Raw genomic sequence first — 57,671 nt, forward strand, 5'->3', positions numbered from 1 at the left:
ATGTAGTCCACATTAACATCTGTGTATTTCATTAAAACTGGTACAAAACAGGCATCAAAACCTATTCTGGCAGTACACATATTATTTTCAGTTAACGCTGTAAATTCCTTAAACTTTTCATCCATATTTAAACATTTATCTATAGAAGCTCTGCCTTTGGGTTTATAAGTTAAAAAAATTATACCGTTAATATTTTTAAATAAGTCATTATAGTTGCCTTTTAAAATATCTATAGCCTCATATATTGACCTATTATCTAAGATAAAATGTATATTTGCCTTTATGCCTTCATCTGTGAGAAGTTTTATTTTATCTAGATTTAATTCATTGACTGTAGCAACTGATATTGCAACGGCACCTACTTTATCTTTAATATATTTAACTGTAGTTTTATCAAGGTGAATTCCATTAGTTGTAAAATTTGCTACAATACCTTTTTTATTTGTCTCTTTAATTATTTCTATAAAAGATGGATGTTCCAAAGGTTCACCACCACCTAAAGCAACTTGAAATACATTTCCCCACCTTTTACTATTTAGAGAGGACAAAACATAAGTATATTCATCCAGCAGCATAAAAGAATTATTTTCAGTGCTTTCCTTATAACAAAATTCACATCCTTTTGTACAATGATTGCTAATTGAAATATCCGCTAGCTCAGGCCAGGGTGCATATTCTGGATTAGTATTAATGGAGCTTCCCCAGCGCATAGTTACTCCTGTTTCTGTATCTCCATAGAAGTTATAATTTTTACTATGCCTTCTTACTTTCATTTACTCTACCTCCAGTAAATATTATTTTATCCGAATGTGGTAATTAGCTAATACTCCCATCTTCTTCAAGGTGGAAGATAGGCACTGCTACGCACCTGGATAAGTTCTTCCCCTAAAGGATAACGTATTGTAAGTGCTAAGGACACTAAGAATACTGTTAATAAGGTTCAGATGGAGAAAAGCATTTCTCATAAGCAAACTCCACCTGAAGCTAAGAATCACTTGATTTTGTCACATTTATCAGTATCCTTTTTTTCACAACTGCCACAAGCTATATTTTCACAATTTTTCTCTATGGGAGGGGTGTCATCTTTTATTACCTGAACAGAACCAAAACCTTTAAATTCGCCAGAAAGCCTTCCATTTACAAAATATTCGCCATATATATAAGACCATAATTCTTCTTCACTTAAAGTTGAAAAGTCTATATCTTCCACAGGTTTATCAAATGAAATATCATACGTACAGTCTCTCTTTTTAATAAGTGCATATCTTTTAGAGTATACTTCTCTATCAAGTAATTTCGCCTTTGTCCCAGTATTAATTAAATCTTCTCTTATTGCATTATAGATTCTGCTTCTCTTTGTATTGTTAGTATAAAATTCAGGTTTTTTCTTCTTCATAAACTCAATAAAGTCTACATTCATTGTAATTATATAACTTACAGAACTACTGTTAGTTACATAATCAGTTCTTATTTTCATAACCTTTTCACCTCTCCATTTTTTAAAATGTTTTAATACATTTTAGTATTAAAAGTTACACAATTTTTCAAAATAGGTATTTTAGTAATGTTTTGTATTGTTTCGTATTATTATATTTTTTATTTTATTAAAAGTCAAGTTTTATAGGCAATTTTTTATTTATTCATTAAAAAGATAGCTTATAAATTATCAATATATAAATAAACATATAATTTCTGATTATAAAGTTACTGCAGTATCTAAGGATTTATTGCAATTTTTTATCCGAATGCGGTAATTAGCTAATATCCCCATCTTTTTCAAAGTGGGGGAACAAGCACTGATATGCGCCTGGATAAGTTCTTCCCCTAAAGGATAACGTATTCTAAGTGCTAAAGACACTAAGAATACTGTTAATAAGATTCAGATGGAGGAAAGTATTCCTCATAAGCAAACTCCACCTGAACTTAAGAATCACTTAATATTTTATTAGAAAATGCACATAATATCTTAAGTACATTATGTAACCACAACTTTCAAACAATTGTAGAACAGAGGTGACTATATTTGAAAGCTTCTACTAAAAATAACAATATAATAAAGGAGCCTATATCGGCAAATTTAGAGCAAAATATAAAAAAATGAATCAGTTTTTTTCTTATCCTGTAAATAAAGATTATTTGGTTAAAGATATATGCATACAATGCTTAAATAGAAAAGCAACCATTCTATGTATGAATACAATTATAGATAAAGAAAAAATAGAGAATCACGTTATCCTGCCACTAATGTATACCAGGTTGGAAGATTCACAGAGTGGAATGAAGGTAATCGTTCCTTAATAAGAAAATCATTAAAAGATCCTGGGCTGATTACAGAAGCCATGTCCTTTGGTAAAGACAATCATGATGAAGTATTCATTATGTATATAAAAAATATTGTAAATGTTAATTTGCTTAAAGAGGTTAAAACAAGAATCAGTAAAATTATTGATGAAAACATTGAAAATTCATCTATTCTTCAGCAGCATATAGAAGACAGACCTTATTCAATTTTACCGTCTACTTTTGAAACAGAACGGCCCGACAGAGTTTCTTCTTTTTTAAAGGAAGGTCATATAGCACTTTTGATTGGATCTACACCTAATGTTATCATTGTACCGATAACCTTTTGGACTTTATTCCATACTTCTGAAGACACCTATCAGAGATGGATGTATGGAAATTTATTACGTATTATAAGAATATTTGCACTTTTTATCTCCTTGTTTCTTCCTGGAGTATATATAGCGCTGTCTACTTATCATGTAGATATGATTCCTACTGATTTAGCCATTGCTATTGCTGCTGCAAGGGAAAAGCTGCCCTTTCATATAATATTTGAAATTCTATTAATGGAAATGTCTTTTGAGCTTATGCGAGAAGCAGGAGTAAGAATGCCCTCAAGTATGGGAGCTACTATTGGAATTGTTGGAACTCTAATTTTAGGTGAGGCAGCAGTAGACGCTAATATTGTTAGTCCTATATTAGTAATAATTATAGCTCTTACGGGATTATCTTCTTTTGCCATTCCGGAGATGAACTTAAGTTTTTTAGTGAGAATAGGAAGATTTGTATATTTTGATAGCTGGAGCCATTGTGGACTCTACGGAGTTACATTATTGGCCACAGCTTTTCTGACTTATGCCTGTGCTTTTGAATCCTTTGGAGTTCCATTTTTTTCACCAAAATCTCCACAGCAGCCTTCTTCTAAAGATTTTATTATAAGAAGACTGGTATTTAGGCAAAATAAAAAAACTACTAAATATAAATCTAAAGACTGAGTGGAAGCAAAAATAAATTAAGGTGGTGTATGATAAGTGTTAGAAAATTCTGATGGCAAAATTGGCACTAGAGAATGTATAGCTTTAATAATTATTATGATTTTTGAAAAGATTACCAATAGTACATCCAGTGCTTTTTTTAAGACTGCCGAGAATGCAGGATGGATCATTCCTATATTTTCTGCAATAACATTAATTATACCTATATTGAGTATATTATGCCTTTTAAAAAGATATAAGAATAAAGGGCTTGTGGAGATAGTTTATTATTTGACTGGAAATTATATTGGATTTCTAATAAGCTATATACTTTTAATAGTGAATATAATAATTATTTCTACAAATCTAGTTGATGACTGTAATGTTATTAACACACTTTTTTTCCCTAACACTGATATATATTATTTAATAATTACATTGATAGGATTTTGCTGCTTTATGGCCATATTGGGATTAAAGGCCCTTGCAAGAGCTTCATATATGTTAATGCCATACATTATAGGTATTTTTATTTCCCTTATTTTATTTGCCATGCCGCTTATAACAACTCAATTTTTATTTCCTATCGCGGGAAAAGGTGTGAAACATATAATAATGGGAGGTATATACAATAGTTTTATCTATCAGGTTATAATAATATTATCTGTTTGTTATCCTATGTTTGGAAGCTATAAAAACTTTAAAACCGCCAGTTTAACTTCATTAACAGTATCTGCTTTTATTTTGAGTATTTCTTTTGCATTCTTTCAAATGACTTTTGATTACCCAGCTATTACAATTACAAGCTATCCTTTACACACACTTACGAGAATATTTCATTTAACTAGATTTATTTCGAATTTACAAGCTATATTTTTACCATGGGCTATTGTAGTAATCGCTATTTATTATTCCACAGCTTTGTATTTGGCTTCTGCTATTTTTGCCTACGCTCTAAAGTTGGAGAAAATTGAGCCTTTAATTATACCTATATCGGCACTTATAGCTATAATAAGCATAATTCCTGAAAACTCACGGAATTTTTCTAGGTTTTTTAATGATAGAGTTGTTCCTATAATAACCATTATCAGCATAGTAGTACCTTTATTGCTTTTAGTAATTTCACAGTGGAAAGGGGATTATAAAAAGTGCTGAAGAAAATAATGTATTATTTAGTTATTGCTATTCTCATAATGTTTTCATGCAGTGGATGTCATAAGGATATTGTTGAATTAGAGGGACAGGGATATGTATCTGCTATAGGCATTGATAAAGGAAAAAATAATAATCTGAGTATTACATATCAGATTGCTAATATAAAATATGGTATGGATACAACTACCAACAAGTTTGCTAATCAACGAAAAAAAGGTGAAACTGTTACCTTTGAATCACCGGATTTGATTACAGCCAAGGATATAGCAAATGTGGTTGTGGCCAGGAGAGTTACTTTGGAACATGCCAGAATTCTCATTGTAGGCGAAGACTTTGCAAAAACTCCAGAATTTTTCCATGTTTTAGAGGCAGCACTTAGGGATAAAGAATTGAGGAGGTCTATGAATATATTTGTATGTCGTGAAAAAGCATCTGAATTTTTAAACAAAAATGACCCACAAATGGAGGATAGAACAAGTAAGTATTTTGATTTTGTTACAGATAGGTGGAGAGATACAGGATTTATAACCATATCTGATTTAAATAAATTTTTACAGAGGACAGAAGAAAATACAAGTTTATCTCTAGGCGCTTATACGTCAACAAAGCAATATTCTTCTAATGATGATGGAAATGAAGCTGATTATCTTCCAGGACAGGTAAATTTTCAAGGAGCTAATCCAACTCAAATGATAGGTGCAGCAGTATTTAAAAGAGGAAAAATGATAGGAAATCTTACAGGTGATGAAAATAGATTAGTAGCACTTTTAAGGCCTAAAAATGAAATAAAAAGCATGCTTTTTACCTTTGAAGATCCAATTGATAGAGCATATAAAATATCTGCAAAGCTAATAAAGAGTAAAAATACCAAAATTAAAATTGATATTAGTTCAAATAAACCAAAGGTTAATGTTGTTGTACCTGTAAAAATAGAAATTTTAGCTATACCTAGCTTTGTAAAATATGTTGAAGTTAAAGATAATGAGCAGTTGCTGAGAAATGCAATAAAGGAGCAGCTTGAAGAAAAAGCAGGTAAGTTGATAAAAAAGACACAAGAAGTATTTGGTGGAGAACCTTTTTTATGGCAATTGGAGGTTAGAAAAAAATTTTGGACTTTTGAAGAATACCAAAATTATAATTGGATGGATAAATATGACAAAGCAGAAGTTTCTATAAATTTTGATGTGATAATAAAGAGTTTTGGAAAACAGCTTAATCCATCACAAAATCTACAGGAGGATTAACTATGGGATGGATAATAATTCTAATTTATATTCTTATTTGTTTCTATACGGTTAAAGTAGGTATAGAAGTTTGGAAAGAAGGAAAAAAATTTGCCAGTATTAATATAATGATACTGGCACTTGCTATATTGATTCTATTTATATGGGCAAGAATTAATAATAGATTATAAGGATATAATGGTACTTATTTAAAGCGGCATTAAGTGGTGTTCTGGAAGAAAATAATTTTTTATTGTAAAATTTGATTAACAATATCTTGAGATATTACTCCTTCTCCTCCCAGAATATCAATCTGATTAGTATTTGCTATCCTTGATTTAATGTAATTTTTTATATTACTAGAATTACTTTTGTCAAGTAATACAACTGGTGCATTTTCTTTACCAGCTGCAGCTGAACCACAGAGGGCGTCTGCAAATTCACTTCCTGAGGCAAGATAAATATTAGATAAATTGTATTTATCATCAAATTTATTTAATACGGCAAGATTTGTAGCATATCTATCTGGGCCTGATATCCTTTCGGCTCCTAAATTTTTAACTATACTGTCATTTACAACTCCAGTTCCACCAATTATGTATGGTGTACTTTTATTGTCCTTTATATATTGCAAAGCGCCATCACTTAACTGGCTGCCATCTGTCAAAAATATAGGACTTCCTGACAACGCTGCATAAGATGATATAGATATGCCATCTGCAAATCCTTTTCCAGAAGTTATAAATACCTGTCCAGGGATACTTATCTGTTTTGCAACTGCAAGTGAAGTAGCATATCTATCTGGACCGGATATTCTCTCTATGTTTATTCCCATAGTTTTTAAGGCATTTTCTACTGAGATTGATACAACTCCGATACCTCCAATTATATATACTTTCTTCACTTTCAATCTTGAAAGTTCTGCTGCTGTGTTTTTATCAAGTGAATCATTTGAGGTTAACAGTATAGGTGCATTTATCTGTTTTGCAAAAGGTGCTGCACTAAGTGCGTCAGCAAAAGCTTCTCCAGAAACCAATACTGCTGAATCTGCATTATCATATTTATTCTGTGATATTTTTACAGAAGTTTCATATCTATTTGAGCCGCCTAATCTTACCTGTTTAAATGAAGCCAACTCCTTATCCGAAATTATATAATCACTAGTATGTGTTATATCAAAATTTATATAGTTATTAGAATCAACGTTTAAGTTACTGGCTACACTACTAATTGTCTTATTGGATTCATTAAAATAATATACATTCATATTATTTTTATCCTTATCTGCAATCCAACTGCTATCTAGGTTGAGCTTGACTTCAGCTTTTCCAGGAAGTTGTCCGTTATTTGCAAAAGATACTAAAATAACATCTTCATTTTTTATTTTCTGCTGGATGGCTTCTTTATTTGCTGATTTGGAATCTTTAATTTGGGCTACATTAACTGTCATATCCACTGATTTAGTGTCTGATATATCATTTCCATTAAATGTCCATTGTACTCCATCTTCTGTGAATACTAGTTTTTTATCAGTTCCCTTTACAGCATCAAATACATCTTTTGCCACTTGTTTATTGTTATTTACGTTTATGGTTATAGTTGCATTACTGCTTGAATTTTTTATTGCATTTACAACTGAATCCGTGTTAGAATTGGTTACATTAACTGATGAATTTGAGCCGCTGCTGGAACCACCTCCTGATGAAGTTTGTTTATTTATAGTGTAAGTATCAATGGCTTCCATGGTATCAGTCCTATAAGTCGTAATGGTAAAGCTGTTATTTTTTATGCTTACATCTGAAAATGTTGGAACATGATCCTGTTCTTTTTTAGCTTCATAATAGTTATTCACATCAGGTTGTTGCAGTTCATAATATTTACTACCGCTGGCTGAGTTTGTAGATATATATAGAACTCCTTTTGGATCTGTAACTTTACCATCTTTTGCATCTTCAACATTAACTGCTTCTCCCGCTGACATTTGATAAGTCCTTGTATAACTGTGATCATGTCCGGCCAAAACTACATCTACACCGAGATCCTCAAAGACTTCTGGATGGGTAACTCTTCTTGCAGCTATATCTTCATCTGTCTCATGGTTTGCTGAACTGTAAATGGAATGGTGCATTGCTGCTATCTTCCATTTTACGTTTGGATTTGCAGCTATTGCCTCCTGCATAAATGCCTTATGGTCCTGGGCATTTATATCATTGCTGTTAAGCATCATAAACAATGTGTTTCCATACACATAATAGTAGTCATTACCTGTGGTGCCGCTGCTTTTATCTGATTCATACCCATTGTCAGTAAAAATACCATATTTATCAGACATATTCGGAAGGTTAAAGTGGGTAATATGTCCTACTCCATAGCTTTCATGGTTTCCTGGAATTGTGGCAACAGGCATATTTTTTAGCTGATCTGGTTTAAAAAACTCATCATATTCCAATTCATTGCTTTGTCCATTAAGTTCCGAACCATTATTTACCTGGTCACCTACAGACATTATAAAACTGAAATTAGAAAATTTGTTTGTAGCTTTATTTAATGTATCTAACCATCCTGCGCCATCTTTAGCTAAATCACCGCCAGCACCAATTTGCGGGTCTCCTGCAAGCAAAAAGTCGAATCCATTTGATATATTCTGGGTGGTGTAGCTGTTAATCTGGCTCCAGTTAGTTCCGTCGCCTACACGATATACGTATTCTGTAGTTTGGTTTAGTCCTGTTACAGTGACCTTGTTAGAAGTATATCCATCATTTCCGTCAGATTTTTCTCCTTTAAATGTTTGAGACTTATCTACAGGAAATTCGCTTCCACTCATATCAGACTTTAGGGCAACTTGTACCTGTGGTTCTGAAGTACTTTTGGAATACCATGTGAAATTTAATTGTGACTGATCCTTTCCAGGTGCAAAAGTTACATTTTTAATAGTATCATCTGCAGAGGTTGCTGTTTGATCCATACTAGTACTTTGGGTTGTAGTAGTTTCTGCATTGACAGGCATGGGTATTACCAGACTTGAAAGTACAACCGAAAAGCATAGAAAAAATAATGCTATTTTTTCTGCATATTGTTTCATAAAATTTCCTCCTTAAAATAATTTTTATATACAGTTACTATATATCTTAATGATATTTATGTCTTTTATCTGTCTTGTTTATGTAAAATTTATGTAAAATAACAATAACATTCTATATTTAACCTAAACTTTACATAACCTTTATCAGTACATTTCATTAATATTGTATATTTTAAAATACATAATATAATTTTTAAAATAACATCTAAAGTTAAAGCCACATGGAGGAGTATTTATGATTAAATCTTCAAAGATATTTCAAGTATCAATTTTTTTAATAACCGTATTACTATTTGGTATTTTTTTATACCATTTTAATGTAAGTAATCCTGTAACATATAACAGGCAAGATGGCAAATCTCATATAAGGTATGAAAAAGCACAAGTGTTATCTGTAAAAAACAATTCTTTAACACAATTTAAACAATCTAAAAACATATATTTCGGTACTCAGGAAGCTCAAATCAAAATTCTTTCAGGAGAACATAAAGATGAGGTTAAAAATGTAACAAATTATTTAAGTGACACTCATAATATATATCTAAAACCTAACATGAAAATAATAGTAGATATTTCTACAGCTAATGGTGGTACATACGGTGTGACAGTATATAATTATTACAGGGCTAATACTCAATATATATTTGTATTTGTTTTTTTTGCTGCCATTTGCATAATAGGTGGGAAAAAGGGATTTAGATCTGTGTTAGGTCTTGTATTTACATTAACCTGCATTATATTTTTATTTGTACCCATGTTATACAGGGGTTATTCTCCAATTCTAGCCTCGATTATAGTAATAATCATAACAACCTGTGTTACACTATTTTTATTAAATAGTTGGAGTGCAAAGACTTTATCGGCTATATTAGGTACCATATCCGGTGTTATAATTGCGGGGATAATTGAACTCATATTTGGCCACTTTGCCCATTTGACAGGTCTTAATTTAACTGGAGTTGAAAGTCTCAATATGATTTCCAATGTATCTGGTATGAAAGTATATCAATTGTTAACTGCAGGAATTTTAATAGCATCTCTAGGAGCTGTAATGGACCTTAGTATATCAATAGCTTCTTCTATACAAGAAATATATACATCTAATTCTAATATAAATAAAAAAGAACTATTTAAATCAGGAATGAATGTAGGAAAAGATATGATGGGTACTATGGCCAATACTTTAATTCTAGCTTTTACGGGGGCATCACTTACCATGCTCATAATAATTTATTCTTATAATGTAAGCTATAATCAACTTATTAACATGGATATGGTAAGTTTAGAAATAATCCAGGGATTAACTGGTAGTATGGCAATAATCTTTACAGTTCCCATAGTTTCATTTATTTCAGCAGAAATTATTACAAAATTTTCAGGTAAAAATAAATGAGAAATATACTTTTTAACCTTTATCCGAATGCGGTAGTTAGCTAATACTCTCATCTTCTTCAAAGTGGAGGATAAGTACCACTGTGCCCCTTAATAAGTTTTTCATTGTAAACATATATTTTTTTAAGGTTTACAATATGAAGATATTATATTAATATATAGTATATATTAATTAAAGTATTATGGAAGGGGAGTTTAACTTGAAAAAATTTATTAAATATTTAGAGGAGAAAGTTCTAAGAGGACAAGCTATAAATTTTAAAGAAGCTGTAAAATTGTCAAAATGTGAAGATGTAGAAGATATAAAGCAATTATGCTGTAGTGCAGATAATATAAGGGAGTTTTTTTGCGGTGTGGAAGTAGATCTATGTACCATAATGAATGCAAAATCAGGAGGATGTACTGAAGATTGCAAGTTCTGTGCCCAGTCAGGCCACTACAAAACTAATATAGAAAATTATGGACTGGTTTCAAAGGAAGAAGCTTTAAAATTGGCAAGGGAAAATGAAAATGAAGGAGTAAATAGATTTTCTCTAGTTACAAGTGGCAAGGGAATTTGTGGAAAAGATTTTGAAAAGGTATTAGATATATATAAAGAATTAAATAAAGAGAATAAAATGGATTTGTGTGCTTCACTTGGTATATTAGAATATGAAGATTTGATTAGATTGAAACAATGCGGGGTAACAATGTACCATCACAATTTAGAAACCAGCAGAGAATATTATAAGGAAATATGTACAACTCACAGCTACGATGAAAGAATAGATACTATAAATGCAGTGAAAAAAGCAGGGCTTCAGGTGTGTTCCGGGGGAATTATTGGACTTGGGGAGAGCTTGGAAGATAGAGTTAAATTAGCTTTTCAGCTTAAGGAGCTTGAGGCCAAATCCATTCCCATAAATGTATTGAATCCAGTTAAAGGTACACCGCTGGAAAGTGCCCCTAGGTTAAGTCAAGATGAAATATTAAAGACTATGGCAATTTTTAGATTTATAAATCCTAAAGCTTTCATAAGACTTGCAGGCGGAAGAAATCTTATAGATGGCTTTGGAGAAAATTGTTTTTATGCGGGAGCCAATGCCACAATTACAGGAAACTATCTTACCACATCGGGAAATAAAATATGTGATGATAAAAAGATGATAGATAAATTGAAATTGAAGATTAGAAAAAAATGTGTATAATCAGAGAAATATGTTCTAATAGGTATAGAAATATTAAAGTATTTGTGAAATGAATCGAATAAAGCTACTAAATAAGATATTTTGGGAGGCATAATAAGCATGGAAAAAATACTTGAATCATTTTTAGAAGTTGCACCTGTATTAAAAGATATTTTCCAAGAAGATATAGTAGTAGCTGTAGCAGATACTGATGAGTTTTTGTATTATCGTAAGGGTGACACTCTTGATCTCCATATTAAAATGGGACAGAAGTTGTCTGTGGATGAGCCATTATATAAAACAATTCATGATGGTGAAATATACGTTGTTACGGTAGCAGAAGAAGTATATGACCATTTAAGTCTGTTTCATATCCAATTAAAAGTTCACAGGGAAAAGTTATTGGAGGGGTTGGCATAGGAAAGAGTTTAACTGGACACTTAAAAGTGGAACAAGCAACGGAAAGTATGTTTAGTTCATTACAACAGACAAATGCAAGTATAGAGGAAATTGCTGCTAATTCACAAAAACTTTTATGTTCAATGAATAATATTGTAGACTCCGCTGAATCCACAGGAGAAAAGATAAAAGAGACAGATGGAATACTGAATATCATCACAGGCATATCTTCCCAATCCAATTTACTAGCTTTAAATGCAGCTATTGAAGCCGCAAGAGCAGGAGAGGCGGGAAGAGGTTTTTCAGTTGTTGCAGATGAAATGCGAAAGCTTTCCCAAATAAGTGGGGAATCGGCAAAGAAAATATCAAAACTACTTTTAGAAATGAGAGGAGCTATAGATGAAGTCATTAAAGAAATAAACAGTACAAAACTTATGGCTGAATCACAGGCTGCATCCACAGAAGAAATAACTTCTACATTGGAGGGAGTTACCTCCAGTTCAGAAGTGTTGGTAAATATGACTAAAAATGTATAAAGTTTTTATCCCAACGCTGGAATTAGCTAATACTCCCATCTTCTTTAAGATGGGAGATAAGCATTTCTCTATAGCAAACTCTACCTGAACCTCTGAATTACTTGATTATTATAATAGTACTATGTCATATGTGTAGAGGAACATATGACATCTCTCTTGAAAGGCATAATATTTTATTATATTATAGAGATATGGAGGCAAAAGGAGGAGATTTATGCCAAGGAGAGAAAAGAATTTATCTCAAAGTGTTGCAGAGGATATATTTTCAATGATTACTATAGATAAGAAATTTTCGGTGGGAGATAAACTTCCAAATGAAAATGAACTCTCTGTCCTTATGCAGGTAAGCAGGACTACATTAAGGGAAGCAATTCGTATTTTGGTTGCACGTAATGTTCTCGAAATTAGAAGGGGAAAAGGCACATTTGTAGTAAATCAGGAAGGCCTTGATGAAAATTTTGGATTGGAGGAACTTTCTACAATAAAGTTAAATGCCAGAGACTTATATGAAATAAGATTGATTTTTGAACCGGAAACCGCCTATTACGCTGCAAAGAGGGCTACAGACAAGGAGATAAAAAGAATAATTTACTATGGTAGACTAGAAGAACAAAAAATTTTAAATAAAGAAGACAGAACTGAAACTGAAAGGGCTTTTCATAAATCTATTGCAAAAGCCACCCATAATGAATTTATGAATAGGCTTATGCCTATACTTTATAAATCCATTGATAAGGGTGTTATGTTGTCAGATGATAATGAAGTTATAATACAAGATACACTAAATGATCACCGCATGATAATGGAATTTTTATCTAAAAGAGATGCAGAGGGGGCAAAAACTGCAATGAAGCTTCATATTATACGTGCAATGAGGGGCATGGGTATATATGAAGAGTAAAATAGTGTTAATTTTTATGAACATAAAAATTAACACTTATTTTTGTTTATATGAAAGTGTTCAGAATTGACGTATAGACATATATATGGTTATAACAAGTTAATCTTCTAAAAATTTCAATAAGTGCTTTTATAAAATGCTATATGGTTTTATTTACATTAAATTTATATAAGCGAGCGGATGTACATGTGCACGATAAAACAAAGAATTTTGATAAGATGCTTTATATGTAATTTCGAAAAATAAACAATAACCAAAAATTAAAATGGATAGAACACTATCTCATAACATCAAATAAGCCTAAAGAAAATGTTAAGAAAAATATAAAATATGAGATTGAAGTAGGGAGACAGCAGGAATTATTGGAAATGGATAAAAAAGGAAAACACAAGGAGTATGATTTAACCAAAATAAAAAATAGGAAAATGTTAAAAAAGTTAAGTAATAGAATTGGAGAGCTAGAAGAGAGCTCAATGAATTTAAAATAACTTAAAATATTTTACAACATCAAGGAAGAATCAGGACAAACGCATGAAATAAATTTCATTTAAAATCTCCACTTTTTTTGATAAAATCATAAAAAGGGAGGTTTTAAATTTATGAAGAATATTTATGATATGTATGATTTTTTTGAGTCACTGAAAAATATAGATGATCCAAGACAATTTAATAAAGTAAGATATCCAATAAATGAAATTGTGGGAATGGTTTTGATTGCATCTTTAGGAAATGCAAATGAGTGGACTGAAATAGAGGTATTTTGTAAATTACATGAAACACTTTTAAAAAGGTATTTTAAATTAGAAAATGGCGTTCCATCACATGATACTTTCCAAAGAGTAATGGGAATGATAGAACCTAATTTAATTCAACAGATTCAATCTACTTGGAATGAATATATATCTAAAAATGGTGGTGAAAGTATAAAAAAAATACTTAACATAGATGGAAAAACTATGAGAGGAAGTAAGACTGAAGGTAAAAAACCACTACACATAGTGTCGGCCTGGTGTGATGAAGAAGGAGTTTGTTTTGGACAAAGTGCAGTGAAAGAAAAAGAAAATGAGATTTTAGCAATTCCTGAATTGTTAGATAGATTACAAATAAAAGGATATGTAGTAACAATAGATGCAATGGGAACACAAACTAAAATTGCTGAGAAAATAATAAAGAAAAAAGCTGACTACGTGTTAGCAGTAAAAGGGAATCAAGAAATACTGCATAATGATTTAATAACCTATTTTGAAGATGATGACTTTAGGGAAAAAATAATTAAAGATGGCAATTATAAAAAAACAGTTGAAAAGTCACATGGCCAAATTGAGATAAGGGAATATTATCAAACAAAGGACATTAAGTGGCTAACTAATAGGGAAAAATGGAGGAATCTTAAAAGTATAGGAATTGTAGAAAAAACTATAAAGAAGAAAGATAAAGAAAGTAAAGAAATACGTTATTACATAAGTAGTTTGGTCCCTGAAATAAACTTATTTGAAAAAGCTGTACGAGGTCATTGGGGAATAGAAATAATGCACTGGCATTTAGATGTTACATTTAAAGAAGATAGCATTAAAACAGTTGAAGAAACAGCAAATAAAAATATGAATATAATAAGAAAATGGGCATTATCTATATTAAAATTATTGGATATGGGAAAAAAGATGAGTTTAAAATTAAAAAGATTTTCAATCAATTGTAAACCTGATGAATATATAAGTAAAATTATGGAAATTTAGTTAACTCGTAATCTTACTTATGTAGTTATATATTTTCATGCGTTTGTCCTGAAGGAAGAATAAAACAATATTGACACACATGTACAAAAACATTAAAATAAAGGAAGTATATAAATATTAATGTAAAAATTAGATATATATGGTGAATTACATTAATATAAAAATGCAATAAAGCAAATTAGTACATGGGAGAAAATAAATGGATTTTAAATTAGATATTGGTGAATTAACTAATACAATAAATGAATATGAAAACATTATAAAGACATTAGAAGAACAAAAAGAAAATATAAATAAAACTATCGCAGAGCTCACTGAAGCTGGATGGTCAGGTGAAGCAAAAGATAAATTTATGGAAAAGCATATTAAAAATCAGGAGTTTTATACAAATTTAATAGAAGATATAAAGTACGTGAAAAATGCTTTAGAAAATGAAGAAAAGCCAAGGGCAGTTAGATTAAAAAAGCAAAGTGAGGATTTTGTAAACTGCATAAAAAGAAGTGGGGGTGGGGCAGCCCTTACAAATAATGATACAGGAGTTATTTCACTTCAATATGGAGGACAATTTCAAATAAATAATAATGTTAGCGAATGTATAGATAATTATAAAAAGATGAATTCTAAATTTGAAGAAATATTAAATTTAGCAAGTAGTTTAAGTTTTACATCATTTCCGATTACAGATGATGTTTTGAATTTACAGAATTCACTTAAAAATCAAACAGCAAGTTTGACAGAATTTAATGACTCATTTAATGCATATTATAATGGTGTAAGAGATATGGAAGAAAATATATGTTCCGTATTTTCAAAAATATCAGGAATAACTGTAGGAATATCTGAATTTAGGGGTGTTTCTGCTATTTCAGAAAATGGACAAGTAGATAAGAATAAAGTAATACAGTTAATGCTAAAAAATCCAAATGACTTGACTAATGGAGAAAAAGAGTTATTATCATATGTAGAAAAAGTATTAAGTAAAGATGAATATGCTGAATTAAAAGAACAAGCGATAAAGGAAGATAATGGTCAAGAGATAGCTGATAATTTAAAATTAAAGTTTGGTGACACAAATATATATGGACCATTTTTAGAGTTAGCAAATAATGATGGTTTTCTTAAGTCTATAAAGAAGGCTGAGGAAGACTTTATAATAGGAGCAGGTAATTCACTTGATAAAAATATTTTTTGGGGGGACTGTATTTACTGTTGGTGGAATAAATCAAAGCAGTATGCCTAAATCAATACCATATAAAATAGGTGAGTTAGCTGGTGATATAGGGTCATTTGCATTTGGAGCTGCAGAGGCTGGAACTGGAGCTGGAGGAGAGCTTTTAGGGTTTACAGCAGACGGTACAGGAGTACTCGCTCCCGCTGGTGTTGCTTTAAACGTTACAAGTTTAGGTCTTGTGACCCATGGAGGTGCTACTACAATTAAATCAGCACATAATTTTAGTGAAGACTTGTTCTCATTGATTAAAGGTGAAGGGAATAAGGGGGTAAGTAATCCTAAATCTAAATGGTGGCATCCAAATTATGTTGATAATTTAAGTGAAACACAAACTATATTAGGAGTAAAGAATGTGGACAAAGGACTTGCTACTATAGGAAGTGCTACAGAGAGTGTTGCAACTAATACAGGTAAAGCATGGGTTGGTGAAGGTTATAAAGCAATAACTGATAATGCAGGTAATGTAATTGGATATTCAAGTAGTGATGGAATGAGAGCCTTTAGAATACAATATAAGCCTAAAGAAGGAATGTGGAGAGCTAATTTTACAGAAAATTATAAGTATATGAATGAACAAGGTGCAACAAAGATAAAAGAATTAAAAGATGTCCATATTGACATTTTAGATAAATAGGAGGTTAATGGATGAAATTAGAAATAAAAGCTTTTAATATAATAAGTGAAGATTGGGGAGAGGAAATAGATGATTTTTTCCTATCATGCCAAGTAGATATTGGATTTAAGGATGAAATCGGAGCAGAAATATATTCATTAGATGTTGTAAGTCCAAAAAGATTATTAGGATTAGTAGTTGGGAATGATGTTGAGATTGGAAAGGGATATTTCATCACAGCAGACTATAACAAAAACTTAATATGTAATAAAATAGAAAAATTAATTGATAGGGAAATTTCAGAAGATAACAAGTATAATATTTTTAATGAAATTAGTGTTTACTTTAAAAAACAAGTTTAACTGCAAAAAATCAATTCAGGTAACTGCATAAAAAATAGTAATAGCAGAATAGATTTAACTTAATAAAGGTAAGAAAACTTAATACTGCATAATTATTATTCTGCAGTGAAATAGGCAACTACAGGATGAAAAACACATTCTAAAAACTGCAAACAACCACCAAAAAGAGGTTTTAATGCTGACAGTCATGGGAAACATAGCAGATTCAGTAAAAATTTCTTTTGGTGACTGATTCAAGCTAATAGTAATACTCCAATGGATGCTAAGATGGTGTCTGTTGGAGTTTTCCTTTACTCCGAAATAGCAGCGGTATTTGATTCCTTTAGGTTTGTAATAGCCCCAATTGACAAAGGGAATACCACCCATACAAATAGGATTTCCTTTATCATCAGAGCAAAGTATATCAGGATGGGGATAATCAAATTTTGCTTTTGTTTTAGAGTTTAAAAATATAAAAGGTAGAATATCGTAGTGATTAAGGAGTTCATAAGTGGGATAATTATCCATTGCTCCGTCAGCAATAAAGTTTCCAAAGCGAAAATGAGGATAAAGATTATGAATATCCTGCAGCGCAAAAACTGTAGTAATGCTGTCATGACGACTTGCCTGAACCATTTTAATATAAATGGGTAAATCATAGGGACCATCGGATGCAGTTACATTAAAAAGGGTATTCCCGAAAAACCACTGCTGTCTATAGCTATCCCATCCCCAATGGGCATCAGGATCAGAAAAACGTCTAGGACACTGACAGTTATATATACCCTTAGACTTACAGTCACAAACTTTAACTCCGTAGTGACTGGCACCAGAATAAAAAGGTGAACCATCGAAGGCAATGGATAAGTTATTGATATCTCCTAAGATACCCATAGCTGAAGAAGTATCAACAACGCAGCAAGCAATAAATTTTTGCAAGATGGTTTCAGGGCAGAAATTTCTGAGTTTACCTTCCATAGCCTTATCAACAAGCTTTTTAACAGTACCAGAGTGTTTAGGTGGTTGCTTTTGGCCAGCTTTGAGTTTTTTCTTAGGCTTAGAAACAAATTTCTTTGGTTTAAGTTTATGCTCAACATGAAGTTCATGATCAGAAAGCCATAAGCAAGAAAATAGTATTTTAAAATTATAATACAATTTTACTGGAGAAGGGCAAAAGTTCATCAAGTGAAATAGTTCCCGATTAAGAATATAAAGGTAAATTTCATGGGAAAAGTCATAATAGTTTAGTCAAAATATTAGGGGTGAAGCAAAAATGCTGAACTTTGTAATATATAAAAATCAGGCTCTTTGAGTTTTCGAGAACGTACAAATCTATTAATATAGCTATTAAACATATAACCACCCCTACTTTTATTTTAATGTATACATACAAATAAGAAACCTGATAAACAAAAATGTTAATCAAATTTCCTCAAGTTTATGATGTTGAGCTATGCTGGGGATAATTATTCAAAATATATAATGTATAGTTGACAACAGACATCACACAACTTACAATAAAAACATATAGTTTAATAATATTATACTAGGGAGGTTATCTTAGTGAGAAGTGATGTAATAACAAAAGGAACTAAAAGTGCACCACAGCGTGCCCTGCTTAATGCGTTGGGTTTGACAAAAGAAGAAATAGAAAGACCGCTTGTAGGTATTGTAAGTTCAAAGAACGATATAGTACCAGGTCATATGAATTTAGATAAAATAGTGGAGGCCGTAAAGACAGGAGTGTCAATGGCTGGGGGTACTCCAATTGTTTTTCCTGCCATTGCTGTCTGTGATGGAATTGCCATGGGACATCAAGGTATGAAATATTCTCTTGTTACAAGAGATTTAATTGCAGATTCTACAGAAGCTATGGCTATGGCCCATGCTTTTGATGCGCTGGTAATGGTACCTAACTGTGATAAAAATGTACCGGGACTTTTAATGGCTGCAGCGAGACTTAATATTCCAACTATTTTTGTAAGTGGAGGTCCTATGCTCGCAGGAAAAGTAGATGGATGTAAAGTAAGCTTTAGCAGTGTATCTGAGGCAGTAGGTGCTTTTAACGGGGGAAAAATAACTGAAGAGAAACTAGAAGAGTTTGAAAGCAAGGTATGTCCTACTTGCGGCTCCTGTTCAGGCATGTATACTGCAAATAGCATGAACTGTTTAACGGAGGTTCTTGGAATGGCACTTGGAGGTAACGGTACAATACCTGCTGTTTATTCTGACAGAATAAAACTTGCAAAACATGCTGGCATGAAAATAATGGAGCTTCTAGAAAAGAATATAAGACCTAGAGATATTATGACAGAGGCTGCTTTTAAGAATGCTCTAACTATGGATATGGCTCTTGGATGTAGTACAAACAGTATGCTTCATTTACCAGCTATTGCCCATGAAGCTGGTATTGAATTAAATGTGGATATGGCAAATGAAATCAGTGCAAAAACGCCTAATCTTTGTCATCTTGCACCAGCAGGACATAATTATGTGGAAGAGTTAAATGAGGCAGGTGGAATTTATGCTGTTATGAATGAAATTAATAAATTGAATTTATTAAGTACAGATTTGATTACATGTACGGGAAAAACTGTAGCAGAAAATATTAAAGGCTGTGTAAATAAAAATAAAGAGGTAATAAGACCTGTTGAAAATCCTTACAGTGAGACTGGTGGAATTGCAATTCTTAAGGGTAATCTAGCTCCAGATTCATGTGTTGTAAAACGTTCTGCAGTAGCACCTGAAATGTTAAAACATGAAGGACCTGCAAGGGTATTCGACTGTGAAGAAGATGCTCTAAATGCTATAAACACAGGGAAAATTGTAGCTGGAGATGTAGTTATTATCAGATATGAAGGCCCTAAAGGTGGACCTGGTATGAGAGAAATGCTTAACCCAACTTCTGCAATTATGGGGCGAGGACTTGGTGGCAGCGTAGCACTAATAACAGATGGACGTTTTAGCGGTGCTACAAGAGGTGCGGCAATTGGTCATGTTTCTCCAGAAGCAGCGGTGGGAGGCAATATTGCTCTTGTTGAAGAAGGTGATATAATAAAGATAGACATAGAGGCGAATTCTATTAATTTTGAAATCAGTGAAGGAGAATTGGAGCGAAGAAGGGCAAACTGGAAGCCTAGACAACCTAAAATTACTACAGGATATCTTGCCAGATATGCAGCTATGGTAACTTCAGGAAATAGAGGCGCTATTTTGGAAATTCCTAAATTTTAGTTTGAAGGATAAACACTGCCAGTGAGAATGAATTACTCAAGTTGAAAATCAAAATATATTTATATATAATTAAAGTAAATATATATAGGGAACTTAGGAATGTGTATTACCATATAAATAAGAAATATAAAACAAATGGTAAAACTAGATAGAAATCAGAAAAAATAGTTACAGTTAGAGTAGTTTATCAAGTGATTCTTAGGTTCAGGTGGAGTTTGCTTATGAGAAATGCTTTTCTCTATCTGAACCTTATAAGAACTTATCTAGACGCGCAGCAATGCTTATCTCCTACTTTGAAGAAGATGGGAGTATTAGCTAATTGCCGCATTGGGATAAAAATATAAAGGTGGTGCTATAAATGACAGATAAAGAGATATTAAATACTATGAAAGAAATGCTGCAGCCAATAAAACACAATATAAATGAACACGAGTGTTGATTATCCAAAATACGTAGATAAAAAGGTATGAAAATGAGGTCATCCTATGGTAATATTAATTTGCTGAGAAAAAATACTACTGTTTAGGAGAGTGACCTCATGAGAAATAATACCACTATATTTGATATATTTCAAACACTTTTAAAAAAAGAAGAAGTAATTACAGTATGTGCGGTTTTAGGCTATAAGGATACATCAAGAAAATTCACAGTATATGATTTGTTTCAATTTTTTATAGCGACAGCAACTAATGAATACAAAAGTTTTAGAGCTGGCTCAGATTTTATGAATGAAGCTGGATTAAGAGCAGTTGATTATTCCACAATTTCGAAGAAAGCAGCAAATGTAGATTATAAAATAGCTAAGAAATTATTTGAGATTCTTATAACTAAATGCAATCGTTCAACTCGAAGAATACTTAAATTACCAAAAGATTTATTAGCAGTAGATTCCACTACTATAACTGTTGGTGAAGGCAGATTGAAATGGGCAAAGTTCAAAGGTAATAAGTCAGGAATAAAGCTGCATGTGGCTCTTAATGTAAATACTTTAATGCCTCAAAAAGTCATTGAAACTACTGCAAACAAACATGATGGTCCAATAGGTGAAAAACTTATTAATACAGATTGTATCTTGGTAGAAGATAGAGCTTATGGGAAACATAAGAGATATGATATGTTTAAATCTATAAAACAAGCATTTGTCATAAGAATCAAAGACAATATAACTCTAAGTTATCCAAAAAACATAAAAAGTTTAAGAACTGAAAATTCTAATATAATCAAGGATGTTACTTGTTATCTTGGAGAAGGCTCTTCTAAAACTGAAAATAGATTTAGAGGTGTTCAATTTAGTGACTTCTATGGAAAATCCATAAGGGTATGTACTAACTTAATGGCTATTACACCTGAAAAAATTGCAGATATCTATAAAGAAAGATGGAAAGTTGAAAGCTTTTTTAGATTTATAAAGCAAAATTTGAATGTTAAAAGATTGTTTGGAACAAGTGAAAATGCAGTTTACAATCAACTTTTTATAGCTTTAATTGCGTATGTATTACTTCATTTTTCTTATGTTAATGTGTCTCAAAATTTCAAATTTGTTAAGTTATCATTTTGTGAGTTTGTTAGAAAACTTCTTAATTCTACACTTCAAGACGAAGTTCAAGTATGCATTGACTTATTATTTAAAAATATCAATAATTATCAAATTTGTTTATGGTGAAAAATGGTTAATCAACACGTGTGATAAATGAACTTAAAACAGATATAAATGAACTTAAAACAGATATAAATGAACTTAAAACAGATGTAAATGGATTTAAAGTGGATGTAACCGCACTTAAAAGCCAAGTATCTGAAAATACTCAAATATTGAAAGCATTGGAACATAAGATAGATGTACTAAAAGCGGAACAGGAAAAATCAAATAATGATATAGCACATATTCAAGGAGATATAATGGCACTAAGAAAAGATATAAGCAATGTGGAAATAATTACTTCTAGCAACTGGAATGATATTGCAAAACTTAAAGCTGCAAAATAAGTAAAGAGTACAGAGAATTAGGAAATAAACAGAGATATAGATAATATACTGAAGAAACTAAAATAAATGTTGGGAACATGCCTGGATCTGTGTAAATTAAACCTGGGTACGTTCGCACAAGGTCAGTGAAAATAATTATGTGTATTCTCTTCCTGGCAGAACATATGCGACAAACCTCAGTGGTTCCAGGACAGAGTCCCTATTTCGCTGAGTAGTATGTAAGCTGGTTTATAACAAGATCCCAATTTGCATAGCTGCGAGTCCATTTCTTGCTTATTTTCTGTGTGGCAAGGTACAACATTTTCATGAGACTCTCATCATTTGGAAATATAAGTTTAGCTTTAGTTATTTTCCTGAACTGACTATTAAGACTCTCTATGACATTTGTAGTATACATAATCTTACGGATATAATCAGGAAATATGAAGAAAGTTGCAAGGTTAGCCCAGTTGTCTTCCCAACTTTTTTAGCATTCGGGTATTTACTTTCCCATTTTTCTGTTGCATCCATGAGATTCTCAAGTGCAGCATCTTCATTTACTGCACCATAGACAGCTTTTAGGTCTTTTGCAAATGCCTTTTTATCCTTAATATGGTATATATTTCATATTGCTTCTCAGCTGATGGATTATACATCTCTGGATTTTGGCAAAAGGATATACAGCTCCTATTGCCTCTTTAAATCCATAGTCCAGAGCATATGTATATAGACAGCAGTTTGGAACCTTTGTAAATTAATGAATTACAAAAATTTAAAGACAATTAAACATAATCTATAATCACATCTTTTAAAACAAAATTATTAATTACATGTTGTTAAATATTTAAATATATTGATTTGAAAAAGTAAAAGTGTTAGAATTGTAATGAACAATAAACGACTAGTAGAATAATATTCACTATTCTACATGATTATTAAAAGTGATATCGTGACTGGCGAGGTAAAATTGAGACAATATCAACAAAAGCAGAAATTACTGCCAAGCGACAGGAGGTATTAAAATCTCATACTTCTAGTGATATATTAAATGATGCAGATGATTTTATAGTTTTTTATTTATAACTCATGGATTATTTTAGATAAGGTTAGTTGAAAATGTTCTTAAATTAGTGAATACAATTTACTTTGATTTAAATAATAAAGTTGGATCAATGTTTCAATCATATATATGTTTAAAATAGTAAAATATATATATGCAAGGAATGAATAGTATGAGAGTTTTGCTCACACCAATGTCAGCGATGGTAAAAACAAAAGGACCTTTTTCAAGAACAGTATTATTAGCAAATGAATTTATTAAGAGAGGTCATAAAGTAGCGTTATGTGCACCAGAAGATCCGAATTATCATAGTATAGAAAATATAAAAAATTATTATGGCCCTATTCCTTCATTTGGAAAATAACAAAAAAGAAATTTATTATACATTGACTGCTGAAGGAAAAAAAGCTTTTCAGATACACAGAGAACTTCATGAAATTGAGAATAGAAAATTTGTAAATATGTTGAGTAAGTATAATAATGAAAAGTTGAATATAATTAATAAATTTTTAGATGACCTTATGAATAATTTATAGGATAGTTTGTTGAACAACTGTATATTTATAGAAATTCGTAATAATATCAAATGTTTTGTTTATGATGGAATGAGTAAAAGTGGAACTGTAGGACAGATGAGAAAAAATATTACTTGAATGCATTATCTACACTGAAGCTAATACTTGCTTGAAACTGGATATAAAGCATTAAAATTCCAAAATGTAAGTATAGACGTATTGGTATACTATTATATTCTTTATTTAATGACATATAATCTGATAACACTGAGGTAATACTACTATTACCAACAATTCAGAAGAAGTTATACTAGAAAAAATGGGGAATGAATTATTGAATATTTTTGGTTAAATAAAATTTTCAGCATATTGTTTAAGAAAATATAAAAATAGCACCTGATTTTGCAGAAATCACGCAAATGGTAGGTGCTTTATGATGATTATATTTTCAGATTTATCCACATAAACTGTCACTTCATAAAAGGAGTTTACCATCTTTTATGTGTTACCTTCCGTTATCAATTGATCAATAGAAAAAGTGACTTTATATTTATTGCCATCTACCTTTCTTACATTCCAGATTCCCACGTCATTAACTGCTGAAGACGTTGGCATGTCCCTACAATTGGTTAGATACCATTTGAGATTTTCTGTTCGCTTATCTATGAAATCCTGTTGTAATTTATCTTTGTAGTGATTTGAAGGCATATATTTTTTGCATATGTACCTTCAAAAAATTATAATATTTATTACTTATTCATGACAAGTTTTTTTGCTGCAGAATTTTTTTCCTTATATGATGTTTTCTCATTTTGATGCTTCTTGAAAATAATTGAAGCGCTATAGGATAAAATTCCAACAGGAAGCCAAAATAATGTGTAGTAAAGTTCGTTTTTTATATAGGGGAATATGATGTTCCATCTAATGCCCTTTAGATTTAAGTATTTTAGGGGAAGTGCCACATCCATAAATGGCCATAAATTTTGTACAGCCATTACAAGTGGTTTTGGCATCATATATTCTGGCCATGGAACACCGGACGTAAGCATTATAGAAATATATACCATGCCATATATTTCTATAAAATAAATGGGGTTTTCTATAATAGATGAAAAAACAAGTCCCATTGCTGTAAGATTTATAAGGAATATAAACATCAATATAAAATATGCCAATATACTACCGCGCATAGGAACATCAAATAACTTGTCTACCGCACATAAACCAATAAAACTTGAGACTATGAATATACACATGATAATAAGTATTCTAGCTGAAAATATGGCTATATCTTTCAGACCTTGTTTTGAATTAATTTTTATAAGAGCAAATCTGGATTTTTCTTTTATTAACAGAGGTACCAAAAAATCTGCGAAGAAAAACAGCTGAACCGTAAGTGGCATGACAGTATAAACCAAATATTTCATATAACTTAATTGAGGTTCATATAATATACGTTCTGAAAATGAAAAAGAAAGTAAAGTTTGTTTTGCAGTGTAAGGCAGCATGTTATTTCCCTGAAGTACATTTAGCTGAAATCCTGCATTGATGGTGCCAAGTACTGTACTTACATAGCCTAGAATATTGTTCCCGATGACCATATTGCTACCATCTATAAGGATTAAAACACTAGGAGATTTCATTTCAATGGCTTTTTTATTGAAATCTTTTGGGATTATTATGCCACCGTTGACCTTTTTTTCTTTTATGAATTGTTTTAGATTATTCTCAGAATCTGTATAATAACTTATTTTTAGACCTGGATTATTTTTAAGTTGCTGGACGATGTTTTGAGATAAAGTGGAGTTATCCAGATCTACAATTCCAAATGGAATGTTCTGTACGTATATTTTGCTGAAAACAAAACATATACCTATTATGCCAATAATAGGTATTAAAGCAGATTTTAAAATTGAATTTTTGTCTCTTTTTAAAAATTTCAAAAATCCCATTTTAGTATTACCTCCTTTTATTCTGTATCAATTTAGTTTATGATTTGGTATATGTCTCCGTATGTTTTTGATATGATTGTTTTTATTTTTTAACATATATGCAGCTAGTGTAGCAATCCACATTATATATACGAATTTTAAGAGCCATAGTATATCTGATGATACATCACTTAAATTTAAGCCTATAAGAGATAAATCTCTCATTGGAATTGCATAGTACAAAAATGGAATATATTTTGATATAGTAGAGAATACATCAGGCATTGCTAGCACAGGATACGTATACCCTGCCAAAAGTAGTGTGGCTGCTACCGTTATACATAGGGTACATGCTTCTAATTTGTTCTTGCTTAAAATTCCTATAAAAATACCCACATTTGTCATGCCAATGCTAAATAAAATAGTTAAAATAGCAGCTGCAATAGTAGAGCCTCTATAGGGATAGTTGAAATATTTCATTTGGATACCTATGCTTAAAAAAATAGATATGGAAGCTATAATGGCTGAAAAAATACCTTTCATCCATATTTTAAGGTATCCTTTTTTTCCGTGTGCCATGATAATTCCCAACATTACCATAGCTATTTGAACAGTATTTAGCAACATTCCCTGAATCATAAAATTTGGAGTACTTTTAACCGAATTACCAATAAATCTATAGGTATAATTTATTGGCACAATATCGTTTTTAACCACTTCTGGCATGATTCCAAGTTTACCTTCTGCTATGTTTATTAGATATCCAGCCTTAATGGTGCCTAATATTTCAGAAATTGTTCCTTTTGTGGTACCAACAGCTGACATTTGAGAGCCATCGTAGATTACAAGTATTCTGGGTGAGTTACTGTTGACTAGATCCTTTGAGAATCCTTTAGGAATTATTATGCCAACGGATACATCGCCTCTCTCTATTGATGATTTGACATCATCATCATAATTACTATAGTTAGTCACATTAAAAGATTCATTTGTCTTTATCTGATAAACTAAGTTTCGGCTTAAAGTGGAGTTATCGTGATCCACGATTATAGCAGGTACACGGCTGATTTTTTGACCGCTAAATTCATATCCAAAAATAAAGCTAATACAGGATGGTAATAAAAGGATAAGAACAATAGAAATTATTTCTTCTTTGAAATTTTTCATCAGGTATTTCCAGAATAAAGCCATTTTTTTTCTCATATCAGGTTTCACTTCACTTTCCAAAATCCACAAAAGTTGTCATTCCATCATGTAGAGGTTTGTTCATATTTGTAAACTCAACTTTGACTCCATAGGACAATATATCAAAATCCCCATTATCATTTGTAGCTCTTTTAACTGCGAAATCAGCATTTTGGTTGATTTTTACCACTTTACCGCTGAAGGTTTTATTGGAATAGGCAGGAACTCTTATAGAAACTTTTTGACCCAGCTTAACTTTTGAGAGATCCGTTTCTTTTACATTGCATGTTATTGAAGGTGAGGTCGTGCTTGTAAGTACCACTATTGGCATTCCTGTGGATACAAGTTCTCCACTTTCTACATTTAACTGAGTAACTATTCCATCTGATGGTGCTTTTATTGTAGCATTATTAATGTTGACATTTACACCTTCAAGAGATGCTTGTGCCTGCTTAATTTGACCTTGTACAGATTCTATTGATCCATTTGACTGATCTATTTGTGCATTTGCTTGGTTCACCTGTGCATTTGCTTGATCTATCTGTGCTTTCGCTGCGGCTATATCTTCGGGCCTAGAACCATTTTTTACAGTTTCATATTTATTTTTTGCGATTTCAAGCTGTGACTGAGCGTTGTCCAAGTCAGCTTTTGGCGAATAACCACTGTTATATAGACTTTGTATTCTGTCATAAGTCTTTTGTAAAAGTTCATAGCTTGACTCTGCTGATGCTATATCTTGAGAAGTGGAACCATTTTGTGCCTTTTCCAACTGAGATGATGCTGCATTTTTTCCGGCTATTGCTGCATTCTTCCCAGCTATTGCTGCATCTTTTGTGGATTCTGCAGATTCCAACTGACCTTGTAAAGTTTGTATTTGTGCTTCAACTTGAGCTTTTTGAGCAGCTAATGAGTCGCTATTTATTTGGACTAAAACTTGTCCCTTTTTAACCTTGTCGCCTTCTTTAATTTTTATTTCTTTGATTTCTCCTCCTGTCTGAGAATTTACGTTGGTTTCAGTCATTTCTACATTGGATTGAACGATTAAATTGCCACTACTTTTTTTTACCAATTGATCTCCTGTAAGATTAGCTAATGCTTTGCCTCCTATAAATATAACTATTATAACCGCCAAAAAAATTAATAATGGTATAATTTTGGTTCTTTTCACAAATGATATAATTTTAGTTTTTTTCACAATAATTCTCCTTTCAAAAAAACTAGATATATAACTTAGATATAGCTATTTCATTTTTTTAAAGTTAAAAATAAATAGAATAATGTATAAATGATATTTTAACTAAAATTAATATATAAAATCATATTGACTATACTCTATATTAAATATTGCCTTTTCCTATGACGTATTATATTATTATTACTATTAGGTATCAATAACCAATTTTTGAAGAAATGAGGTATAATGCATAAAATATATTATTTTGTGTATTATGTCTTATGAAAATAGGAGAGTGATAGTGTGAATGCGGAAAATAAGGATCGCAGAATACGAAGAACAGAAAAATTAATAAAACAGGGCCTTTGTGAGATGATAAAGAAAAAATCACTAAAAGATATTACTGTAAAGGATATTACTGATGTAGCAGATTTAAATAGACGTACGTTTTATCTCCATTATAAAGATATTTATGATTTGTTAGAACAAATAGAAAAGAATTTAATAAAAGAATTTAAGGAGTTATTGGAAAATTGTCATCCAATTATGTTTCATGATTCAGCTTATAGATGTGTAGAAGTATTGTTGCAGCACGTTTATGATAATTTAAATCTTTTAAAAGTAATAGTTACCAATAATACCAATATTCTAGATAAGTTAATGAATATTGCTATTTCATATGCTTTAAATTCATCATCGGATATTTATAAAGATGATGATGAAAATGTAAAATATGCTTTTGTGTTTATAATATTTGGTACAATAGGTATTGTAAAAAAATGGATTGATGATGGGACAAACATTTCTCCTCATCAGATGTCTATTATGATAAATGATTTTATCGCACATGGATTAACTTCTATTAGATTAAAGAAGAGTTTGCTATAAACTATTAAGTGTAGATTTGTATTTTACACGCTCTCAAATATCAGTTATTATTTCAAATTAATTTAACCACTAGAATGAAAAAAGGATAAAAGAATATGAGAAATATATCTAACATTCTTTTATCCTTTGTTTTTGATATAAAATAAGAAATGGAGAAGCCACCGATCAAAGTTACTTCTCCAAATCTGAATAGAACTATAAAGATAGTTCAAACCAATAATATTATGATAATAGATTTTACAGTAAATTTCAATAATTATGATGATAGGATTTTAAAAAATTATTCAATTATTATTTATACTTGTCCAAAGTGTGGCGCAAAACATTCCTTAACTAGACATGGCTGCTACGAAAGAAATGTCTTCCTTATTGATGAATTTGACAATATACAAGATAGAAAGATGCTTATTTTAAGGGTTAAATGCTCTTCATGTAGGAGCACTCACGCTATTTTGCCCAATGATATTATACCTTATTGTATTTATTCTTTTTCATTTATTTTAAAGGTTCTAACAGCATATTATTCTAAGCAGCATAAAGTTAAGGAAATAAGTTCGAATTTCTCTATTTCTTTTCAAGTCATTTATGTGTTTATATCAAAACTTTCATCATTTCTTAATTCTTGTAAATCTGTTTTAAGAAGCCTAAGCTCCTCCATGGCTTCTACTCTAGATGCGATAGTACCCGCAATTGCCAACTATCAATTGAATGGGAACTTTTTATACCAATATTTCTTTAACTCTCAGTGGATATTTCTAATGCTTAAGTTTCAAAATGTTTTACCTCGTCCAATTTATATTGGGGGCTTCTACTGAGTACTTTTTCCAACCCACATAACTCTTGAATAGAATTTGATAGCTTGTCCTGGTAATATCAAATCAAATATATTTTAAGGAGGTTTTTCATTGTGAAAGATAAAGGAAAACAAGCCATAGCTCTTTTTAGATTCTCTTTAATAGCTCCTTTAGTAAATGAAACTTATGAAGCTGCTTCTAAAAATCAATTTTTTAGAGATATTGCGTCTAAAGAACATACTTTACCAAATGGACATAACATTAAAATTTCCTCTGGAACCATAAAAAAGTGGTTTCTAAATTATAAACATGGTGGTTTTGATGCACTTATACCTAAGGCGAGAGCCGATGTAGGACAACCTAGAAATATTGATGCTAATGCTATTGCAAAAATTCATGAATTAAAAGAAAGATTACCCTATATAACAGGAAGCTTAGTTTATCAAAAGCTTATTGAAGAAGGATATGTTAAAGAGAGTAAAACTTCTTTAGCAACAGTTTTAAGATACATAAGGGAAAATAACTTGAAAAGAAGCCAATTAGCTCCTGTAGATAGAAAAGCTTATGAAATGGAGTTTGCAAACGATTGTTGGCAGTCAGACACTTCCTATGGCCCTATTATTAAGGTTACTGGACAACAAAAGAAGAAAACTTTCTTGATAAGCTTTATCGATGATGCCTCCCGGCTAATACTTCATGGTGAATTTTTTTTTCAAGACAATGCGGTGAATATGCAGACTGTATTTAAAAAAGCTGTTTCAAAATATGGAATTCCTAAAAGACTATTTGTAGATAATGGAGGAACCTATAAAAATGATCAGTTACAGCTAATTTGTGCTTCTTTAGGAATTGAGTTAATTCATACAAAGGCTTACAGTCCAGAGTCAAAAGGTAAAATAGAAAGGTCCTTTAGAACTATAAAAGATAACTGGATGAATGGCATCAATTGGAATGATTACACTTCGTTAGAAGCCTTAAATATAGATTTCAATAAATACTTAAATGAGAAATATATCAATTGTATTCACTCCTCTTTAAGTATAACCCCTAGAGAAAGATATATTCAAGATATGGATAAAATGAAATTTATACCACATGAAGAATTAGATAACCATTTTCTACATCGAGTAAGTAGAAAGGTTAGTAATGACGCTACAATTAAATTAAATTGTCTTCAATTTGAAGTTCCTGCAAAGTATATAGGGCAAAGAATTAATTTAAGGTACTCACCTATAGATTTAAATAAGGCATTCATTTTTGACAAAGACAATAATATATGCGATACAGTTTATCCATTAAAAAAGGTTGATAATTCAAAGATTAAGAGAAATGTTATAGATTATTCTAAAGTCAATGGAGGAGAATAAAATGTATAAAGCTTATTGGGGAATGGAGTTTAATCCCTTTGAGAAAGGCTTAAGCGAAAAAAACTTTTTTCAATCTCAAGATTTTTCACAGGCAATGTCACGATTAGAGCATCTTAAAAATATTAAAGGAATAGGACTATTTATAGGTCAGTCAGGCATAGGAAAGACCTATACTTTACGATGTTTTACAAATTCATTGAACTCAAATTTATACAAAGTTATTTATCTAACACTATCTACTGTTACAGTATTGGAATTTTATAAATCCCTCGCCTACGGCTTAGGTGTAGAAATCTATTCAAAGAAAATAGATCTGTTTAAAGCAATCCAGGAAAGAATTATTTCATTATGTAGGGATAAAAAAATCACACCTGTAATTATTGTAGATGAGGCACAATACTTGAAAACAGAGGTTTTAAATGACCTTAAATTACTATTAAATTTTGATATGGACTCTAGAAATTATGCTGTGCTAATACTTTGCGGACAACCTCTTTTAAACAACATACTTTCAAAACAAATCCATGAAGCCTTAAAACAAAGAATTGTAATTAACTATAACTATGAAGGAATATCCAAAGAAGAAGTTATTGAGTATATTTCTTCAAGGCTAAAGCTTTGTGGAGTGTTCACTGAAATATTTAACGATAACGCTTTAGAAGCTGTAAATTCTTGTTGTAATGGTTCTACAAGAATACTAAATTTTCTTATTGAAAAATGTTTAATGATAGGCTATCAAAAAAACTTAAAAGTTATTGATACAGAAACAGTAATGTTAGCGCAAAATGAGATAAATCTTATTTAATTGAGGAATTCGTAAATAAAGTACCTTTGTTTCCATAATAGATATATTAAACTTTGAAGAAATACACAATTTATTAGAGCAGTTATCTGCTCTTTTTCTTATATAGGTTAAATTTGCTTGCAAAAGTTGGTTAATTTATTGTGATTAAAGGATATTCTATTGTGAAAATCTATATTGGGCCAGGATAAAATAGTTTGAAAAAAGTAGGAGAAAACAAAGTGTAAATCAACAATTAAGTAATCTATTAAAATTACTTAATAACTTTTATAATTTGTACTTTTTCTTGACATAGCACCAATGGTGTTGGGAAAATTATATAAATTATTTTTCATATCATGGATATGATTATTATATTGTTAGTTTAAGAGTACATGGTAAAAGTTATGGTAAAGAGAATCTGAATCAATGTAATCTAAACGATTATGTGCAGGGTATGCTTGGAGAAATAAATAATTTAAATAAAAAGCCTGGAATAACTGGAATAATAGGTTGTTTTATGGGTGGAGCAATTATTCAGAAGATTATTGAAAAATATCAGGACAAAGTAAAAGCTGAGGTGCTTTTATCTTCTGCTGCTCGTTATTGTGAAGAACATAAAGAACTCGACGCAAAATGATATGTAATTAATCTTGGCATAAGTATAGTACTTTAAACTAAATGGCTGAAAGAATTTCGTGAAAATAATGAAATAACCGTCTGTGGTTTGGTAAGCTTAGATGTATAATGTCCGCTTTATAAGTTTAGAAGACCCTGCCATTGATACCTATTTCCACCCAGAAATTATACAGGGAATAGAAGTCCCGATTACAGGATTGATGAATGATCGATATGCTGCCAGGACTTTTAAATTTTTATTCATTGACATAATTTATGAACTTTTGGAAGTCGGTCTATGTAGGAGTAAGACGGATATTTTAATATAATACAATAATAAAAGTATGAAAATTTTAACTTTAGGGGATTGTATTTTTTATGATACGACCTCCTATTTTTTTATTTAGGATATAAATATTTATTTTATTAACATAAAAAATTTTTTTATTTTTTATGTTAATAAATGTAATATATTATATTATTTGTATTTTGAATTTTGCAGTATAAGTTGTGCAAAAATTTTATGTTTTAATATTTAAAATATGAGTTTCAACTCTAACTTCATTTAATAAAAAAAATGAAGTTACCTTAACATACATAAATAGTATATATACTCGTTTTAAGAAATATTTTTATGTTGAAATGTATATCACTATATATGTAACTATTAATATCACATATTTGTAACACATGTTGTCACTTTTGATGTTTTTGGATATGTCACATAAAAGAATAAATCATGATAAAAAATCCATATTATTAATAAAAATATATATTTTAACAGAGAATATAATGTAAATATTCAAAATAAAGGTGTTGACAATTTTATTAAATGATTATATTATACAGTTATTATATGACTATTTAATAAAAAAACCATAATATATTATTAAACAATTAAATAAAACAAAGTATATTTGCGTATTTAATAATATATTAGTTGATGTGGAGGAAAATGGAAAATGGATTATTTATCAAATAACTCAAAGTTAAAAGTTACAGCTAAATCTGGACTTAGGTCAGAATGTTTATCTTTTTATGAAGTACTTGGTCAATCAATTGCTAATATTGGACCTACTGTATCACCAGCTCTTGCTATACCATTAGTTTTTGCTTTTTCTGGTAATGCAACCTGGCTAACTTATATTTTTGCTACTACAGGAGTATTTTTAGTAGGACTACATATTAATCAATTTGCCAAGAGGTCTGCTTCTCCTGGCAATCTGTATACTTATGTAGGTAATGCGTTAGGGGAAGGGGCAGGATTTTTATCGGGATGGGCTCTAATTATTGCATATATGTTAACTGCTTCTGCAGTTATGTGTGGATTTTCAAATTATTTAAATGTAGTAGCTGATGTGGTTGGATTGAAAATACCTAGTACAATTGCACTTGTAATAGCAATTGCTAGTGCTTGGTTTATAGTTTCCAGGGATGTAAAAATTTCAGCAAAATTAATGCTTGTATTAGAATTCATATCTCTTGCATTTATATTTACACTAGGAGGCATGGTGTTGGCACAAAATGGATTCAGTTTAGATATCAATCAATTTAAATTACAGGGAACATCATTTAATGATTTAAGATTGGGATTGGTACTGGCATTCTTTAGTTTTGTTGGTTTTGAAAGTGCTACTTCTCTTGGTGATGAAGCAAAAAATCCTTTAAAAAACATACCTAAAGCTGTAATAATAAGTGGATTGTTTGTGGGAGTGGCCTTTGTAGTACTTTCATATATTGAAGTGATGGGATTTGTAGGAAGTACTACAAAATTAAATGAATCATCAGCACCATTATCATATTTAGCAAATAAAAGTGGTTTTGGTTTTATGGGATTTGCAATATCAATTGGAGCTGTTATTAGTTTTTGGTCTTGTGCAGTAGCTTGTATAACTGCTAGTGCAAGGATAGTTTTAACTATGGCACAAAATGGAATACTACATGGATCTTTGGGGAAAACCCACGAAAAATATAATACACCTTATAAATCTATAAATGTGATTTCTATAGGTGCATTTGTAGTTCCTCTAGTACTGGTATTGTTTAAATTTAATGATATGGATATATTCTCATGGGCAGGAACTATAGCAACTTTGGGATTTTTATTCAGCTATGTAATGATAGTAGTAAGTGCACCGGTATATTTGAAAAAAATAAAAGAACTGAAAGCAATTAATATTGTTGTATCTGTAGTTTCCTTTGGAATACTTATGATACCGATTGTTGGCAGTATTTATCCTTTGCCGGAATTCCCTAATAATTTATTCCCATTTATTTTCTTAGCATGGATGGTAATGGGCATGTTATGGTATGCATTTAGAAGTAAAGAAATTAAGTTAAATAAAAAGTTCACTGAAAACGGGGAAATTGAGGAAACAGCAATAAATTTGTAAAAAAATTGTAAATTTAATTTCAAGAATATTGCTAAAATTATGTAAATGTGAAATGGAGTGATAAATTGAAAATAATCGAGTTATTACATGACAATGATCAGCCTAAAGTAACAAATGTTGATTTATGGTTGAAGAAAAATAAGAACAGTAGTTTTCAGAAAATTAAGGCTTTTAGCTTAGATTATCCTCAATTTAAAGATGTAGACTTAATTATTATCCATGGTGGTTCCCAACATATTTGGAATAAGAATGAAGATGTGTGGTTGACTGATGAAATTGAGTATGTAAGAGAAGCATTAAAAAATAATATTTGTGTGATTGGTTTTTGTTTAGGAGCACAAATAATTGCAGAGGCTTTAGGAGGGAAGACTTATAAGTCAGAAGAAAAGGAGGTGGGGTGGCTAAATATAAAATTTACAACAGAAGGTAAAAAACATAGAATACTAAAAAGTTTAAATGATGGCTTTATGACTTTTCTATGGCATAGTGATCACTATAATTTGCCACAAAATTGTACTGTTTTAGGATATACGGAAGCAGCAAAAAATCAGATCTTTGTAAGTAATATGTATAAAGCTATAGGATTTCAATTTCATCCTGAATATACAAAAGGAAATATAAAAGATTATATTGATAAATATGATGATTGTGTATGGTCTGGCGGAAGATTTGCTCTTGGAAAAGATAATATTTTAAAAGAAACCGAAAAAATTGGAAGTACCTATGAATTATTTGAAAAAATATTTATAAATTCAGTTCAATGGTTTGAAGAACAAAAAAGTTAAAGGAGATAAATAAATTGTTAAATGCGTTTAAACGTTTATCAGAGGAAAAGCAGGTATATATTATAAATGCAGCTGCAGATATTTTTGGAGAAGAGGGTTTTCACCATGCAAGTATTAGTAGAATCTGTAAAAAAGCGGGTATTTCAAATGGAGCATTATATAAGTATTTTGAAAATAAGGAAGCCTTATATTTTGTTGTAGTTGACTATATAACACATAAGATTGAAACAGAAGTATACAAAAAGTATATAGACAAATCCGAATCAATTTTTGATGATATTCATAATTTCCTTAGGGGATTAAAAGAATTTATTCAGAATTATCCTAATTACATTGTAATTTATTGTGATTTTGGCTCAAGTTCAATGAATAGATTTGCAGAAAGAACTTCTGAAAAATTCAGGATAGCTACTAGTTTATATACAATTAGGATGGTAGAACATAGTAAAAAAAGAAATGAAATAGACAATAATATAAAAAATGAAGTGGCTGCTTACTTGATTGATAATTATTTTACAATTTTTGCTTATACGTTAGTTGCAAAATATCATAACAACAGAATAAATTCTTTCTTCAGCATGGGAAACAGGAAGTTGAATGATGATGAGATAATTGATTGGATATTGGAATCTTTAAAAGAAACTTTAAAGAAGAGATGAAAATTTTACCAATAAAGAGAGCGACTAATCGCTCTTAACAAATTAAAATAAATAGAAACGGAGTGGTAATTTTGAAGGCAATATATGATAAAGAAGTGGTAACAGGATATAAAAAGTTGACTGAAGATGATGTTAAAAAATTAATTAGCAACAATGAAATTGAAATGATCAGGGTTGAATATGTAGATATATTTGGTGTAAATCGTGCTAAACTTATTCCTTCTGAAATGGTAGACGAAGCCATGAAAGATGGACTTGCCTTTGCCTCAGCAATATTTTGCATGGGACTTGATAATAGTCTGGTGGAGTATGAAGGAAAACTTGATTATACTTATGATGATATGAAAATAGTAGCAGATCCTTCAACATTTATAGTCTTGCCATATCTGGAAAAGACAGCTCTTATGCTTGGTGATATATATTACCATGAAAAGCCAATGAATATATCGCCTAGATGGTTTCTTAAAAATATCATCGATAAATATCTAGAACTTGGTTATAATCCAATAGCAGCTGGAGAATTAGAATTTTTTCTGTTTAATAGATGTGAAGATGGAAAATCAATTACCCAGTATACAAATCAGCCTGGTAACTTGTATACCGAAAATATAAGAATAGATAGGAAAGGATTTTTGCCCCAGATTACAAAGAGCTTTAAAAAGATGGGCTATAAAATACTTTACATGAACCATGAATTTTATCCGGGGCAATATGAGTATAATTGGAAATATGGGCAGGCCTTAAAAAATGCTGATGAAATCAGTATATTTAAAGGTGTATGCAAAGATATAGCAGATAAAAATGACTTGATGGCAACATTTATGGCAAAACCATTAAACGGTAACGGTGGAAGCGGGTGTCATTATCATGTATCACTCAACGGTTTGGAAACAGGAAAAAATGTATTTTATGATGAAAGTGACTCGGAGGGTATATCTGAAACTATGAAACATTTTATAGCTGGTGTGCTCAAACATGCTAAGGCTTTAGTAGCATTTTTGGCACCTACGATAAACTGCTATAAAAGGTATTGTCCAGATTCTTTCGCACCATGCCATATTGGCTGGGGATATGATAATAGAACTACTTATATAAGAATTCCAGATGAGAGAAAGGGTGCAACAAGGGTTGAAGTAAGGGCAGGAAGTGCGGCAGCAAATCCATATCTTGCACTTGGGGGAATACTGGCGGCAGGATTGGACGGAATAATAAACAAGCTTGATCCGCCGGAGGTAATAAAGTCCGATTTATACCATGATGAGGAGAAACAGGTAGAATATGTACCTAGAAGTCTGGAAGAATCTTTAAAACTTATTGAGGATGATAAATTCCTTTGTGATATGGCAGGAGAGGATCTCATGAAAATATTTTTGGCACTTAAAAGAATGGAAGTTGAAAACTTCAATAGGTCAGTAACCGACTGGGAATGGAAAAATTATTCTTATCATATATAAAATTATTTAAATTTAATATATTTGGAGGAAGAAAAATGTGTGGTATAGCAGGAATAATAAATAAAGGTGGAATGGATGTTGCTTCAACTTTAATAAACATGCTTTCATTAATCCAGCATAGAGGACCAGATGCCAGTGGTATAGCTGTATATGGCATGGGTAAAGAAATTTTGTTGAGAGTTACAGAAGGAAGAAAGGGTTTGCATGATACTCTGGTTCAAATTGTAGAGAAATATGCTTCAATTAGTAGAGAAAAGATAACGGAGAGTAGAAATAATATTTTTTACTCTGAGATAATTTTAAATATCAAAAAAGATTATATAGAAAAATTGCACCAGGAGATTAACGAAGTAGATGGATTATATGTAAATTCTTGTGGAGAGGGAATGAAAGTATACAAGGATTCAGGATTAATTGATAATCTTCTTACTTATCAAACTATTGATAGAAATACAGCTACTCATGGAATCGGACATGTAAGAATGGCTACAGAAAGTGCAGAGGATGTCAATGCGGCACATCCTTTTGTATCGCCATTTTATTCAGATTTAAGCATAGTTCACAATGGACAGTTTACAAATTATTTTAATCTCAGAAGAAAATTGGAAAACAAGGGTGCAAAGTTTAAGACTTTAAATGATACCGAAGCAGCAAGTCATTTAATTGCTTATGCAATGAGTGAAAATGGAGGAGATTTAGAGGGAGCCCTGCATTATGCTTCAGATCAATTTGATGGGATTTACTGTATTATAGCGTCCACATCAGATCAGATTGGAATAGCTAAGGATAAATTGGGAATAAAACCCCTGCTGATTTTTGAAAAGGACGGAACAATACTATTGGGATCAGAACAAATTGAATTTACATCTATTTTCCCAGATGTATATGCGGAGGAAATAGAGCCAGGAGAGGTGAGAGTATGGAATTTATAGATGCTAAGAATTTGAAAAGTAAAGAATTAAATGAAGCAATAAGAGAATGTTTTGAAAAAGATAATGAGGTAACTGTCCAAAATTGTCACTCTATGCATAATGTAGCTATTGGACTATCTCAAAAAGGTACTGTGATGATAAAAGGAAGTACTGGTTTTTATACAGGTGGTTTCTTGGAAGGAACCAAAGTTGTTGTTGATGGAAATGTAGGCTGGTATGTTGGAGATAATATGATGGATGGAGAGCTTATAGTAACGAAGAATACAGGATGTAATGCAGGCAGTTATTTTTATGGAGGTACTATGGTGATTTATGGAGGCACTGGAAGTAGGGTTGGATATGGGATGAAAGGTGGAACTATTATAGTGTGTGGATCGGCAGGTATGTGGGCTGGACAGATGACGCTAGGCGGGAAATTAATAATTTTGGGAAAAGTTGGAAAGAAAATTGGAGAGTCCATGTATAAAGGAGTGATATTTACTCAGGATAAAGATGTTGAGAATAAAATTGGAGGAAATGTCTATGTTGATAATACCACGGAAGAAGAAAAAGGGGAGTTAAATCAATTGTTTATCAGGTATGATATTAAAACAGATGCAGATAATTTTAAAGCAATAAGGCCTTCCTCTACAGGAAGACATAAATATATACTGTTTAAACCGCAGCTGTCCAAAAAAATTGATGAGGAGGAAAGAAATATATGGCTACTGAAGTTGATGAAAAAATGGGATCAAAGATAAATATAAATAAAGAAATAGAAGCTAAAGATGTCCAGAAAGGTATCTGGAAACCAGAAACTATTTCAGAAATAGATTATAAATCCAGATATGGGAAGCATCGTATTAGAGGCTGCGGTGCAACGAGATATATGCCAAATTTTGATGATTTGATGATACTGCCTTCCCAGTTAAGCAGGATGCCAATAGATACTTATCGTGAAAATTGTGAAACCAGAACTGTACTTGGACATCGTTTTGCAAAAAAACCCCTAGTAATAGAAACTCCAATTATGATAGCTGGAATGTCCTATGGTGCATTGAGCAAAGAAGCTAAAATTGCCCTTGCCAAGGCTACAGCTTTAACGGGAACGGTTGTCAGCAATGGTGAAGGTGGATTGCTTGCAGAGGAAAGAGAAAATTCATATAGACAGTCAGTACAAATACTTGCTACTAGATTTGGATTTAGCAGGAAAAATCTTAAAGAGGCTGATATGTTGGAATTTGTAATTGGAATTGGTGCTAAACCTGGTATTTGCGGGCATTTGATGGGAAGTAAAATAACAAGAGATATAGCTCAAATGAGACAACTCCCTATAGGAATAGATCTTCATAGTCATCCAAGACATGCAGATGCCCTTGGACCTGATGACATGGTGGTAAAAATTGAGGAACTAAGAGAACTTACTAATTGGGAAACTCCCATATTTGTAAAGATTTCTGCCGGCAGAGTTAGGGATGATGTTAAAATAGCAGTTAAAATTGGAGTGGATGGAATAATATTGGATGGTGCACAGGCAGGAACAGGAGCCGCTCCTGTAATGGCAACAAATCATCTGGGAATACCTACTTTACCTGCATTAGTTGAAGCGGTAAAAACTTTGGATGAAATGGGTGTAAAAGATGAAATGAGCTTGATTATTTCAGGTGGTATTAAAGATGGTGCAGATATTGCAAAGGCTCTTGCAATAGGGGCTGATGCAGTTGCCATTGGAACTGCTGCAATGGTGGCGATGGGATGTAGAGTGTGTTTGAGGTGTCACAATGGTGTATGTCCTTTTGGAATAGGAACACAGGATGAAAATCTTAGAAAAAATTTAGATATAGATGAAGCGGCACATAGAGTTGCAAATTATATCAAAGCCATTACAGATGAAGCAATAATTTTAGCAAAAGCAGCAGGAAAAACAAAATTAAGAAATCTTGAAAGAGAAGATTTACGTTCTCTTACTTTAGAAACATGTGCCATGACAGGCATACCTTTAGTAGGAAGTAATTATGTATTTGGAGAACGATTTGGATTTGAAATGTAAGGAGGAGAAAATGAGAATATATAAACATCCTATATTGGGAACTTTTCAAAAGGGTAAATTAGTTAAATTTCAATTTGATGATAAAATTTTAGAAGGCTATGAAGATGAGCCAATAGCAGTAGCATTAAAGGCAAATGGTATTATGACTCATAGATATACAATTAAACGTAAGGAACCAAGGGGAATTTTCTGTGCTATAGGTAGGTGTACTGATTGTGTAATGATTGTAGATGGGAAGCCAAATGTTAGAACATGTGTGACCTTATTAAAAGAAGGAATGAAAATACAAACGCAATATGGCGTAACTAAAAAGGAATAGGATGGAGAAATATGAAAAGATATGAGTTAATTGTAATTGGAGCAGGACCGGCGGGTTTATCTGCAGCTATAGAGGCTGCATCTAATGGTATGGATGTTATTGTGTTTGATGAAAATTCAAAACCTGGTGGACAGTTACTTAAACAAATTCATAAGTTTTTTGGTTCAAAAGCACACAAGGCAAAAGAGCGTGGTTTCAAAATAGGAGAAGAATTACTAAAAGAGGCGAGAGAATTGGGTGTTGAAGTTGTTCTCAATGCTGTTGTAATTGGGATATTTCAAAATAAAGAAGTAAATGTAATGCTTGACGGGCAAATTAAGCATATAAAAGCAAATAATATTATTATTGCAACTGGAGCCTCTGAAAATGTAGTTCCTTTTCCAGGGTGGACAATGCCTGGAGTTATTGGAGCTGGTGCAGCTCAAACCATGATGAATATTCATGGGTTAAAACCTGGAAATAAAATATTGATGGTGGGATCTGGTAATGTCGGATTGGTTGTGGCCTACCAACTTATTCAAGCTGGATGTATGGTTAAGGCAATTATTGATGCTGCACCGAGAATAGGAGGATATGGTGTACATGCTACTAAAGTTGCAAGAATGGGAGTACCATTCTATTTATCACATACAATTAAAGTGGCTTATGGAAGTGAAGCTGTTGAAGGAGCGACTATTGTACAGGTAGATAGGAATTGGAAGGCAATTGAAGGTTCTGAAAAGAAGCTGGATGTAGATACAATTTGTATAGCTGTAGGGTTGTCACCCATGTCACAGTTGGCATCAATGGCAGGTTGTGACATGGAGAATAATCCACAAAAAGGCGGCACGGTTCCAATATGTAACCAGTATAATGAAACTTCCATAAGTGGAATATATGCTGCAGGTGATGTTTCTGCAATTGAAGAGGCAAGTTCTGCAATGATAGAAGGCAGAATATCAGGAACAGCGGTATCTTATAATCAGAAATATATCGGAAAAAGTGAATTTGTAAATAGATTTAAAGAATACAGTGAATCCCTTAGTCAGTTGAGACAAGGTATGTTTTCACATGAAAATAAAGGAAGAATAGATTTAACTAAAACAGAAGAAGGCTATGATATCTCTCAAAATCTTCTGCAAAATGGATATTTGAGTGAAAAAGAAGTAATTAAATATCCTGGAGTGGTTTCTGAGAAAGTTAGAAAAAGAGGAATTGTGCCTATTATAGAATGTACTCAAAATATACCTTGTGATCCATGTCAAACGGCGTGTTCAATGGGATGTATAAAAATTGGGAATACCATTACTAATCTACCGGTAGTAGATGAAAATTCTAATTGTATTGGCTGTGGAATGTGTGTGGCTTCCTGTTCAGGTCAGGCTATTTTCTTAGTAGATGAGAATTATGCGCCTGGATTTGCAGCAATATCTATGCCCTATGAATTGTACCCACTTCCCCAAAAAGGAGATAAAGGTGTAGCACTTGATAGAGCAGGTAAGGTTCTGGGAGAAGCACAAGTTATAGAGGTTAAAACTATAAAAGCAATGGATGGAACCAATGTACTTACCATAAAGGTTCCGCTGGAATGGTCAATGAAAGCGAGATTTTTTAAATATTAATTTAAAGGTGGGGTGTAAATAGTGAGTAAGACAATTGAAAGGGTATTATTAGATGAAGAGTTTATTTCAGAAACAGATGATTCAGTAATTATTTGTAGATGTGAAGAGATAACAAAAGGGGAAATAAGAAAAGCTGTATATGATGGAATGAGAAACATGAATGAAGTCAAGAGATATTTAAGAGTGGGAATGGGATTGTGTCAGGGACAAACTTGTACAAAATTAGTGAAAAGTATTATAGCAAAGGAGTTGGGAATTAATCCTGGAGAAATTGAAGTTCCAATTCCACGGTCACCTACACGTCCTGTATCTATGCAAACTTATGCAAATGATGGAATTAATAAATAAAGGTGGAGATAGAGTGATTAAGTCAGACGTAATTATAGTAGGTGGTGGAGTTATAAGTTGTGCCATAGCATATAATCTTGCAAAAAGAAATATTAAGGTTATTGTGATTGAAAAAGATCATATAGGTGCAGGAGCTTCTAGTAGAAATGGCGGCGGAGTTCGCCAATCAGCTAGAGATCCTAGAGAGTTACCCCTTGCTATTTATGCTATTAAAAATTTATGGCCATATCTTTCAAAAGAACTTGGAGTTGAAATAGAATATCATAAAAAAGGGAACTTTCGTCTTGGTAAAACACCAGAACACTTAAAAATACTTGAGAATGTGGTTAACCAAGGTTTAGATGCTGGTCTGGAATTAAGACTTTTAGAAAAAGATGAACTTCGCAAACTTTGTCCATATATTTCAAATGAGGTAGTAAATGCAAGCTATTGTCCTACAGACGGACATGCAAATCCTATGAAAACAACTTTGGCTTTTTATAAAAATGCTTTAAAATTAGGCACAAAATTTATTACTGGTGAAACAGTAAAATCTATTATATTGGCTAAAGGAAAAGTCAGTGGGGTAAAAACTGAAACCAATGTATACGAAGCTCCGGAAGTAGTTTTAGCTGCAGGGTATGAATCGAAGGCTATTGCAAATACTGTAGGAATTGATATAGCAATGAGAAAAGAACTTATTGAAGCTATTATTACTGAAGCTCAACCGCAGATGTTTTCAGAAATGATTGGCACTGCAGAGTCAGATTTTTATGGACATCAAACTGAACATGGTTCATTTGTTTTTGGAGGTTCCACAGGATTAGAACCCTTTCTATCAGATGAGGTAAAAACTATAAATAAAAGTATTACAGCACCATATATATGCAGAGCTGTTTTAAAATATTTCCCAATTATGAGCAGTATGAATATTATACGTACATGGTCTGGTTTTATGGATATAATGGCAGATAAAGTTCCAGTTTTGAGTAAGGTGAAAGAAGTGCCAGGACTTACGTTAGCCTGTGGGTTTTCTGGACATGGGTTTGGAATATCACCGGCAGTTGGACAACTTATATCGGAGTTGATAATCAATGGCAAACCTTCAATTTCACTTGATGCCTTCCGTTATGATCGTTTAAAACCGAAAGGGTAGAATTTATTGTTAGACAAGGAGGTTCATTATGGGTTTTAGAATTGAAAATGATTCTATTGGTGCAAAGAAGGTACCTAAGGATGCATATTATGGGGTACAAACATTACGTGGAGCAGAAAACTTTAAAATAACTGGTTTAAATATTAAAAAAGTTTTTATTGAAAGTCTTGCACAGGTAAAAAAAGCTGCGGCCCAAACGAATAATGAAGCAGGTATTTTAAGTGATAATATTAAAAACTGTATTGTTGAAGCTTGTGACGAAATAATCTCAGGTAATATGCTTGAAGAATTTATAACTGATCCTGTTCAAGGGGGTGCAGGAACTTCAATAAATATGAATGCAAATGAGGTAATTGCAAATAGAGCTTTAGAAATTTTAGGATACGAAAAAGGAAATTATAATATCATTAATCCTAATGATCATGTTAATATGTGTCAATCCACCAATGATGTAATTCCTACTACTGGAAAAATAACAACTTATAAAATGATGATTAAATGTATAGAACAATTAGAAAATTTATATAAAGAGTTAAATTTAAAAGCAGTAGAATTTTATGATGTAATAAAAATAGGAAGAACCCAAATGCAGGATGCAGTTCCAATTAGGCTTGGACAAGAGTTTAATGCCTATAGTGAAGTTATTAAAAGAGACATTAACAGATTAAAAAAAATTAAAGAAAGTTTACTTATAATAAATTTGGGTGGGACAGCTGTAGGAACAGGTATTAATACTGATAAAAGGTACTTTTTTAGGGTTGTACCAAATCTTGCAGTGATTACTGGATTAAATTTAATACAGGCAAAGAATTTGATAGATGCAACTCAAAATTTGGATTGTTTTGTAGAAACATCATCAGTCATAAAAACTTGTGCTGTAAATTTATCTAAAATAGCAAATGATTTAAGATTTATGTCATCTGGCCCCAGGGCGGGATTGAATGAAATCAACTTGCCATCAGTACAAAATGGTTCTTCTATTATGCCGGGAAAAGTAAATCCTGTCATTCCAGAAGTAATAAATCAAATTGCCTTTAACATTGTGGGAAATGATGTGACAATAACTATGGCAGCAGAAGCAGGACAACTTGAATTGAATCCCTTTCAGCCTATAATATTTTTTAAATTATTTCAATCTATTGAAACTTTGACAAATGGAATAAAAACTTTTGTTGATAACTGCATAAGAGGAATTACTGTTAATAAAGCTAGATGCAAACAGTTAGTCGATAACAGCGTTGGTATTGTTACGGCAATTAGTCCCTATGTTGGTTATAAAACAGCTGCTAAGATAGCTAAAATAGCTATAAATACAGGAGAATCAATATCAAGAGTTATTCTAGAAAATGGAATATTAAATAGATCAGATCTTTCTAATGTATTAAATCCAATCAAAATGACTGAACCAGGTATAATGGTCAAACTTGCCAATAACAAGTGATTCTTGAGTTCAGGTAGCGTTCGGATAAAATAGTAATAATATATATGGAACATTAAAATATAATATTTAAGGAGGAATTTTTATGGAATTGAAAAGAAAAAATTTGTTTTCAGGATCACCTTTAGAAGAGAAAGTTGGATATAGCAGGCTGGTAAAAGTTGGTCCATTTGTTTATATAGGTGGAACAACGTCAGTACAATCAGATGGAAGTGTCTTTGGAGAAAATGACGGATATAAGCAAACAAAGTATATTTTAGAAAAAATGATAAAGTGTTTGGAAGAAGCTGGAGGAAAAAAAGAAGAAGTTATTCGTGTTAAAATGTATACAACTAAAATGTCTCAATCTAAAGAATATCTAAAGGCTTATTCGGAATTCTTTAAAGATGTAAAACCTTTATGCACTCTAGTTGGAATTTCGGAATTAAATAGACCAGCTCAACTGGTTGAAATAGAAATTGATGCAATATTAGGAGTTATATAAAAAATTTATCCGAACACTTTGTGAATATATTGATTATGTCAATATTTTAAGAAGTGTATTTAAGCAAGCAATATAATAAAAATTAATTGAAAGGGGCTAAGGGTGTTGTATAAAATGTCATCTATAAATGATAATGACAACATAAAAGATATTAATTCTACATCTAACAATATTACAGATGGTGTAATGATTGATGACATTGGTGAATTTAGTTGCAGTAATACCAACTGTAATATTAATAAGCAAAGTAAAGATAATACTATTACTGATATTAAATTTAATATTTTAAAAAAAGTATCAAAGCGTTCAAAATATGTTGATACCCACATCCGTAAAACATACTATTTTGATAAAAAATTATTCAAAAAAATGGAAAAATTAAGTAAAAAATATAATATTGATAATAGTTATATAATTAATCAAGCTTTAGAATTATTATTTGAAGCTTTAGAAGAAAATAATAAAAAAGAATGAGAAATAGAGTAAAAAGGTCAACCTATGATGAGTATTCAGAGAGTACTCAAGGCTGGTAATAAGCGTATTTCAAAATGTAAAAATTCATTTTGAAATACGCTTATCACTTTAATAACGATGGGATTGATAATGATTATATGAGAAATAATTATATTTATTTAATATTCTTAATTCATATTAGATAATTTACATATGATGTATTTCTCATAGTATCTATAGCTATTTTTTCTCCACTTGATAGAGTGAATTCTTCTTTCTTTAGAATATATCTCTAACTGGAATATTAAAACTCTAGCCTTGTAAATTTCGATATAGATTGGGACTGTATAAATGATTCATCATTTAATTTTTAGAGAACATAATCATCCTTTTAGCGATAAACCAACAGGTGATGACATTGTAATACATTTGAAATGAAATTAGTAATTAGAAAGGGATGCATGTACAAATTATTGTTTATCTGGATACACAACCCCATAACAAAAAGATTTATTGGCTTGTTAAAAATAGCAATATTGTTCTATATTTTCATAAGTAACAATTGATATACTTTATAAAAACTCAGAGGAGAGAATAGTATGTCAAAACTATTTATCTTAAATATATTTTATGCATTAATAGCTGATGCAGTTTGGGGACTTGCCTATGTAATTCCAAATTTATTACCTAATTACACTGCGGTTGAAATAACATTTGGAAGATATTTTGTTTATGGTATTTTTTCAATAATTATGTTACTATTTCAGAAACAAAAAAGTCTTAGAATCATGAATACTAATATATGGAGAAATGCTTTTCTTTTTTCATTTTGCGGTAATATAGGATATTATTTCTTTCTTGTTTTATCGATTAAATTAACAGGAGCTACAATTGCTACATTAATTATTGGAATGTTATCAATTACAACTTCATTATATGGAAATTTTATAAATCATGAATTTTCTTTTAAAAAATTGATTTTGCCAATTTTTGTTGTTATTATAGGTGTATTAATATTGAATTATGCGTCATTAAATAGATCTACGGATACGTTTAATATATATGGAGTGATATATGGGCTAATTGCATTATGTCTTTGGACATGGTATGCAGTTTCAAACGCATGCTTTTTGAAAGAAAATGCTGAAATTACATCACAAATGTGGTCTACAATTACTGGGACTACTACTTTATGTCTAATTCCTTTTTTTATATTAATGATTAAAGTAATAATGCCAGATTCACTTATATTATTTAAGCTTATAAGTCCCAGTAATATTGTTTTTAAATTTTGGCGTACTGCTGTAATCTTAGGTATTGTTGTCTCGTGGATAGGAACTGTTTTTTGGAATAAAGCATCTAATGCTTTGCCTATTTCTTTAGCAGGTGAAATGACTGTTGGAGAAACGGCTTTTGGATTAACATATTCTTTTATTATTGAAGGCCGATTACCCCACATTATTGAATTGATAAGTATAGTAATAATACTAACAGGTATTGTATATTATATCCATACAATAAATTGTTTAAATGAAGGTGATGAAAAATATAATGTTGAAAATGAAAAATCATGTTGAGTATATCTTACGCCAAGATATGAGAGATATGGAAGTTTTAAAGGCTTCTTATACAACCCAAACATTTTCTCGCCATTGGCACGAAAATTTTGGGATTGGAATCATAGAAAATGGAGTAGAAACTTTTGACTATAATAGAGAAAAGTGTTATGCTCCAAAAAGTAGTATAGTATTAATGAATCCAGGAATCATACATACAGGTCAAGCCGTTAATCAGGAGAAAGGATGGAGGTATTGGATTATGTATCCTTCTCCAATTCTTTTACAGGAAATTATGGAACAGATAAATAAAAGACATTCTTCCATACCTTATTTTCCAAAAGCAGTAGTTTCAGATCCTTACTGTGAAAAAAGTTTATACAAAATGTTTCAATTATTATTTGATAAATCATCTTCTCTACTAGAATGTCAAACTGGCTTTTTTACAGCAATGATTAAAGTTTTACAACATCATGCGAAATTTTCTTATGAAGAGGAAAAAATAAATTGGAATTATAAAGTTGCAGATGATATACGAGAATATATAGATAATAATTACAATAAAAATATTTCTTTGGAGCAGTTATCTATGTTTTCAAATATGAGTAAATTTAACTTGCTTAGAGTTTTTGAAAAAAAATGGGGAGTTCCACCTCATATTTATCAAATAGTTGTTCGTATACAAAAATCTAAGAACTTGCTGATTAAAGGATGTCCAATAGTATCTACAGCATTAAAGATGGGATTTGCAGATCAGAGTCATTTTACACGTCACTTTAAGCGTATTGTTGGCATAACTCCTTATAAATATCAAACTCAATTAATAAATAATAATATAACTTAAATTGTGTTTAAAATATAAATTGTGATAATATAAGATATGTGTAAATTTAGAAAAGAGGTGTTTTTTATGAATAATGATGTTTAGAGGGAGTAGTATTTCATTAAGTGAGTATATAAAGTATAAACTTTTTTGGAGGTAATAAAATGACTGAATTAGAAAATTTCATTCTGGAAGGCAATATCAAAAGGTTACTTTTTAAGTTTTCTCTTCCTGCCATAAGTGTATTTTTAGCTAATGTATTATATAATCTTATTGATGCAATTTTTATAGGTAATCAGGCTAATGGTAGCTTAGGAATTGCAGCTTTAACTATAGTCTTTCCTATTCAACAAATAATACTGGCTCTTTCTCAAATGATCGGAGTTGGAATTGCTTCTATAATTTCCAGAAGTCTTGGAGCCGGAAATAAACTAAGAGCAGAAAAGGCTGTGGGTACTGCATTAACATCCTCTGTTCTATTAGGAATTTTAATTATGGTTATAGGACTGGCTTTCATCAGACCTATATTGTATATTTTTGGTTCCTTGGAAACTATACTACCCTATGCTGTAACATTCTTTAGAATTACTTTATATTGCAGCGTTTTTTTCGTTTTTAGTATTGTTTCCAATAGCATCATACAATCAGAAGGACATGCTAATATTGCTATGATAAGCATGATAATAGGACCTGTAATTAATATTCCGTTAGATTACATATTGGTTACAAGACTTAAATATGGGATAAAAGGAGCTGCCATTGCTACAGACATTTCCCAAATAATATGTTTCATATTTTTATTGGTATACATCTGTTTTAATAGTAAAATTTTAGGAGTAAAAGTTAAAAATTTAGTAATTAATATAAAGTTATTAAAGGAAGCGATTTCCTTAGGAGTATCCACGTTTATGACTCAACTGGCTTATGGAATTGTAGCCATAGTATTAAATAATTCAATAAGAATTTATGGAGGATCTGACTTATATATTTCTGCAATTGGTATATATAATCGTATATTCGGGTTTATTACCGTTCCTATGTATGGAATTAGACAAGCTCTTCAGCCTATTATAGGATTTAATTATGGTGCTAAAAAATTCAATAGAGTAAAACAAAGCTTAAAGCTTGGAATTTTAACATCAGTTGTAATTTCATTGGGATTTTTAGTTATAATTATTAGTTTTACAAATAAAATAGCGGGTGTTTTTACATCTAATAATGAATTAATAGCATTGACGGTTCCTATTTTAAGAGTACTGATACTTATGAGTCCTTTAGTAGGTGTTCAAGTAATTGCTGCAAGTTTTTTTCAGTATATTGGCAAACCTAAGCCTGCATTATTTCTATCAATAATGAAACCATTTTTATTTTTAATACCATTAATGTTAATCATCCCAATATTTCTTAAAGTCACTGGTGTTTTTGTATCTGTTCCATTATCCGATTTTTTTACAGCAGCAATATCTCTAATTTTCATATACGGCGAAATAAAAAAAATGAATCAGTTAAAAGTATTAGTTTAACACTAAATTTAATTCACAAAAGGTCTCATTAAATAAATATATTTAAATTAGTATAAAAAATAAATAAGTAATAATGTATGCATAGAAATAATAAAAGAACAATATGAGTAGTTAAACAACTATAAAGTCTGTGATAACTATCAATATGGAAATAAAATAGTGAATTCCAAAAGTCGTAATTTGACTACATAAAGAATTGGGGTATGAGGTAAAGTTGAAAAAGCGTTTTAAGAGTTTTATTTTAATAATTTTTTCTTTAATATTTATTATTGGCATTTGGTATATCAATTTAAGAATAACTAATAATAAAAATGTTGGTATTGTATCTGATAATAAAAATATTGAAACTAAATCTGAAGGGGTTATAAATGAAACAATATCAAATTATATTGAGGATTACTATTCTCATATATTAACTAATGCTGATAAGGTTTTTGAAGCACATAAATCATACTCAATTGAACAGAAAGATGGATTAATAAATGTTTATATTTATACCTTATTTGAAGGATATGCATTTGCTAACGGAAAATTTGGTTTTTCATGTGGAGGGTCAAATCCAGCACTTATTGTGTTAAGAAAAGATAAAGATAAGTTTACTGTTGTTAAATTTGAACAGTCTAAGGATGGAACTGAATATGGGCCATCTATAAGAAAGATGTTTCCACGTAAATATGCAGAGGAAGCTATGGAGGATACAGGTCGTGATTTAGGATTAGAAACACAAATAAAATCAAATGCTAAAGAATGGTTAAAAGCACAAGGCAGGAGTGAATCGCTTTCAGAAGAATAAAGCTATTTTACAATAAAATATTTAATTTTTCATCTAAAATCAACCGAAAGGTTGATTTTATTTTTGTCCCTGAAATTTATAATTGTCATAAAGGGAGTGGTTGGAGATGAAGGAAATAATTAATGTTAAAAATCTTCAAAAAGGCTATAGAGACAGTAAAGTTATCAAAGGTATATCTTTTGGAGTAGAAAAAGGCGAAATACTTTGTTTTCTTGGACCAAATGGAGCAGGTAAAAGTACTATCATAAATATTCTCACAGGAGCCTTGGATTACGAAGCAGGGGAAATATGTTACAATGGGAAAAAAGTAGAAAAAGGTGACAGGAATTTTAAACAGCATTTGGGGATAGTACCTCAGGATATTGCACTATATGAAGATATTTCAGCGGAACAAAATCTTAAATTTTTTGCTTCACTTTATGGCTTGAAAAGTAACAAGCTTAAGAAGAGAATTATCGAAGCTCTTGAATTTGCAGGGCTAGCTGAAAGGTCAAAAGATAAGGTAAATACATTTTCAGGAGGAATGAAGAGGAGGCTTAACATTGCCTGTGCCACTGCGCATCATCCGGAAATACTCATAATGGATGAACCTACTGTTGGTATTGATCCACAATCAAGAAATCACATTTTAAGTTCTGTTAAAACTATGAGGGAAAATGGCACAACTATTATTTATACCACTCATTATATGGAGGAAGTTGAAGAAATATCGACCAGAATTATTATAATGGATAAAGGACAGATAATAACATCTGGAACAAAAGAAAAATTGAAAGAAAAAATAGTAAATTATAAAAAGTTCATTATTGAAGTGGACTCTACAGATAAGGTTAATTTAGAAGACTTTTATAGTGTAGAAGGCGTAAAAGATGTTTTAATAAAAAGAGGCAAGCTGGAAATTACAACTTTAATAGGAGTTGAGAACCTGGATAAACTAATTTCAATTCTTGTAAATAATTTTGTTAAGATTAATAATTTAACCTGTGAAACTGCCAGTTTAGAAAGTGTATTTCTAAATTTAACTGGAAGAAAATTAAGGGATTAGGAGAATAAATATGTATAGATTTTTACAGATATTCAAGAGAGACTTCTTAAATTTATTATTTAATCCCATGTGGGTTTTTTATACCGTTGTTTTTCCATTCTTACTGATTTTGATCCTAGGTTTTTTAACCAGCGGTAATTATGGCAGCATTATTACTTCCTATGATTATTATGGTATTTCTATAATGATTTATATAGTTTTTAATACTTCTACAATAGCTTCAAATAGCTTTATGGAGGAGCGTATTAAACAGGCGAATATGAGGATAATCTACTCTCCCATACCTAAAGGTTATATATATATTTCCAAAATAGCAGCTACTTTTACGTTTTCATTTATTTGCCATATGATGGTAATGATACTTCTAAATCTCACTTTAAAGGTTAACTTTGGAGGTGAAAATTCTGGCTTTATAATTTTAACACTGTTGTTGTTTGAAATTTTTGCTTCTGCCCTTGGAGTACTGTTTTGCTGTATTTTCAAGAGTGAAAACACTGCTAACCAGGTTTTAAGTATTGTGATAAATATTTCAGCCATATTGGGAGGACTATTTTTCAGACTTGACGGGCTTGGACATAATGTAGAAAAAATAAGTTATATGTTACCAGTAAAATGGATTATTACGGATATTTTTAAAGTTATATATGATAGAGATTTTTCCTGTTACTTGCCTATAGTAATTATATTAATCTTATTATCCATGATAACTATATTTTTATGTGGAAGATTCTATAGAACGGAGGATTATATATGATAAGTTTTCTTAAGAATAACTATTACAGAATCAGTGGTAGAAAATATTATATTGTTATTTCATTGCTGATGACAATGATTTCTATAATTTTAGCAGTATATTTAACTTCAAATTTGAAAGTTAAAGACAGTATTGCATTGGTAACTAAAAGTAAGGTAATGATTTTTAAATCAGATTATATTAAATTTACTATTATGGAGGAGGAACCTTCAAAATCCCAACTGGTACTTGGTCGGTATGATGGTGTTATAATTGATAAGGGCAACGGAAAATATCATATTGATACAATAAAAAGTGATAATTTTAGAAAGACACTGGAGAAAATAATAAAGAGGCCTGAAGGCTTTGTACCACAAGTTAAGGATAGCAGAGGTGTAGGTACTAATATTATAGGATATCTTTTTATGTTTATTTTGCTTCAGTGTGTTTTATTCATGTTTACTCTGGCAGAAGATATGGAATTGAAGCAAATTGAAAGAATTGCAGCTTCACCGGTATCTTTTCAAAAATATCTAACGTCTCATTTTATATTTACTTTTTTACTCATTTTTACACCGGCATTTCTTGTAATATTTATGATGAAATGCATTTTTAGGCTTAATATAGGCTTTAGCTTATTGCAGTACGGGGCTTTCTTAGGCATAATATGTTCTTTTGGTATAGCCTTTGCCATGTTTATTAACTCTATTGTAAAAGTATCAGATACTGCAAATATGGTAGGATCTTCAATTGTAATAATTACAACAATTCTTGGGGGAAGTTTTTACTCCTTTGAAAAGGGAAATGAACTACTTGAGAAAGTTATATGGATTCTTCCTCAAAAAGATTTTCTCAGTTTCGTGCAGGGATTGGAAACTGGAAAAACAGTTTTGGAAGTGCTGCCGCAGCTTATATATGTAATAATAATATCTTTAATATTTTTTGCTTTTTCCATAATAAAAATAAAAAAAGACTATGTGCTTAGAACAAATTAAAGTAAAATATAGATAATAAAATTGAAATTGGGAGTATGGGTGTATGATTAATGACAAACTGATTTTAATGTGTACAAGGCTTAAAATTCCGCAGCCTAGAAAAAATTATATAATAAGAAAAGAACTGTTTTCAAAATTAGATGGAATGAGTGAGTACAGAGTTGTTTTGATTAAGGGCGGTGCAGGAACAGGCAAAACTACCCTTATAACTTCTTTTGCCAGAGAAAGATCTATTTCAAATTTAAAATGGATATCTCTTGATGAAAGTTGTAATAATGTTTTCTTATTTTGGAATTACTTTATTGAAGCAGTAGGAGGGTGCCTTGAGGCAACGAAGCAGGACGTCACATTCCTATATGATTCGAATTTTGAAAAAAGTGATTTAGAAAAGCTGCTTATACTTCTGATTAATGCTATGAATAACCAAGAGGACATATTTATAGTTTTGGATGATTTCTATTATATTACAGATAGTTTTCTGCTCCGTACTATAGAATTCTTTCTAAAAAACCTATCTGACAATGTACATGTAATTTTGCTTACAAGGCAGGAACCACATTTGTATTTAGGTGCACTTAATATGGAGAGTAAGCTTCTTTTCATAGATGAAAACGACTTAAAGCTTTCTAAAGAATTGGGAATAAAATTTTTAAAGGACACTTTAAAGTTGAATTTTAAGAAAGAGATACTGAACTTTATTAATGACCTTTCTGAAGGTTGGATTGGAGGGCTGCAGCTTGTGGCTGCCGCGGCTATTGGAAAAAGTGAAGATGAGATTATGAAGCTAAGTTTTCAGAACAGGTTTGTGACAGAATACCTTACTAAAGAAATATATGAGTTATTGAGTGCTGAGGAAAAGCAATTTCTTGTGATAACTTCTATGCTGCCATATTTTAATCAGGAAATAGCCATACAGCTTTTAGAAGAAATTGACTTTGAAAAAGTAATGGACAGTTTTCAGAGGAAGAATATTTTAATCATATGCCTTGATGAGGAAAAAGGAATCTATAGATATCACAATATTTTGAAAGAATATTTAAAAGAAAAATTTAAAGACATTCATAAGGAAACCCAAATTCAGCTTCATGTAAAGGCAGCAGATATTATGAGAAATTTAGGAGATTTTGACCAGTGCATTGAGCAATTAATATTGGCTGAGGATTATTCCAATGTAATGAAACTTATATTAGAGCTTCCTGGAAACATGGCTCTATTTTCATATGGTGAAAGAATTCCAGAAGAATTTATTATACAAAATCCCGATTTTGCATATCAATATTTCTTTTATAATTATGCTAATCTGGAATTTGAAAAATGTAAGGAAATATATGATGTACTTAAAATAAATAGACAAGGGGATTCAACTTTTTCAGCATTTAAATTTTCAAGTATGTTTGTGGAAGATACTTTTAGATTAAATGAGATTGAAGTCATGCCAATTTCAGAAATTGACAATTTATCTTTGAAAGAAACTACAAAGGCTTTTATACTCATGAAAGATGCATCTTTATTATATGCCCAGTGCAGATATGATGAGGGGTTAAATTCTATAGATAGGGCTATGAGTTATTCAGAAATCCATAATAATTTTTATATTTACTTCTTTTCTCTTGGTATGAAATCCCAAATATTAGAGGACATGGGTGAATTTAATAAATGTAAGTTTTTGTATGGTGAGATGAATAAAATACTAAAATCCAATGAAGATGTGAGTATTTTTAATACAAACTTTTATATAGGTATTACAGGTATTTATCTAAAGCAGATGGATTTAGAAAATGCAGAAAAGTGCCTTGAAAATGTAGGTGAATATATTTCTAGTATAGTTCTTTCAGTAGATAGGGGATATAGATACAATTTAGCAGAATATAAATTTATTATTGGAGACACAGAAGAGGCCCTTAAGCTGGTTAAAGAACTTATGAATATGAAAACTTATAATAATATTACATTTATGGCCTCTCTTTTAAAATACGTTTTCCGGCTGAATAAATTTTATGGTGAACTGGTGGTACGTTTCAAAGCAGATTATGAAAGTATGGATAAAACACAGAGAAGTTTGGATAGCAAACTGCTTTATGCAAATATATTGTTTAGAGAGGGAAAAATTGAAGAAGCTATAAAACTTATCGATGAGATTTTAAAATATTCCCGAAAAAATAAAATAAAGCTAAAAATGGTGCAGGCATCTCTTTTTAAAATTAATATGATATATGACAATTCGGCGAAAAAGCGTGAAATAATAAATCTATTTAGGGAAGCACTATTTTATAGCTGTGAAGATAAAATCCTTCAGCCCTATTATTTTGAAAGTGAAACTGTATATAAAATTGTAATGAAATATGAGTCAGATTTTTATAATAATCTGAGTTGTGGTGAAAAAGTGCATTATAAGCAGATAATAAATATTTGTAGAATTGAAACAAAATCTATTTTAAGTAAAAGAGAGATTGATGTGCTTAATGAGATAGCAGCAGGTGCGTCAAATAAAGAAATTGCAGAGCATCTTTATATTTCGTTAGCTACAGTTAAATCTCATATAATCAATATATATAGCAAGCTTGGGGTAAATAGTAGAGTTAGGGCAATTAAAGCAGCTAAAAGATATGGGTATATTTAAAAAATTTTTTTATAGAATAAATTTATTTTTTCTTTATTTTTATTATACTTTTAATATATTTTTGTATTTTATAATAAATATGAAATAAATATTTAAGAGGTGCAACTAAACAGTAGTTGTAAATGTATAAATAACTGCAATAATATAAAACATTATTTATAGATTTATCAATAAGACGATAAGCACCCCATGTTCGTAAAGAGCATGGAGTCATAGAGATAGAATCTATGCAAAATTTCTTGAATTGCTGGAATCCCCTAAAGCTAACTAAACTACAACGTAGGTATGAAATAAAACCAAGCGTGAATGTTACGAAAGTAGAAAAAATTAGTTAGATGGCATAAGGTTAAATCCTAAGTGCTGTAAAAATGGGCAATCAGCAGCTAAGACCCGAATATAGGGTAAAGTTCAACGACTATCCTGTGATGGGAGTAGGATTAAGCAATCCGAAGTGGGAAATGCCCTTTTGTAAGGGTAATGATATAGTCTGAGCTTATGTGAGAGCATAAGAAGTTCATAAGAGAACTGCTTAGTGGCAGCGTACTAAGTGAACAACGTCAAAATTCTATTATAAATTTGTTGAAAAAATAACACCCTATTTAAGAGCGTTAATGTAATCTTTTAATGTTATTTAAAGATGAATTTAATAAGTTGAAGAGTACAGAAGAATTCGCATGGCTAAATGAAATAAGCAGCAAAACTATCAATCAAGCTTTTGACGATTTACAAACAGCTTATAATAATTTCTTTGACAGAACAGCTAAATACCCTAAATTTAAATCTAAGAAAAAGTCGAGAAAATCATTTTATGTTAGACACGATGCCGTTAAATTTAAAGATAGCAAGGTTAAAATGGAGAAAATAGGTAAAATTCAATACAAAACTAATTATGATATTCCCGATTTACCTAAGTACACTAACCCAAGATGTCATTTTGATGGCCGATACTGGTATTTATCTTTAGGATTTGAACAGGGCGAAAACCAAGCCGGGTTGAATAAAGATTTAA

The 57,671-nt window shown here is 31.0% G+C and carries 55 protein-coding genes and 3 pseudogenes (2 of these 58 running past the window's edge); 49 read left to right on the forward strand and 9 right to left on the reverse strand.

What is annotated here, in order from left to right; translation table 11 throughout:
• On the reverse strand, positions 1-773 hold the 5' portion of the coding sequence (locus AB3K27_RS09555; RefSeq protein WP_368490958.1) for a radical SAM/SPASM domain-containing protein. The gene continues 289 nt to the left of window position 1, outside the view; only the first 773 of its 1,062 coding nucleotides appear in the window; the start codon lies at positions 771-773; its stop codon lies off the left edge, out of view.
• A gap of 218 nt (positions 774-991) precedes the next feature.
• Complete coding sequence (locus AB3K27_RS09560; RefSeq protein WP_368490959.1) at positions 992-1,477, reverse strand: hypothetical protein; 486 nt, start codon at positions 1,475-1,477, stop codon at positions 992-994.
• 620 nt (positions 1,478-2,097) lie between these two features.
• On the opposite strand from AB3K27_RS09560, the gene AB3K27_RS09565 reads away from it, so the two are divergent.
• The 5 genes from AB3K27_RS09565 to AB3K27_RS09585 are packed head-to-tail and all read left to right on the forward strand — an operon-like array spanning position 2,098 to position 5,826.
• Positions 2,098-2,298, forward strand: coding sequence for a hypothetical protein (locus AB3K27_RS09565; RefSeq protein WP_368490960.1), 201 nt, complete (start codon positions 2,098-2,100; stop codon positions 2,296-2,298).
• Between the two features lie 26 nt (positions 2,299-2,324).
• A complete protein-coding gene (locus tag AB3K27_RS09570) occupies positions 2,325-3,278 on the forward strand; it encodes a spore germination protein (RefSeq protein WP_368491204.1) in 954 nt (317 codons plus the stop codon).
• 36 nt (positions 3,279-3,314) lie between these two features.
• Positions 3,315-4,412 carry a GerAB/ArcD/ProY family transporter gene (locus AB3K27_RS09575; protein WP_368490961.1) on the forward strand — a complete coding sequence of 366 codons (1,098 nt, stop codon included), beginning with the start codon at positions 3,315-3,317 and terminating at the stop codon, positions 4,410-4,412.
• Positions 4,406-5,656 (forward strand): Ger(x)C family spore germination protein, encoded by a 1,251-nt coding sequence (locus tag AB3K27_RS09580; protein ID WP_368490962.1) that lies wholly within the window; start codon positions 4,406-4,408, stop codon positions 5,654-5,656. Before AB3K27_RS09575 ends, AB3K27_RS09580 begins: the two co-directional genes overlap by 7 nt.
• A 2-nt stretch (positions 5,657-5,658) precedes the next feature.
• Positions 5,659-5,826 carry a hypothetical protein gene (locus AB3K27_RS09585; protein ID WP_368490963.1) on the forward strand — a complete coding sequence of 56 codons (168 nt, stop codon included), beginning with the start codon at positions 5,659-5,661 and terminating at the stop codon, positions 5,824-5,826.
• A 59-nt stretch (positions 5,827-5,885) separates the two neighbouring features.
• Here AB3K27_RS09585 and AB3K27_RS09590 read toward each other — a convergent pair whose 3' ends face one another.
• Positions 5,886-8,717, reverse strand: coding sequence for a cell wall-binding repeat-containing protein (locus AB3K27_RS09590; RefSeq protein ID WP_368490964.1), 2,832 nt, complete (start codon positions 8,715-8,717; stop codon positions 5,886-5,888).
• 235 nt (positions 8,718-8,952) lie between these two features.
• Here AB3K27_RS09590 and AB3K27_RS09595 point away from each other — a divergent pair, with 235 nt between their 5' ends.
• The 9 genes from AB3K27_RS09595 (at position 8,953) to AB3K27_RS09635 (ending at position 17,053) form a co-directional block, all read left to right on the forward strand.
• A complete protein-coding gene (locus tag AB3K27_RS09595) occupies positions 8,953-10,110 on the forward strand; it encodes a YibE/F family protein (RefSeq protein ID WP_368490965.1) in 1,158 nt (385 codons plus the stop codon).
• Positions 10,111-10,309: 199 nt separating this feature from the next.
• Entirely contained in the window at positions 10,310-11,296 is a 987-nt protein-coding gene (gene bioB / locus AB3K27_RS09600) for a biotin synthase BioB (RefSeq protein WP_368490966.1), read from the forward strand.
• A 99-nt stretch (positions 11,297-11,395) separates the two neighbouring features.
• Positions 11,396-11,695: a hypothetical protein gene (locus AB3K27_RS09605; RefSeq protein WP_368490967.1), complete on the forward strand. Its 300-nt coding sequence runs from the start codon at positions 11,396-11,398 to the stop codon at positions 11,693-11,695.
• Positions 11,696-11,721: 26 nt separating this feature from the next.
• A complete protein-coding gene (locus tag AB3K27_RS09610; protein WP_368490968.1) occupies positions 11,722-12,210 on the forward strand; it encodes a methyl-accepting chemotaxis protein in 489 nt (162 codons plus the stop codon).
• Positions 12,211-12,424: 214 nt separating this feature from the next.
• Complete coding sequence (locus tag AB3K27_RS09615; RefSeq protein WP_368490969.1) at positions 12,425-13,111, forward strand: FadR/GntR family transcriptional regulator; 687 nt, start codon at positions 12,425-12,427, stop codon at positions 13,109-13,111.
• Between the two features lie 599 nt (positions 13,112-13,710).
• Positions 13,711-14,847: an ISAs1 family transposase gene (locus tag AB3K27_RS09620; protein WP_368490970.1), complete on the forward strand. Its 1,137-nt coding sequence runs from the start codon at positions 13,711-13,713 to the stop codon at positions 14,845-14,847.
• A 199-nt stretch (positions 14,848-15,046) separates the two neighbouring features.
• Complete coding sequence (locus AB3K27_RS09625; RefSeq protein ID WP_368490971.1) at positions 15,047-16,087, forward strand: WXG100 family type VII secretion target; 1,041 nt, start codon at positions 15,047-15,049, stop codon at positions 16,085-16,087.
• A complete protein-coding gene (locus AB3K27_RS09630) occupies positions 16,080-16,712 on the forward strand; it encodes a hypothetical protein (RefSeq protein WP_368490972.1) in 633 nt (210 codons plus the stop codon). The genes AB3K27_RS09625 and AB3K27_RS09630 overlap by 8 nt, the downstream gene beginning before the upstream one ends.
• Positions 16,713-16,723: 11 nt before the next feature.
• Entirely contained in the window at positions 16,724-17,053 is a 330-nt protein-coding gene (locus tag AB3K27_RS09635; protein WP_368490973.1) for an Imm8 family immunity protein, read from the forward strand.
• 78 nt (positions 17,054-17,131) lie between these two features.
• Here the strand turns inward: AB3K27_RS09635 and AB3K27_RS09640 are convergent, their stop codons facing one another.
• Positions 17,132-18,214: a hypothetical protein gene (locus tag AB3K27_RS09640; protein ID WP_368491205.1), complete on the reverse strand. Its 1,083-nt coding sequence runs from the start codon at positions 18,212-18,214 to the stop codon at positions 17,132-17,134.
• 381 nt (positions 18,215-18,595) lie between these two features.
• Between AB3K27_RS09640 and ilvD the strand changes: the two genes are divergently transcribed.
• The 4 genes from ilvD (at position 18,596) to AB3K27_RS09660 (ending at position 22,252) form a co-directional block, all read left to right on the forward strand.
• Positions 18,596-20,266 (forward strand): dihydroxy-acid dehydratase, encoded by a 1,671-nt coding sequence (gene ilvD / locus AB3K27_RS09645; protein WP_368490974.1) that lies wholly within the window; start codon positions 18,596-18,598, stop codon positions 20,264-20,266.
• A 221-nt stretch (positions 20,267-20,487) separates the two neighbouring features.
• Positions 20,488-20,610 (forward strand): hypothetical protein, encoded by a 123-nt coding sequence (locus AB3K27_RS09650; protein ID WP_368490975.1) that lies wholly within the window; start codon positions 20,488-20,490, stop codon positions 20,608-20,610.
• A 194-nt stretch (positions 20,611-20,804) separates the two neighbouring features.
• Positions 20,805-21,929, forward strand: a complete 1,125-nt coding sequence (locus tag AB3K27_RS09655) for an IS4 family transposase (protein WP_368490976.1) — start codon at positions 20,805-20,807, stop codon at positions 21,927-21,929.
• 20 nt (positions 21,930-21,949) lie between these two features.
• Complete coding sequence (locus AB3K27_RS09660) at positions 21,950-22,252, forward strand: hypothetical protein (protein ID WP_368490977.1); 303 nt, start codon at positions 21,950-21,952, stop codon at positions 22,250-22,252.
• Positions 22,253-22,451: 199 nt separating this feature from the next.
• Here the strand turns inward: AB3K27_RS09660 and AB3K27_RS09665 are convergent.
• Positions 22,452-22,946 (reverse strand): annotated as a pseudogene (locus AB3K27_RS09665) (transposase).
• 547 nt (positions 22,947-23,493) lie between these two features.
• Here AB3K27_RS09665 and AB3K27_RS09670 point away from each other — a divergent pair.
• Both AB3K27_RS09670 and AB3K27_RS09675 read left to right on the forward strand, forming a co-directional pair.
• Positions 23,494-23,655, forward strand: a complete 162-nt coding sequence (locus AB3K27_RS09670; protein WP_368490978.1) for a hypothetical protein — start codon at positions 23,494-23,496, stop codon at positions 23,653-23,655.
• Positions 23,645-23,827 carry a hypothetical protein gene (locus AB3K27_RS09675; RefSeq protein ID WP_368490979.1) on the forward strand — a complete coding sequence of 61 codons (183 nt, stop codon included), beginning with the start codon at positions 23,645-23,647 and terminating at the stop codon, positions 23,825-23,827. The genes AB3K27_RS09670 and AB3K27_RS09675 overlap by 11 nt, the downstream gene beginning before the upstream one ends.
• A gap of 477 nt (positions 23,828-24,304) precedes the next feature.
• On the opposite strand, the gene AB3K27_RS09680 is transcribed toward AB3K27_RS09675, so the two are convergent.
• The 4 genes from AB3K27_RS09680 to AB3K27_RS09695 are packed head-to-tail and all read right to left on the reverse strand — an operon-like array spanning position 24,305 to position 28,117.
• Positions 24,305-24,514: a hypothetical protein gene (locus tag AB3K27_RS09680; protein ID WP_368490980.1), complete on the reverse strand. Its 210-nt coding sequence runs from the start codon at positions 24,512-24,514 to the stop codon at positions 24,305-24,307.
• A gap of 41 nt (positions 24,515-24,555) precedes the next feature.
• A complete protein-coding gene (locus AB3K27_RS09685; protein ID WP_368490981.1) occupies positions 24,556-25,758 on the reverse strand; it encodes an ABC transporter permease in 1,203 nt (400 codons plus the stop codon).
• A 27-nt stretch (positions 25,759-25,785) separates the two neighbouring features.
• Complete coding sequence (locus AB3K27_RS09690; RefSeq protein WP_368490982.1) at positions 25,786-26,940, reverse strand: ABC transporter permease; 1,155 nt, start codon at positions 26,938-26,940, stop codon at positions 25,786-25,788.
• A 13-nt stretch (positions 26,941-26,953) separates the two neighbouring features.
• Positions 26,954-28,117, reverse strand: coding sequence for an HlyD family secretion protein (locus AB3K27_RS09695; RefSeq protein WP_368490983.1), 1,164 nt, complete (start codon positions 28,115-28,117; stop codon positions 26,954-26,956).
• A 282-nt stretch (positions 28,118-28,399) separates the two neighbouring features.
• On the opposite strand from AB3K27_RS09695, the gene AB3K27_RS09700 reads away from it, so the two are divergent.
• The 29 genes and pseudogenes from AB3K27_RS09700 to AB3K27_RS09840 all read left to right on the forward strand — a co-directional run.
• Positions 28,400-28,984, forward strand: coding sequence for a TetR/AcrR family transcriptional regulator (locus tag AB3K27_RS09700; RefSeq protein WP_368490984.1), 585 nt, complete (start codon positions 28,400-28,402; stop codon positions 28,982-28,984).
• 224 nt (positions 28,985-29,208) lie between these two features.
• A pseudogene (locus AB3K27_RS09705) lies at positions 29,209-29,505 on the forward strand (DUF6431 domain-containing protein); the annotation flags it as partial.
• Positions 29,506-29,891: 386 nt separating this feature from the next.
• On the forward strand, positions 29,892-31,145 hold the full coding sequence (locus AB3K27_RS09710; RefSeq protein WP_368488021.1) for a DDE-type integrase/transposase/recombinase: 1,254 nt from the start codon (positions 29,892-29,894) through the stop codon (positions 31,143-31,145).
• A 1-nt stretch (position 31,146) separates the two neighbouring features.
• On the forward strand, positions 31,147-31,950 hold the full coding sequence (locus AB3K27_RS09715) for an ExeA family protein (RefSeq protein WP_368490985.1): 804 nt from the start codon (positions 31,147-31,149) through the stop codon (positions 31,948-31,950).
• A 307-nt stretch (positions 31,951-32,257) separates the two neighbouring features.
• Positions 32,258-32,566: pseudogene (locus tag AB3K27_RS09720) on the forward strand (alpha/beta fold hydrolase); the annotation flags it as partial.
• A gap of 100 nt (positions 32,567-32,666) precedes the next feature.
• Positions 32,667-32,873, forward strand: coding sequence for a hypothetical protein (locus AB3K27_RS09725; RefSeq protein WP_368490986.1), 207 nt, complete (start codon positions 32,667-32,669; stop codon positions 32,871-32,873).
• A 633-nt stretch (positions 32,874-33,506) separates the two neighbouring features.
• Entirely contained in the window at positions 33,507-34,937 is a 1,431-nt protein-coding gene (locus tag AB3K27_RS09730) for an APC family permease (RefSeq protein ID WP_368490987.1), read from the forward strand.
• 65 nt (positions 34,938-35,002) lie between these two features.
• Positions 35,003-35,722, forward strand: coding sequence for a type 1 glutamine amidotransferase (locus AB3K27_RS09735; RefSeq protein ID WP_368490988.1), 720 nt, complete (start codon positions 35,003-35,005; stop codon positions 35,720-35,722).
• Between the two features lie 14 nt (positions 35,723-35,736).
• On the forward strand, positions 35,737-36,381 hold the full coding sequence (locus AB3K27_RS09740; protein WP_368490989.1) for a TetR/AcrR family transcriptional regulator: 645 nt from the start codon (positions 35,737-35,739) through the stop codon (positions 36,379-36,381).
• A gap of 71 nt (positions 36,382-36,452) precedes the next feature.
• Positions 36,453-37,835, forward strand: coding sequence for a glutamine synthetase family protein (locus AB3K27_RS09745; RefSeq protein ID WP_368490990.1), 1,383 nt, complete (start codon positions 36,453-36,455; stop codon positions 37,833-37,835).
• Between the two features lie 35 nt (positions 37,836-37,870).
• Complete coding sequence (locus tag AB3K27_RS09750; RefSeq protein ID WP_368490991.1) at positions 37,871-38,767, forward strand: glutamine amidotransferase; 897 nt, start codon at positions 37,871-37,873, stop codon at positions 38,765-38,767.
• The gene (locus tag AB3K27_RS09755; protein WP_368490992.1) at positions 38,755-39,507 is read left to right on the forward strand and encodes a glutamate synthase; all 753 of its coding nucleotides are present in this window, start codon (positions 38,755-38,757) and stop codon (positions 39,505-39,507) included. Before AB3K27_RS09750 ends, AB3K27_RS09755 begins: the two co-directional genes overlap by 13 nt.
• Positions 39,468-40,796, forward strand: coding sequence for an FMN-binding glutamate synthase family protein (locus AB3K27_RS09760; RefSeq protein WP_368490993.1), 1,329 nt, complete (start codon positions 39,468-39,470; stop codon positions 40,794-40,796). Before AB3K27_RS09755 ends, AB3K27_RS09760 begins: the two co-directional genes overlap by 40 nt.
• A 10-nt stretch (positions 40,797-40,806) precedes the next feature.
• Entirely contained in the window at positions 40,807-41,115 is a 309-nt protein-coding gene (locus tag AB3K27_RS09765; RefSeq protein WP_368490994.1) for a (2Fe-2S)-binding protein, read from the forward strand.
• Positions 41,116-41,126: 11 nt separating this feature from the next.
• Complete coding sequence (locus tag AB3K27_RS09770) at positions 41,127-42,716, forward strand: FAD-dependent oxidoreductase (RefSeq protein WP_368490995.1); 1,590 nt, start codon at positions 41,127-41,129, stop codon at positions 42,714-42,716.
• 21 nt (positions 42,717-42,737) lie between these two features.
• Complete coding sequence (locus AB3K27_RS09775; protein WP_368490996.1) at positions 42,738-43,064, forward strand: (2Fe-2S)-binding protein; 327 nt, start codon at positions 42,738-42,740, stop codon at positions 43,062-43,064.
• Between the two features lie 13 nt (positions 43,065-43,077).
• Entirely contained in the window at positions 43,078-44,199 is a 1,122-nt protein-coding gene (locus AB3K27_RS09780) for an NAD(P)/FAD-dependent oxidoreductase (protein WP_368490997.1), read from the forward strand.
• Between the two features lie 28 nt (positions 44,200-44,227).
• Positions 44,228-45,640: an aspartate ammonia-lyase gene (locus tag AB3K27_RS09785; protein ID WP_368490998.1), complete on the forward strand. Its 1,413-nt coding sequence runs from the start codon at positions 44,228-44,230 to the stop codon at positions 45,638-45,640.
• An 82-nt stretch (positions 45,641-45,722) separates the two neighbouring features.
• Positions 45,723-46,121, forward strand: coding sequence for a Rid family hydrolase (locus AB3K27_RS09790; RefSeq protein ID WP_368490999.1), 399 nt, complete (start codon positions 45,723-45,725; stop codon positions 46,119-46,121).
• 114 nt (positions 46,122-46,235) lie between these two features.
• Complete coding sequence (locus tag AB3K27_RS09795) at positions 46,236-46,595, forward strand: ribbon-helix-helix domain-containing protein (RefSeq protein WP_368491000.1); 360 nt, start codon at positions 46,236-46,238, stop codon at positions 46,593-46,595.
• Positions 46,596-47,173: 578 nt separating this feature from the next.
• On the forward strand, positions 47,174-48,151 hold the full coding sequence (locus AB3K27_RS09800; protein ID WP_368491001.1) for a DMT family transporter: 978 nt from the start codon (positions 47,174-47,176) through the stop codon (positions 48,149-48,151).
• Positions 48,135-48,974 (forward strand): AraC family transcriptional regulator, encoded by an 840-nt coding sequence (locus tag AB3K27_RS09805; protein ID WP_368491002.1) that lies wholly within the window; start codon positions 48,135-48,137, stop codon positions 48,972-48,974. Before AB3K27_RS09800 ends, AB3K27_RS09805 begins: the two co-directional genes overlap by 17 nt.
• 143 nt (positions 48,975-49,117) lie before the next feature.
• Complete coding sequence (locus AB3K27_RS09810; protein ID WP_368491003.1) at positions 49,118-50,476, forward strand: MATE family efflux transporter; 1,359 nt, start codon at positions 49,118-49,120, stop codon at positions 50,474-50,476.
• Positions 50,477-50,690: 214 nt separating this feature from the next.
• Positions 50,691-51,269 carry a hypothetical protein gene (locus AB3K27_RS09815; protein WP_368491004.1) on the forward strand — a complete coding sequence of 193 codons (579 nt, stop codon included), beginning with the start codon at positions 50,691-50,693 and terminating at the stop codon, positions 51,267-51,269.
• Positions 51,270-51,375: 106 nt separating this feature from the next.
• Entirely contained in the window at positions 51,376-52,314 is a 939-nt protein-coding gene (locus tag AB3K27_RS09820; RefSeq protein WP_368491005.1) for an ABC transporter ATP-binding protein, read from the forward strand.
• 10 nt (positions 52,315-52,324) lie between these two features.
• Complete coding sequence (locus AB3K27_RS09825) at positions 52,325-53,068, forward strand: ABC transporter permease (RefSeq protein WP_368491006.1); 744 nt, start codon at positions 52,325-52,327, stop codon at positions 53,066-53,068.
• The gene (locus tag AB3K27_RS09830) at positions 53,065-54,042 is read left to right on the forward strand and encodes an ABC transporter permease (protein ID WP_368491007.1); all 978 of its coding nucleotides are present in this window, start codon (positions 53,065-53,067) and stop codon (positions 54,040-54,042) included. Before AB3K27_RS09825 ends, AB3K27_RS09830 begins: the two co-directional genes overlap by 4 nt.
• 43 nt (positions 54,043-54,085) lie before the next feature.
• Positions 54,086-56,662, forward strand: coding sequence for a LuxR C-terminal-related transcriptional regulator (locus AB3K27_RS09835; RefSeq protein WP_368491008.1), 2,577 nt, complete (start codon positions 54,086-54,088; stop codon positions 56,660-56,662).
• 624 nt (positions 56,663-57,286) lie between these two features.
• A protein-coding gene (locus tag AB3K27_RS09840) for a hypothetical protein (protein WP_368491009.1) crosses the window boundary here: on the forward strand, positions 57,287-57,671 show its 5' portion. The gene runs 212 nt beyond the window's last position; only the first 385 of its 597 coding nucleotides appear in the window; the start codon lies at positions 57,287-57,289; its stop codon lies off the right edge, out of view.

The organism is Clostridium sp. BJN0013 (assembly GCF_040939125.1).
In the GTDB taxonomy this organism is placed as follows: Bacteria; Bacillota; Clostridia; order Clostridiales; family Clostridiaceae; genus Clostridium_B.

What these genes read in the sequence shown, in the direction of transcription:
- AB3K27_RS09560 (WP_368490959.1), bottom strand. Translation starts at nt 1,477, where the DNA reads ATGAAAATAAGAACTGATTATGTAACTAACAGTAGTTCTGTAAGTTAT.
- AB3K27_RS09565 (WP_368490960.1), top strand. Translation starts at nt 2,098, where the DNA reads ATGAATCAGTTTTTTTCTTATCCTGTAAATAAAGATTATTTGGTTAAA.
- AB3K27_RS09585 (WP_368490963.1), top strand. Translation starts at nt 5,659, where the DNA reads ATGGGATGGATAATAATTCTAATTTATATTCTTATTTGTTTCTATACG.
- AB3K27_RS09590 (WP_368490964.1), bottom strand. Translation starts at nt 8,717, where the DNA reads ATGAAACAATATGCAGAAAAAATAGCATTATTTTTTCTATGCTTTTCG.
- AB3K27_RS09595 (WP_368490965.1), top strand. Translation starts at nt 8,953, where the DNA reads ATGATTAAATCTTCAAAGATATTTCAAGTATCAATTTTTTTAATAACC.
- AB3K27_RS09605 (WP_368490967.1), top strand. Translation starts at nt 11,396, where the DNA reads ATGGAAAAAATACTTGAATCATTTTTAGAAGTTGCACCTGTATTAAAA.
- AB3K27_RS09615 (WP_368490969.1), top strand. Translation starts at nt 12,425, where the DNA reads ATGCCAAGGAGAGAAAAGAATTTATCTCAAAGTGTTGCAGAGGATATA.
- AB3K27_RS09620 (WP_368490970.1), top strand. Translation starts at nt 13,711, where the DNA reads ATGAAGAATATTTATGATATGTATGATTTTTTTGAGTCACTGAAAAAT.
- AB3K27_RS09625 (WP_368490971.1), top strand. Translation starts at nt 15,047, where the DNA reads ATGGATTTTAAATTAGATATTGGTGAATTAACTAATACAATAAATGAA.
- AB3K27_RS09630 (WP_368490972.1), top strand. Translation starts at nt 16,080, where the DNA reads ATGCCTAAATCAATACCATATAAAATAGGTGAGTTAGCTGGTGATATA.
- AB3K27_RS09635 (WP_368490973.1), top strand. Translation starts at nt 16,724, where the DNA reads ATGAAATTAGAAATAAAAGCTTTTAATATAATAAGTGAAGATTGGGGA.
- AB3K27_RS09640 (WP_368491205.1), bottom strand. Translation starts at nt 18,214, where the DNA reads ATGAACTTTTGCCCTTCTCCAGTAAAATTGTATTATAATTTTAAAATA.
- AB3K27_RS09650 (WP_368490975.1), top strand. Translation starts at nt 20,488, where the DNA reads ATGAGAAATGCTTTTCTCTATCTGAACCTTATAAGAACTTATCTAGAC.
- AB3K27_RS09655 (WP_368490976.1), top strand. Translation starts at nt 20,805, where the DNA reads ATGAGAAATAATACCACTATATTTGATATATTTCAAACACTTTTAAAA.
- AB3K27_RS09670 (WP_368490978.1), top strand. Translation starts at nt 23,494, where the DNA reads ATGGTAAAAACAAAAGGACCTTTTTCAAGAACAGTATTATTAGCAAAT.
- AB3K27_RS09680 (WP_368490980.1), bottom strand. Translation starts at nt 24,514, where the DNA reads ATGCCTTCAAATCACTACAAAGATAAATTACAACAGGATTTCATAGAT.
- AB3K27_RS09685 (WP_368490981.1), bottom strand. Translation starts at nt 25,758, where the DNA reads ATGGGATTTTTGAAATTTTTAAAAAGAGACAAAAATTCAATTTTAAAA.
- AB3K27_RS09690 (WP_368490982.1), bottom strand. Translation starts at nt 26,940, where the DNA reads ATGAGAAAAAAAATGGCTTTATTCTGGAAATACCTGATGAAAAATTTC.
- AB3K27_RS09715 (WP_368490985.1), top strand. Translation starts at nt 31,147, where the DNA reads ATGTATAAAGCTTATTGGGGAATGGAGTTTAATCCCTTTGAGAAAGGC.
- AB3K27_RS09725 (WP_368490986.1), top strand. Translation starts at nt 32,667, where the DNA reads ATGTATAATGTCCGCTTTATAAGTTTAGAAGACCCTGCCATTGATACC.
- AB3K27_RS09730 (WP_368490987.1), top strand. Translation starts at nt 33,507, where the DNA reads ATGGATTATTTATCAAATAACTCAAAGTTAAAAGTTACAGCTAAATCT.
- AB3K27_RS09750 (WP_368490991.1), top strand. Translation starts at nt 37,871, where the DNA reads ATGTGTGGTATAGCAGGAATAATAAATAAAGGTGGAATGGATGTTGCT.
- AB3K27_RS09755 (WP_368490992.1), top strand. Translation starts at nt 38,755, where the DNA reads ATGGAATTTATAGATGCTAAGAATTTGAAAAGTAAAGAATTAAATGAA.
- AB3K27_RS09760 (WP_368490993.1), top strand. Translation starts at nt 39,468, where the DNA reads ATGGCTACTGAAGTTGATGAAAAAATGGGATCAAAGATAAATATAAAT.
- AB3K27_RS09765 (WP_368490994.1), top strand. Translation starts at nt 40,807, where the DNA reads ATGAGAATATATAAACATCCTATATTGGGAACTTTTCAAAAGGGTAAA.
- AB3K27_RS09770 (WP_368490995.1), top strand. Translation starts at nt 41,127, where the DNA reads ATGAAAAGATATGAGTTAATTGTAATTGGAGCAGGACCGGCGGGTTTA.
- AB3K27_RS09785 (WP_368490998.1), top strand. Translation starts at nt 44,228, where the DNA reads ATGGGTTTTAGAATTGAAAATGATTCTATTGGTGCAAAGAAGGTACCT.
- AB3K27_RS09790 (WP_368490999.1), top strand. Translation starts at nt 45,723, where the DNA reads ATGGAATTGAAAAGAAAAAATTTGTTTTCAGGATCACCTTTAGAAGAG.
- AB3K27_RS09795 (WP_368491000.1), top strand. Translation starts at nt 46,236, where the DNA reads ATGTCATCTATAAATGATAATGACAACATAAAAGATATTAATTCTACA.
- AB3K27_RS09800 (WP_368491001.1), top strand. Translation starts at nt 47,174, where the DNA reads ATGTCAAAACTATTTATCTTAAATATATTTTATGCATTAATAGCTGAT.
- AB3K27_RS09805 (WP_368491002.1), top strand. Translation starts at nt 48,135, where the DNA reads ATGAAAAATCATGTTGAGTATATCTTACGCCAAGATATGAGAGATATG.
- AB3K27_RS09810 (WP_368491003.1), top strand. Translation starts at nt 49,118, where the DNA reads ATGACTGAATTAGAAAATTTCATTCTGGAAGGCAATATCAAAAGGTTA.
- AB3K27_RS09820 (WP_368491005.1), top strand. Translation starts at nt 51,376, where the DNA reads ATGAAGGAAATAATTAATGTTAAAAATCTTCAAAAAGGCTATAGAGAC.
- AB3K27_RS09825 (WP_368491006.1), top strand. Translation starts at nt 52,325, where the DNA reads ATGTATAGATTTTTACAGATATTCAAGAGAGACTTCTTAAATTTATTA.
- AB3K27_RS09830 (WP_368491007.1), top strand. Translation starts at nt 53,065, where the DNA reads ATGATAAGTTTTCTTAAGAATAACTATTACAGAATCAGTGGTAGAAAA.
- AB3K27_RS09835 (WP_368491008.1), top strand. Translation starts at nt 54,086, where the DNA reads ATGATTAATGACAAACTGATTTTAATGTGTACAAGGCTTAAAATTCCG.